This window comes from Kastovskya adunca (genome assembly GCF_059505785.1).
In genome coordinates this window covers 1-57,671 of the sequence record NZ_JCACLG010000023.1, presented here as the reverse complement: position 1 = coordinate 57,671, position 57,671 = coordinate 1, and the positions used below count along the sequence as shown (strand labels likewise).

Annotated in this window: 52 protein-coding genes and 1 tRNA gene (1 of these 53 running past the window's edge); 27 read left to right on the top strand and 26 right to left on the bottom strand. The window is 47.8% G+C overall.

The features are described from left to right. Nucleotides 1-618 carry the 5' portion of an alpha/beta fold hydrolase gene (locus AC5JR3_RS08665; protein WP_495844981.1) on the bottom strand. 315 nt of this gene lie to the left of the window's left edge, so only the first 618 of its 933 coding nucleotides appear in the window; it begins with the start codon at nucleotides 616-618; its stop codon lies off the left edge, out of view. 462 nt (nucleotides 619-1,080) lie between these two features. Between AC5JR3_RS08665 and speB the strand changes: the two genes are divergently transcribed. From speB to frr, 4 genes are all read left to right on the top strand, one after another. Continuing rightward, on the top strand, nucleotides 1,081-1,986 hold the full coding sequence (gene speB / locus AC5JR3_RS08660) for an agmatinase (RefSeq protein ID WP_495844994.1): 906 nt from the start codon (nucleotides 1,081-1,083) through the stop codon (nucleotides 1,984-1,986). Between the two features lie 97 nt (nucleotides 1,987-2,083). Next, entirely contained in the window at nucleotides 2,084-2,638 is a 555-nt protein-coding gene (locus tag AC5JR3_RS08655; protein ID WP_495844979.1) for a thioredoxin family protein, read from the top strand. Nucleotides 2,639-2,831: 193 nt separating this feature from the next. Beyond that, entirely contained in the window at nucleotides 2,832-3,560 is a 729-nt protein-coding gene (gene pyrH / locus AC5JR3_RS08650) for a UMP kinase (protein ID WP_495844977.1), read from the top strand. Continuing rightward, nucleotides 3,547-4,095, top strand: a complete 549-nt coding sequence (gene frr, locus AC5JR3_RS08645) for a ribosome recycling factor (protein ID WP_495844975.1) — start codon at nucleotides 3,547-3,549, stop codon at nucleotides 4,093-4,095. The genes pyrH and frr overlap by 14 nt, the downstream gene beginning before the upstream one ends. 209 nt (nucleotides 4,096-4,304) lie before the next feature. Here frr and AC5JR3_RS08640 read toward each other — a convergent pair whose 3' ends face one another. Then, nucleotides 4,305-4,481 carry a family 2 glycosyl transferase gene (locus AC5JR3_RS08640; RefSeq protein WP_495844973.1) on the bottom strand — a complete coding sequence of 59 codons (177 nt, stop codon included), beginning with the start codon at nucleotides 4,479-4,481 and terminating at the stop codon, nucleotides 4,305-4,307. Nucleotides 4,482-4,901: 420 nt separating this feature from the next. On the opposite strand from AC5JR3_RS08640, the gene AC5JR3_RS08635 reads away from it, so the two are divergent. The 3 genes from AC5JR3_RS08635 to AC5JR3_RS08625 all read left to right on the top strand — a co-directional run bounded on the left by AC5JR3_RS08635 (nucleotide 4,902) and on the right by AC5JR3_RS08625 (nucleotide 10,401). Further along, nucleotides 4,902-6,032: a geranylgeranyl reductase family protein gene (locus tag AC5JR3_RS08635; RefSeq protein WP_495844971.1), complete on the top strand. Its 1,131-nt coding sequence runs from the start codon at nucleotides 4,902-4,904 to the stop codon at nucleotides 6,030-6,032. Nucleotides 6,033-6,207: 175 nt separating this feature from the next. Then, a complete protein-coding gene (gene ybiA / locus AC5JR3_RS08630) occupies nucleotides 6,208-6,666 on the top strand; it encodes a riboflavin biosynthesis intermediates N-glycosidase (RefSeq protein ID WP_495844969.1) in 459 nt (152 codons plus the stop codon). Between the two features lie 408 nt (nucleotides 6,667-7,074). Continuing rightward, the gene (locus AC5JR3_RS08625) at nucleotides 7,075-10,401 is read left to right on the top strand and encodes a GAF domain-containing sensor histidine kinase (protein ID WP_495844967.1); all 3,327 of its coding nucleotides are present in this window, start codon (nucleotides 7,075-7,077) and stop codon (nucleotides 10,399-10,401) included. Nucleotides 10,402-10,525: 124 nt separating this feature from the next. Here AC5JR3_RS08625 and AC5JR3_RS08620 read toward each other — a convergent pair whose 3' ends face one another. Continuing rightward, complete coding sequence (locus tag AC5JR3_RS08620) at nucleotides 10,526-12,397, bottom strand: caspase family protein (protein WP_495844965.1); 1,872 nt, start codon at nucleotides 12,395-12,397, stop codon at nucleotides 10,526-10,528. 234 nt (nucleotides 12,398-12,631) lie between these two features. On the opposite strand from AC5JR3_RS08620, the gene AC5JR3_RS08615 reads away from it, so the two are divergent. From AC5JR3_RS08615 to AC5JR3_RS08605, 3 genes are all read left to right on the top strand, one after another. Beyond that, a complete protein-coding gene (locus AC5JR3_RS08615) occupies nucleotides 12,632-13,681 on the top strand; it encodes a hypothetical protein (RefSeq protein ID WP_495844963.1) in 1,050 nt (349 codons plus the stop codon). A gap of 66 nt (nucleotides 13,682-13,747) precedes the next feature. Further along, nucleotides 13,748-13,924, top strand: coding sequence for a 50S ribosomal protein L32 (rpmF, locus tag AC5JR3_RS08610; protein WP_495844961.1), 177 nt, complete (start codon nucleotides 13,748-13,750; stop codon nucleotides 13,922-13,924). A gap of 248 nt (nucleotides 13,925-14,172) precedes the next feature. Continuing rightward, nucleotides 14,173-14,769 (top strand): sulfite oxidase-like oxidoreductase, encoded by a 597-nt coding sequence (locus tag AC5JR3_RS08605; RefSeq protein WP_495844959.1) that lies wholly within the window; start codon nucleotides 14,173-14,175, stop codon nucleotides 14,767-14,769. Nucleotides 14,770-14,804: 35 nt separating this feature from the next. Here AC5JR3_RS08605 and AC5JR3_RS08600 read toward each other — a convergent pair whose 3' ends face one another. From AC5JR3_RS08600 to AC5JR3_RS08570, 7 genes are all read right to left on the bottom strand, one after another. Then, a complete protein-coding gene (locus AC5JR3_RS08600) occupies nucleotides 14,805-16,184 on the bottom strand; it encodes an aldehyde dehydrogenase (RefSeq protein WP_495844957.1) in 1,380 nt (459 codons plus the stop codon). Nucleotides 16,185-16,228: 44 nt separating this feature from the next. Further along, nucleotides 16,229-17,368, bottom strand: coding sequence for a sensor histidine kinase (locus tag AC5JR3_RS08595; RefSeq protein WP_495844955.1), 1,140 nt, complete (start codon nucleotides 17,366-17,368; stop codon nucleotides 16,229-16,231). Nucleotides 17,369-17,838: 470 nt separating this feature from the next. Then, nucleotides 17,839-18,564, bottom strand: a complete 726-nt coding sequence (locus AC5JR3_RS08590; protein WP_495844953.1) for a Stp1/IreP family PP2C-type Ser/Thr phosphatase — start codon at nucleotides 18,562-18,564, stop codon at nucleotides 17,839-17,841. 35 nt (nucleotides 18,565-18,599) lie between these two features. Further along, complete coding sequence (locus tag AC5JR3_RS08585; protein WP_495844993.1) at nucleotides 18,600-20,303, bottom strand: ABC1 kinase family protein; 1,704 nt, start codon at nucleotides 20,301-20,303, stop codon at nucleotides 18,600-18,602. Between the two features lie 210 nt (nucleotides 20,304-20,513). Further along, nucleotides 20,514-20,834, bottom strand: coding sequence for a DUF6825 family protein (locus AC5JR3_RS08580; RefSeq protein ID WP_495844951.1), 321 nt, complete (start codon nucleotides 20,832-20,834; stop codon nucleotides 20,514-20,516). Between the two features lie 110 nt (nucleotides 20,835-20,944). Further along, nucleotides 20,945-22,345 carry a serine/threonine protein kinase gene (locus AC5JR3_RS08575; protein WP_495844950.1) on the bottom strand — a complete coding sequence of 467 codons (1,401 nt, stop codon included), beginning with the start codon at nucleotides 22,343-22,345 and terminating at the stop codon, nucleotides 20,945-20,947. Nucleotides 22,346-22,502: 157 nt separating this feature from the next. Next, entirely contained in the window at nucleotides 22,503-25,313 is a 2,811-nt protein-coding gene (locus tag AC5JR3_RS08570) for a CBS domain-containing protein (protein WP_495844948.1), read from the bottom strand. A gap of 403 nt (nucleotides 25,314-25,716) precedes the next feature. Here AC5JR3_RS08570 and psbZ point away from each other — a divergent pair, with 403 nt between their 5' ends. From psbZ to AC5JR3_RS08545, 5 genes are all read left to right on the top strand, one after another. Further along, nucleotides 25,717-25,905, top strand: coding sequence for a photosystem II reaction center protein PsbZ (psbZ, locus tag AC5JR3_RS08565; RefSeq protein ID WP_495844946.1), 189 nt, complete (start codon nucleotides 25,717-25,719; stop codon nucleotides 25,903-25,905). Between the two features lie 47 nt (nucleotides 25,906-25,952). Further along, on the top strand, nucleotides 25,953-26,558 hold the full coding sequence (ribH, locus tag AC5JR3_RS08560; protein WP_495844945.1) for a 6,7-dimethyl-8-ribityllumazine synthase: 606 nt from the start codon (nucleotides 25,953-25,955) through the stop codon (nucleotides 26,556-26,558). Between the two features lie 91 nt (nucleotides 26,559-26,649). Continuing rightward, nucleotides 26,650-26,721, top strand: a tRNA-Gly gene (locus AC5JR3_RS08555). 351 nt (nucleotides 26,722-27,072) lie between these two features. Beyond that, complete coding sequence (locus AC5JR3_RS08550) at nucleotides 27,073-27,480, top strand: hypothetical protein (protein ID WP_495844942.1); 408 nt, start codon at nucleotides 27,073-27,075, stop codon at nucleotides 27,478-27,480. A gap of 5 nt (nucleotides 27,481-27,485) precedes the next feature. Further along, on the top strand, nucleotides 27,486-28,754 hold the full coding sequence (locus tag AC5JR3_RS08545; protein ID WP_495844940.1) for a glutamate-5-semialdehyde dehydrogenase: 1,269 nt from the start codon (nucleotides 27,486-27,488) through the stop codon (nucleotides 28,752-28,754). 305 nt (nucleotides 28,755-29,059) lie between these two features. Here AC5JR3_RS08545 and AC5JR3_RS08540 read toward each other — a convergent pair whose 3' ends face one another. Continuing rightward, on the bottom strand, nucleotides 29,060-29,875 hold the full coding sequence (locus tag AC5JR3_RS08540) for an acyl-CoA desaturase (RefSeq protein ID WP_495844936.1): 816 nt from the start codon (nucleotides 29,873-29,875) through the stop codon (nucleotides 29,060-29,062). Between the two features lie 90 nt (nucleotides 29,876-29,965). On the opposite strand from AC5JR3_RS08540, the gene AC5JR3_RS08535 reads away from it, so the two are divergent. After that, nucleotides 29,966-31,195 carry a methionine gamma-lyase family protein gene (locus tag AC5JR3_RS08535; RefSeq protein WP_495844933.1) on the top strand — a complete coding sequence of 410 codons (1,230 nt, stop codon included), beginning with the start codon at nucleotides 29,966-29,968 and terminating at the stop codon, nucleotides 31,193-31,195. Nucleotides 31,196-32,420: 1,225 nt separating this feature from the next. Here the strand turns inward: AC5JR3_RS08535 and cas2 are convergent. The 11 genes from cas2 to cas3 form a co-directional block, all read right to left on the bottom strand. Beyond that, the gene (gene cas2, locus AC5JR3_RS08530; protein WP_495844931.1) at nucleotides 32,421-32,693 is read right to left on the bottom strand and encodes a CRISPR-associated endonuclease Cas2; all 273 of its coding nucleotides are present in this window, start codon (nucleotides 32,691-32,693) and stop codon (nucleotides 32,421-32,423) included. Between the two features lie 19 nt (nucleotides 32,694-32,712). Next, complete coding sequence (gene cas1d, locus AC5JR3_RS08525; protein ID WP_495844929.1) at nucleotides 32,713-33,717, bottom strand: type I-D CRISPR-associated endonuclease Cas1d; 1,005 nt, start codon at nucleotides 33,715-33,717, stop codon at nucleotides 32,713-32,715. A gap of 149 nt (nucleotides 33,718-33,866) precedes the next feature. Beyond that, nucleotides 33,867-34,460 (bottom strand): CRISPR-associated protein Cas4, encoded by a 594-nt coding sequence (cas4, locus tag AC5JR3_RS08520; protein WP_495844927.1) that lies wholly within the window; start codon nucleotides 34,458-34,460, stop codon nucleotides 33,867-33,869. A 90-nt stretch (nucleotides 34,461-34,550) separates the two neighbouring features. Continuing rightward, the gene (gene cas6 / locus AC5JR3_RS08515) at nucleotides 34,551-35,381 is read right to left on the bottom strand and encodes a CRISPR-associated endoribonuclease Cas6 (protein ID WP_495844925.1); all 831 of its coding nucleotides are present in this window, start codon (nucleotides 35,379-35,381) and stop codon (nucleotides 34,551-34,553) included. 42 nt (nucleotides 35,382-35,423) lie between these two features. Then, entirely contained in the window at nucleotides 35,424-36,122 is a 699-nt protein-coding gene (cas5d, locus tag AC5JR3_RS08510) for a type I-D CRISPR-associated protein Cas5/Csc1 (RefSeq protein WP_495844923.1), read from the bottom strand. 2 nt (nucleotides 36,123-36,124) lie between these two features. Further along, entirely contained in the window at nucleotides 36,125-37,138 is a 1,014-nt protein-coding gene (cas7d, locus tag AC5JR3_RS08505; RefSeq protein ID WP_495844921.1) for a type I-D CRISPR-associated protein Cas7/Csc2, read from the bottom strand. Nucleotides 37,139-37,176: 38 nt separating this feature from the next. Beyond that, on the bottom strand, nucleotides 37,177-40,524 hold the full coding sequence (gene cas10d / locus AC5JR3_RS08500) for a type I-D CRISPR-associated protein Cas10d/Csc3 (RefSeq protein WP_495844919.1): 3,348 nt from the start codon (nucleotides 40,522-40,524) through the stop codon (nucleotides 37,177-37,179). Continuing rightward, nucleotides 40,521-40,904: a DUF5615 family PIN-like protein gene (locus tag AC5JR3_RS08495; RefSeq protein ID WP_495844917.1), complete on the bottom strand. Its 384-nt coding sequence runs from the start codon at nucleotides 40,902-40,904 to the stop codon at nucleotides 40,521-40,523. The genes cas10d and AC5JR3_RS08495 overlap by 4 nt, the downstream gene beginning before the upstream one ends. Further along, a complete protein-coding gene (locus AC5JR3_RS08490) occupies nucleotides 40,901-41,149 on the bottom strand; it encodes a DUF433 domain-containing protein (protein ID WP_495844915.1) in 249 nt (82 codons plus the stop codon). Before AC5JR3_RS08490 ends, AC5JR3_RS08495 begins: the two co-directional genes overlap by 4 nt. Further along, on the bottom strand, nucleotides 41,142-41,645 hold the full coding sequence (locus AC5JR3_RS08485; protein WP_495844913.1) for a restriction system modified-DNA reader domain-containing protein: 504 nt from the start codon (nucleotides 41,643-41,645) through the stop codon (nucleotides 41,142-41,144). Before AC5JR3_RS08485 ends, AC5JR3_RS08490 begins: the two co-directional genes overlap by 8 nt. 240 nt (nucleotides 41,646-41,885) lie before the next feature. Further along, nucleotides 41,886-44,003: a type I-D CRISPR-associated helicase Cas3' gene (gene cas3, locus AC5JR3_RS08480; protein WP_495844912.1), complete on the bottom strand. Its 2,118-nt coding sequence runs from the start codon at nucleotides 44,001-44,003 to the stop codon at nucleotides 41,886-41,888. An 88-nt stretch (nucleotides 44,004-44,091) separates the two neighbouring features. Here cas3 and AC5JR3_RS08475 point away from each other — a divergent pair, with 88 nt between their 5' ends. Together AC5JR3_RS08475 and AC5JR3_RS08470 are read left to right on the top strand one after the other, a co-directional pair. After that, entirely contained in the window at nucleotides 44,092-44,949 is an 858-nt protein-coding gene (locus tag AC5JR3_RS08475; RefSeq protein ID WP_495844910.1) for a helix-turn-helix transcriptional regulator, read from the top strand. Between the two features lie 55 nt (nucleotides 44,950-45,004). Continuing rightward, nucleotides 45,005-47,257: a Tex family protein gene (locus AC5JR3_RS08470; protein ID WP_495844909.1), complete on the top strand. Its 2,253-nt coding sequence runs from the start codon at nucleotides 45,005-45,007 to the stop codon at nucleotides 47,255-47,257. Between the two features lie 74 nt (nucleotides 47,258-47,331). On the opposite strand, the gene AC5JR3_RS08465 is transcribed toward AC5JR3_RS08470, so the two are convergent. After that, nucleotides 47,332-47,754, bottom strand: a complete 423-nt coding sequence (locus AC5JR3_RS08465) for a Fur family transcriptional regulator (protein ID WP_495844907.1) — start codon at nucleotides 47,752-47,754, stop codon at nucleotides 47,332-47,334. Nucleotides 47,755-47,848: 94 nt separating this feature from the next. Between AC5JR3_RS08465 and purS the strand changes: the two genes are divergently transcribed. The 3 genes from purS to AC5JR3_RS08450 are packed head-to-tail and all read left to right on the top strand — an operon-like array spanning nucleotide 47,849 to nucleotide 49,584. After that, entirely contained in the window at nucleotides 47,849-48,136 is a 288-nt protein-coding gene (gene purS, locus AC5JR3_RS08460) for a phosphoribosylformylglycinamidine synthase subunit PurS (RefSeq protein ID WP_495844904.1), read from the top strand. Further along, the gene (gene purQ, locus AC5JR3_RS08455; RefSeq protein WP_495844902.1) at nucleotides 48,133-48,864 is read left to right on the top strand and encodes a phosphoribosylformylglycinamidine synthase subunit PurQ; all 732 of its coding nucleotides are present in this window, start codon (nucleotides 48,133-48,135) and stop codon (nucleotides 48,862-48,864) included. The genes purS and purQ overlap by 4 nt, the downstream gene beginning before the upstream one ends. A 12-nt stretch (nucleotides 48,865-48,876) precedes the next feature. Further along, on the top strand, nucleotides 48,877-49,584 hold the full coding sequence (locus AC5JR3_RS08450) for a TVP38/TMEM64 family protein (RefSeq protein WP_495844900.1): 708 nt from the start codon (nucleotides 48,877-48,879) through the stop codon (nucleotides 49,582-49,584). A gap of 52 nt (nucleotides 49,585-49,636) precedes the next feature. Here the strand turns inward: AC5JR3_RS08450 and AC5JR3_RS08445 are convergent, their stop codons facing one another. After that, nucleotides 49,637-50,134, bottom strand: coding sequence for an SLOG cluster 4 domain-containing protein (locus tag AC5JR3_RS08445; protein WP_495844898.1), 498 nt, complete (start codon nucleotides 50,132-50,134; stop codon nucleotides 49,637-49,639). Between the two features lie 91 nt (nucleotides 50,135-50,225). Beyond that, complete coding sequence (locus AC5JR3_RS08440; RefSeq protein ID WP_495844896.1) at nucleotides 50,226-51,110, bottom strand: 4-hydroxybenzoate solanesyltransferase; 885 nt, start codon at nucleotides 51,108-51,110, stop codon at nucleotides 50,226-50,228. Between the two features lie 121 nt (nucleotides 51,111-51,231). Between AC5JR3_RS08440 and AC5JR3_RS08435 the strand changes: the two genes are divergently transcribed. The 5 genes from AC5JR3_RS08435 to AC5JR3_RS08415 all read left to right on the top strand — a co-directional run bounded on the left by AC5JR3_RS08435 (nucleotide 51,232) and on the right by AC5JR3_RS08415 (nucleotide 55,600). Beyond that, complete coding sequence (locus AC5JR3_RS08435) at nucleotides 51,232-52,884, top strand: Ppx/GppA phosphatase family protein (protein ID WP_495844894.1); 1,653 nt, start codon at nucleotides 51,232-51,234, stop codon at nucleotides 52,882-52,884. 165 nt (nucleotides 52,885-53,049) lie between these two features. Beyond that, the gene (locus AC5JR3_RS08430; protein WP_495844892.1) at nucleotides 53,050-53,838 is read left to right on the top strand and encodes a TspO-related membrane protein; all 789 of its coding nucleotides are present in this window, start codon (nucleotides 53,050-53,052) and stop codon (nucleotides 53,836-53,838) included. Between the two features lie 57 nt (nucleotides 53,839-53,895). Continuing rightward, nucleotides 53,896-54,603 (top strand): pentapeptide repeat-containing protein, encoded by a 708-nt coding sequence (locus tag AC5JR3_RS08425; RefSeq protein ID WP_495844891.1) that lies wholly within the window; start codon nucleotides 53,896-53,898, stop codon nucleotides 54,601-54,603. Between the two features lie 200 nt (nucleotides 54,604-54,803). Next, nucleotides 54,804-54,956, top strand: coding sequence for a hypothetical protein (locus AC5JR3_RS08420; protein ID WP_495844889.1), 153 nt, complete (start codon nucleotides 54,804-54,806; stop codon nucleotides 54,954-54,956). A gap of 50 nt (nucleotides 54,957-55,006) precedes the next feature. Next, nucleotides 55,007-55,600: a Crp/Fnr family transcriptional regulator gene (locus AC5JR3_RS08415; RefSeq protein WP_495844887.1), complete on the top strand. Its 594-nt coding sequence runs from the start codon at nucleotides 55,007-55,009 to the stop codon at nucleotides 55,598-55,600. Between the two features lie 106 nt (nucleotides 55,601-55,706). On the opposite strand, the gene AC5JR3_RS08410 is transcribed toward AC5JR3_RS08415, so the two are convergent. Then, on the bottom strand, nucleotides 55,707-56,633 hold the full coding sequence (locus AC5JR3_RS08410) for a Sll0314/Alr1548 family TPR repeat-containing protein (protein WP_495844885.1): 927 nt from the start codon (nucleotides 56,631-56,633) through the stop codon (nucleotides 55,707-55,709). Between the two features lie 261 nt (nucleotides 56,634-56,894). Between AC5JR3_RS08410 and AC5JR3_RS08405 the strand changes: the two genes are divergently transcribed. Further along, nucleotides 56,895-57,569: an ABC transporter ATP-binding protein gene (locus AC5JR3_RS08405; protein WP_495844883.1), complete on the top strand. Its 675-nt coding sequence runs from the start codon at nucleotides 56,895-56,897 to the stop codon at nucleotides 57,567-57,569. The last annotated feature ends 102 nt before the right edge of the window (nucleotides 57,570-57,671 follow it).

Here is a 57,671-nt window from a genome sequence, read left to right as displayed (position 1 = left end):
TGCCATGAGTAAATCAACGAGTTCATCGTTGACCGCTTCTGGATTTTTGTACGCTTGCAGCAGGATTTTACGGACTACCTTTGGCTTGGCAAGCTGACTAAAAAATAGTTGCCCAACCCATTTGATGCTGAGCAGTTTTTGCACAAGTGGGGCACCGACGCGACGATGCCAGGGGAGTCCAGCGCGTTTGCGGTCATGCAGCAGCCGCAAGGAACAGTTGAGGAGAGCGACCTCTAAGGCAATGTCTGGATAATCTACAGCGGCTTGCATGGCAACAATACAGCCAATGGAGTTGCCGATGAGGAAGGCAGGAGTACCGATAACTTCGTGGCAAAAGTCAGCAAGCTGTTGTCCCCAGGTTTCAAAGGTATAGTTGATTTCTTTGCCAGGAGATGGCTTGGCGCTTTTGCCGAATCCAATCAAGTCGATGGTATAGCAGCGACAGATTTCTCCGAGTACAGGTAAGTTTTTGCGCCAATGTCCTAAAGAGGCTCCAAAACCATGCACCATCACTACTGCTGGCCCTTCCTTTCCAACAGTTTGATAGGTGATGGGGAAGCCTTTCCAAGTCCAGGTTTTTGTTTCGATGTTGGTGCTGGTCAACGGAGTGGAGGTCATGGATTCAGGTACACGCGTGTGAAGCTAAAGTTCTGCGATCGCCTTTGCGGAGTATGGTGCGACAGCAGCACGTCTCTAAAGGAAAAGCAATCGGTTAATATTATCTTTACATTATGTAATAAAGACCGGGAGAAGAACATCTCTCCCACAGAGCCTTTATGTTCTTTTGGCAAAGTTACTTGCAGTTTTCGTAAAATATATAAAAGGAAGCGATCGCCTGGAATCACAAAACTGCTCATTTAGGGCATTATGCAAGTGCAAGCCCAATTTTAGGGGCTATGTAATGAATACCTAGAGAAAAATTCGCTTTAGGGGCTAACCACTCTTGACGCTGTTAGGCAAAAGGGCGTCAAGTTTCAAGCGATCGCTTAGTCTTGATGGCTGACAGCAAGAAAACTTGCTTGTCATGACGATTGAGAGATGTGACAATGTTTGGCAATTTCTTTGAGAGTTTCTGCTGTGGTGCAAACACTGATTAACACGACTGACTTGCCCTTTCATGGGTCGGCAACTCAGGTGCCCTACGAGGCATCACGGGCGGTTATCTTGCCAATTCCTTACGAGGCAACAACAACATACCGTAAAGGCTGTGAGAATGGCCCTGCCGCTCTTTTGGAAGCATCGGAGCAGCTAGAGTACTACGACGATGAATTAGACCAGGAAATTTGCTGGGGCGCACAGATTTATACCCATCCAGCGATCGCTGATACCCGCGCTCAATCCGTCTCTTCTGAAGAGATGCTGCAAGTCACCAGCGACACGGTATCCAAGCTGATCCAAGATGGCAAATTTGTGATCGCGTTGGGTGGCGAACACAGCATCACTTCAGGAATCGTCCAAGCCTATCAGCAAGCCTCCTCAGAACCGTTTACCGTCATTCAAATTGACGCTCACGGGGATTTGCGCCACGAGTACGAAGGCTCAATCCACAATCACGCCTGTGTGATGCGCCGCCTTGTCAGTATGGGAGTGCCAACACTACAAATTGGCATCCGTAGTGTCTGTAAAGAAGAGGCTGACTTAATCAAAGAAAAGCAATTATCGGTAATTTGGGCGCGGGAAATTGCCGTTGAACCAAACTGGATCGAAAGAGCGATCGCGGCGATTTCCACAAAGCGTGTTTTTATTACCATTGACTTAGATGGCATTGACCCTAGCTTGATTCCAGGCGTCGGTACACCAGAACCCGGCGGTTTAAATTGGTACGCCCTCACCGCTTTCTTGGGGCGAGTCTTTGAAAACCATCAAGTTATTGGCTGTGATGTTATGGAACTCGCCCCCTTGGTTGACTCAGTAGTTTCTCAGTTCACAGCAGCAAAACTGGTGTATAAGTTGATGGGGTATCAAGGATTGGCTCAAGGCTGGTAATGTCAACAGTAAAACTACGGGTTTTGCCAAACCCAGAGACGACATTTAGTAATTTGCCTTTGTAGAAAAGTACAGTTGTAAGTAATAAGGTCAGCCAATGAGCCTCATGGAAAAGACTGGTACCCCGGTTGGCAATTATGCACCAGATTTTGAACTGCCGGGAATTGATAAGCAAGTACACCACCTTTCCCGTTACTTAGAAACCTTTCGTGCTGTCGGCGTCATTTTTATCTGCAATCACTGCTCTTACGTACGCTCCTACATTCAGCGATTGAGAGAATTGCAATCGGAGTTTCGCTTCCAGGACTGTACATTGATTGGTATTAATGCCAACGATGCTCAGCAAGAGCCAGAAGAAGGCTTTGAGGAAATGAAACTATTTGCTCAGCAAGTGTCGCTAAATTTTCCCTATCTCTGGGACCCGACTCAGGATGTTGCTCGCAGCTTCGGGGCGGGAAAAACGCCAGAAGCCTTCCTCATCGACCAGGCGGGAACGCTGCGCTACAGCGGTCAGATTGACGACAATCCGATGCATCCTGAGGCGGTAGAGGTGCCATATTTCCGAAATGCGATCGCGGCGTTGCTCAACAACCAAGAAGTTAAACCCACCTCTACTGAAGCAATCGGTAGCCCGATTCAGTGGCGAAGGTAGATATGAAGTATGAAGTATGAAGGATAAAAGTAGTAATTGGGAGGGTGATTCGCTGTGAACCAGGAACGATGAACAACTGACAAATCCTGGCTTCGGACTGCGGAGTTGCTTAATCCCTTTTTAAGTAGAGACAGAAAAGCCGTCTCCTGCTATGTTATGGGGGAGATAATCTGAGCAAAAAAAGAGTCGTGGCATGGGGATTACATACCGACGGGTTTTACTAAAGTTGAGCGGTGAAGCCTTAATGGGCGACCTGGGCTACGGCATTGATCCAGCCATCGTTCAAGAAATCGCGGCGGAAGTAGCAGACGTGGTGAGCACTGGCGTGCAACTGGCAATTGTTGTCGGAGGCGGCAATATCTTTCGAGGACTCAAAGCATCAGCGGCGGGGATGGATCGAGCAACAGCAGACTATGTCGGCATGATTGCTACGGTGATGAACGCGATGACTTTGCAAGACGCTCTTGAGCAAATCAACATTCCGACGCGTGTGCAAACAGCGATCGCAATGCAGGAAATAGCAGAACCCTACATTCGCCGACGAGCCATTCGTCATCTGGAAAAGGGACGAGTGGTTATTTTTGGAGCGGGTTCGGGCAATCCCTTCTTCACTACGGATACAACCGCTGCCTTACGCGCGGCAGAAATCGACGCCAATGTGATTTTCAAGGCGACGAAAGTTGATGGTATTTATGATAGCGATCCTCATCAGAATCCTAATGCTCATCGCTATCAGAGCCTGACCTATGGGCATGTTCTCACCCACGATCTCCGCGTGATGGACAGCACCGCGATCGCACTTTGTAAAGAGAACAACATTCCAATTATGGTCTTTGACCTAGCGGTTCGCGGTAATATTCACAAAGCCGTTATGGGAGAATCTGTCGGCACAGTAGTGGGAGGTTTTTGTGAAGTTATCTGAAGTAGAAAGCACGATGCAAAAAGCGATTGAGGCAACTCAGCGCGCTTTTAATACTATTCGTACCGGACGGGCCAATACTAGCCTGCTCGACCGGGTGATGGTGGAATACTACGGCACGCCAACGGGCTTGAAATCCTTAGCAACCATTAATACACCGGATGCTAGTACGATTACGATTCAACCCTTTGACAAGGGTAGTCTCAATCTGATTGAAAAAGCGATTTCCCTGTCAGATATTGGTTTGACCCCAAACAATGACGGTCAAATGATTCGGTTAAATGTGCCGCCACTGACAAGCGATCGCCGTAAAGAATTTGTGAAGATGGCAGGCAAACTAGCGGAAGAAGGGCGGATCTCAATTCGCAACATCCGTAGAGACGCTGTTGACTCAATTCGCAAAGACGAAAAAAATAGCGAAATCTCTCAGGATGAATCGCGAGATTTGCAAGATGAAGTCCAAAAGTTGACCGACAAGTACACGTCTAGAGTTGACGAACTCTTAGCTGAAAAGGAAAAGGATATTACGACGGTTTAGAGTTTTCGGCATTAGCTGACTTACCTTGAAAACGAGTTGCCTTACTCGTTTTAGAGTCAATCATTGATACTTAACAGTAAGTCAGTGCTGAGGACTCAGAGGAGCGATCGCTGTTTATCCTTCAGCGGAATAAGCCTCAAATTACACAGTAAATTAATTAAGATTAACTCCCAGACTGGAAGCGATTAGTTCGTAATTCCAGTCTATTTTTAAGCAAGCTGAAACGCTGGTTGTTCAGGAACAGGGCAAACAACATAAGCTAGGTGCATTGGGTAACCGTGGGAGTACATGGCATCCACATACCGCAAAGCCGTTTCTCGATTTTTACAGGCTCGTAAAATGCGTTCTTTGCCATTGGCGTATTGGATGCGTACTTCCCATATCATGATTTTGCTCTCCTAAATTAAGTTAAAGTACAAAATTCAATCGCCGTAAATTTATGAAGCTTTCATGAACAATCCTAAAATTTACTCACAAGTTTTGTACTCCGTGTAAATAATGAACTTAGATAATGACTGCTGTAGCAACGTTTAGCGAACTATAAAATAAGACTCATCCTCGCTACCGGGAAAATACGGATAATTGCGTTGCTAGCTAGCAAAACCCTATCAATCAGTGCTCATTTTTTTATGTCAAGATGTTGGAACTTCCAAGCCGATTGGTTTTTCCCTCTCCAGGGGAATCTCACCAATAGCCAGTAGGCGTTATTTTAAGACTACGATTCAAGACATTAGTCATTCTTTAAACCTTTCTCGTAGCACTGTACCCAAATAAATTTGTGGATTGAGGAGAATAACAAAAGCAAAATGTTTGATTGCATTATTGTTGGTGCTGGCCCAGCAGGCGGAACCGCTGCTTATCACCTAGCCAAGCGTGGACATTCCGTCTTAGTTTTGGAAAAAGAAGCATTGCCCCGATACAAACCCTGCGGTGGTGGTGTATCCCCGGCAGTGCAAGCTTGGTTTGATTTTGACTTGACTCCGGCTGTTTCTTTAAAAACAAACACCTTGCGCTACACCTGGAAAATGGGCGATCCGGTGGAAGCAAAATTAAATACCCTCGAACCCATATGGATGGTACGGCGGGATGTATTCGACCACTTCCTCATCCAGCAAGCCCAGAAGCAGGGAGCAGAACTCAAAGACAACACTGAAGTGACAGGAATTGAGTTTAAGAGCGATCGCTGGCAAGTCAATACCGCCAATGGCCCGGTAGAAGGGCGCTACCTGATTGCGGCTGATGGTGCTAAAGGACCGATGGCAAAGTGGCTGGGCTTTAAAGAACGCAAGCGCCGACTTGCAGGAGCCTTAGAAGCGGAATCACCTGCAAGCTCCCCTGTCGATCCCACAATTCACTTTGACTTTGGACTCGTTAAAAACGGCTATATTTGGAACTTCCCGAAAGCCGATGGCTACTCCTTGGGTATTGGTACCTTCCGAGGCGGCGAAGCCCAAGATTTGAAAAAACTGCTGGCTGAGTATGGTCAAATGTTTGGCATCGATCTCAAAATGAGCAAGCAGTACGGTCATCCCTTGTGCTTGTGGGATGGCGATCAAAAACTACATACGCAAAATGCCGTCTTAGCGGGAGAAGCCGCTTGTATTGTCGATCCGTTTACAGCAGAAGGAATTCGTCCCTCGATGTTCAGCGGACTCAAAGCATCAGAGGCGATTTCTCAAGCCTTGGGAGGCGATCGCGATGCCTTGGAAAAATACACTCAAGTCATTAGCGAAGAATGGGGTACCGACTTAGTGTGGGCACAGCGTTTGTCTGGTGTCTTTTACCGTGTTCCGGGTGTAGGTTATCGTGTGGGTATCAAGCGCCCCTCGGCAACTGAGCGCATGGGGAAAGTGCTATGTGGCGAATTGCGTTACTCTGATGTTGCAGGACACGCGATCAAACGCCTCAGTGGTAGCCTCATACCGGGTCGAGGATAAGTAATTACTCTCTAATTCCTAGTTTCATTTTTGCTATGCCTGCATCAGTTTGCAGGCTTTTTTATTTACTGCCAAGAGACTGGGAAAAAGTGCCCTATAGTTTGGCTCGTGGTTGCACAAACTACACTAATACCAGTTTCCTATGAGGAGTACATCGCCAATCCTCTTTTTCAACATGACTATTTACTTTTACAAAGCCGATGCGCCCTATGGATGTTTTTCCAATTTTTCTCCCCATCCAATTCATATAGAAGGGTTAGACTGGCAGACAGTAGAACATTACTATCAGGCACAAAAATTTGTTGGGACAGAAAATGCCGCTTTGATTGAAGTGATTTCCCAGGCTCCAACGCCAATGGATGCAGCGGAATTAGGACGCGATCGCACTCTCAAGTTACGTCCGGATTGGGAGGAGGTAAAAATCTCGGTGATGTGGAAAGGTGTACTCACCAAATTTCTCATCCACACTGATATTCAAAGGATTCTGCTGTCTACCAAAGAGCAATTATTGGTGGAAGACTCCCCAACTGATTACTACTGGGGATGCGGTCAGGATAAAACAGGGCAAAACCATTTGGGAAAAATTCTCATGGCTGTTCGCGAAGAAATTCGTCAACAGTTAGTAAAAAAGTAGCTTTTGTTTCTGCCCAAACCAGCATAAATCCAGGTTCTAATTCAACAATTTTTTTTATCAGAGGCGACTTTTCAACAATGTAGTTACACTAATTGCAGTTACATTAGTTTTCCCTGATATTCCCTGCTTTGTTTAAGGAAATCCCAACAGGGAACGACGGATATAGAGAAAAAGCGGGGGCATTGAAATTTTTACAAACTCTTTAAATAAGATCTAGTAGCTGCTACTAACTTTACAATTGATTCGACTAAAATCCCTAAGCAATTTTAGAGCGCTTAATTTTACGGAATTTATAAATATAAATTTTTGTAAACTTCCATAGTTTCACTCATGCCGCAATTCCAGTTGAAGCTAGAAAATGCAAGTATATGAAGATATTGATACACCTTTATAAAAAGAAGGTATTTCATGGAGAGTATTCGAGAGTTGGAGTCACTACACCATCGGGAAGATTTATTGCACCGGATCGCCAACCAAATTCGTCAGTCTCTAGAATTACCAGAGATTTTGGCAGCGACTGTTGCAGAAATTCGTTCGTTTTTAGGCAGCGATCGCGTGATGGTTTATCGGTTTCATGCGGATGAAAGCGGAGAAGTGATTGCGGAATCGGTTGATAACAGGCGTTTGCCCTCCCTGTATGGCTTGAACTTTCCCGCCGATGACATTCCTCCCCATGCTCGCGAGTTATTCCTCACAGCTCGCCAACGCTCAATAGTTGATGTATCTTCTGGGTTGATTGGTTTGAGTCCTCTAGATTGCCCAGAAACAGGGGCACAGCTTGCCACTGAAGACATCTACTACCGCCCAGTAGACCCTTGCCATGTGGAATATCTCAAGGCAATGGGCGTGCAGTCTTCGCTGGTGGTGCCCATTCTCCATCACAACCTCCAGACTCAACATAAAGTCCCGGTACTCTGGGGGCTACTTGTATCTCACCATGCCCAAGCGCGACACATTTCCGAACGCGAGGTGCAAGTCGTTCAGTTTGTTGCCGATCAAGTGTCAATTGCGATCGCCCAGTCTGCCCTTTTGACTCAAGCCCGGAAACAAGCCGCCCATGAAGCAACAATCAATCGCGTCTCTACACTGCTGCATACGCTGCCAACCATTGAGCTGCAACAAGCGCTTGAGGAAACAGTGAGCGCTCTTCAAGGGGTGGGTGGCAGAATGTATATGCTCTCTGGCAAATCTAGAGAAAATCCAGCCCAATTTTATAAAGTATTTACCTACGGCGTACAACCCACACTCTCCGACGGCGAGTGTCTAGAACAACATCCCCTGTGGCAGGACTACATCATTGGGGAAACGTTCAATGGAACATCACCGAAGAAGTTGAATAGCGATCGCCCGCGGGTAGTAACTGACCTTTACCAACATCAACAACTTCAAGACCTTGCACTAGCCTTTGAGCCTACTCAAATTCGCGGCATTCTTGTCGTTCCCCTCCAGTATCGCCAGCAGTTTCTGGGGTACCTGAGCATCTTCCGCGACGAAATTGATACGGAAACCTTGTGGGCGGGACACTTTGAATCCGATCGGCGTCAAATGCAACCTCGGCAATCCTTTGAGGCATGGCGAGAGTTAAAACGCGGACAAGCCCAAGAGTGGACGCGTGAAGACCTCGAACTTGCCCACTCCTTAGGGCAGCAGTTCTCGATGGCAATTCAGCAGCACGAACTGTATTACCAGGTGCAGGGATTAAACAGCAGCTTAGAGCAAAAAGTACAAGAGCAAACGGTTGAATTGCAACAGTCCCTAGAACGTGCCAAAGTGCTCAAGCAAGTCACCGACCAAATCCGCAGCACGCTGGACTTAAAAGCCACCCTGCAAGCGATCGTGCGGGAAGTCAGAGGGTTGCTCAACACCGATCGGGCGATCGTTTACCAGTTCGATTGCGGTTGGTGGGGTGAGGTGATTGTTGAAGAAAAGAGCGGCGAATGCAATTCAGTTTTAGGATTTAGAGGGCCTGAGGACTGCTTTCCCGAAGAGTATGCCCAGCTTTATAACCAGGGAAGAATGCGGGCGATTGGTAGTGCGAAACTAGCAGATTTAACGCCTTGTCATCAGGAGTTTTTGCAGAGTATTCAGGTGCAAGCTAACTTGGTTGTACCGATCCGGATCGGCGGGAAATTATGGGGGCTACTCGTTGCCCATGAGTGTAAGGCTCCTAGGGAATGGAAACAGTCTGAACTCGATTTGCTCCAGCAGCTAGGCGACCAAGCAGCGATGGCAATTCAGCAAGCGGAACTCTACGAACAAAGCCGCATCTCTGCTAACCAAGCGATGGAAAAAGCGACTCAGTTAAGCATCGCTGCCGAACAACAGAAAGCTTTGTTTCGCGTGGTATCAAAAATCCGAGAATCTTTGGACGTTGAAACCATCTTTCAAACCACTGCCCGGGAAATTCGGAAATTGTTGGGATGCGATCGCGTCGGCGTCTTTCGCTTCGAGTCTGGATCTAACTACTCCGTAGGAGAAATTATCTCAGAGGATGTTGTCCCTGGCTTTCCCTTCGCCTTAGCAACAAAAGTTAATGAATTTTGCTTTAGCAGTCAGTATGCCTCGCAATACCAGCAAGGGCGGATACATGTTATATCCGACATCTACGATGCGGGCTTAAGCGAGTGTTACCTGGAGATGCTGGCGCAATTTCAAGTGAGAGCAAACCTCGTATTACCCTTACTCAAAGGCGAGGAACTGTGGGGACTACTCTGCCTCCACCAATGCACTGCACCGCGACAGTGGAACGCCTCGGAAATTGAATTTGTTTCTCAGATTGCCACTCAACTCGGCGTTGCCCTCCAGCAAGCAGAACTATTGACCCAAACTCGGCAACAAACCGAAAAGCTAACTCGCGCCCTTCAAGACTTGAAGCAAACTCAAAGTCAGCTCATTCAAACTGAAAAAATGTCCAGTTTGGGGCAACTCGTTGCCGGAATTGCCCACGAAATCAACAACCCCGTTAACTTCATTTACGGCAATCTTTCCCACGCCGCTCAATACACCAGAGACTTGCTTGAGCTGTTGAATCTTTATCAAGAGCATTATCCCAACCCGACACCAGAGGTTCTCGATCGCTCAGAGGAAATTGACCTGGATTTTTTGGAAGAAGATTTACCAAAAATCCTCGGCTCAATGGAGATGGGGGTAGATCGTATCCGTCAGCTAGTGCTGTCTTTGCGGAATTTCTCACGCCTCGATCAAGCGGAAACAAAGCCCGTCGATATTCACGAAGGGTTAGACAGTACCTTGCTGATTTTGCAACATCGCCTGAAAGCTAAGCCTGAGAATTTTGGCATTGAATTGATTAAAGAGTACAGCAATTTGCCGAAAATTGAGTGCTACGCCAGTCAGCTCAATCAAGTGTTTATGAATGTGATTAGTAATGCTATTGATGCTCTTGAGGAGTCATTCGGCAGTTGTTCCTCGTCAACGGCTAGTGAAACAGCAACGGACAAAAAACCAACCATCTGGATTCGGACTTTACTGCTAAATAACTCCCGCGTTGCCATTGAAATTGCTGACAATGGCCCTGGAATGACTCAAGGGATGCAAAGTCAAATCTTTGACCCCTTCTTTACGACAAAGCCGATGGGTAAAGGAACGGGGTTAGGTCTTTCAATCAGTTACCAAATCGTGGTAGAGAAACACGGCGGCGTTTTCAAGTGCACCTCTCAACAGGGAAAAGGCACAAAGTTTTGGATCGAAATTCCCATGAAGCAGTTTAGCCAATAGTTATTTTGGGTCTGGAGGAAAAAACTCAATTAATATTAGCCCTGAGACAATCTTCTATTAATTTCATCCTGGGCTACGAGAGAGCAGCGCTAGTCAGCGAAGCCTCTGGTAGGGTATACATCCTTCACCTCTGTCCTTGCTTCCACCGAGCGATCGCTTTTTGGGCGGCGCTGTAGGAGGGGGAATCTGAGGGGACGAGGGCGGCGGTTTGTACCGCTTGAGCAAACTGACGGCGTGCGGCTCGCGAGTTAGCAATTAAATAAATATTTTGACTCCACTGTGTTATTAGCTGACGGGCTTCTGCGGCTCCGGGTTGACCTGGGGCAATTTTCCGCAGGGTTGTAATAGCACGGTTGTAAGACGAGGCTTGGCTGGGTTGAATTTGCTTTTTCGCCTCTTGAATAATGGCGTTGTTTTGTTGTTGCTTGGCAATGGGCTTCCATTGCGCGATCGCCTGTTGTGCCTGATTGTAAACCGCTGGGCTATTGGTCGGGACTAGCTGCGCCGCAGCGATCGCCCCGCCAAAATTTCCTTTTGCTGCCCGTCCCTCTGCTATATCTAAAATCACCCGACTCCAACGCAGGATATCTTGCTGTGCTTGCTCGTACAGCGGATCGCCTGAACGGACGTTTTGTGCGGTCGCGATCGCTTGACTAAACCCAGAAGCTTGATTGGATTGAATAAGAGTTTTCGCTTTGTTCAACACCGCTTGATTGGCTGGGAGAGGGGGAGAAGGGGGAGAAGTAGGGACGGCGGCTGGCGCTGGCGATTGTGCTATCGGGCTAGCTGGGGCGACTGGAGACGCAGGAATTTCCTGTACAGGCGCTGGGGCGGGATCGTTAGGAACGGTAGTTTGAGGGGTAGGTGCTGGGGCAATAGGGACGACGACAGCAGGATCTTGCCCGACGATAAAAGCATCCCGGTTACGGATAATGACTGCCGCAATCATCAGCGCGGATAGGAGTATCGCCCCACCTCCCCAAAGCAGCAGTTGTTTCCACCACGGGCCTAAGGAGTCATCTGATCGTTTAGGAGTGGCAACTAAAGCCGCTGGTTTGTTTGGATGGTTTTCCCCTGTACTGGGTGGTCTAGACTCCTCTAGGCGTCTTTTGGCTGACATTTCCCTGGGGGAAACAGGCGATACAGTGGTGCCATTGCGAGAGGTTTCTTCGGTGAAATCTTCGGCTGCCAACATCGTTCCCATCGCCATCCCCGCCGGAACAGCATGATTGTTTCTGGTGTTGTTTGAGGTGTCAGCAGTGGGAAAAATCAGCTCGCGTCTAGCCGTAGCAGAAATGACGCTCACTGGCACCTGTGGGGGTCGCCAGTGGTGTTCGCTCAACTCCGGTAGGCGAGCACCTAAGTACTGCTCTAAATTTTCTAATGTCGTGTTGGGGTGATAGTAGCGTAGGGCTTCTAAAAGCGTCGTAGTAAATAAACCATTCCCCAAGGCAGCTGATTCATGGGAAAACTGGTCGATTTCACTTGACAATATCGTCGCAATGCCCATTTCGCGGGCGAGTTGAGCAGTATTTTCCCCCACGGGTGCGCCCACTCGACTCCCCGCCGCGCGATTCATGTCCAGAAGCACGAGAATTTTGTCAGTGCCGCGCTTTCGCAATAATTCCAATAGCGATCGCACAGAGATTCCCGTTCCCGGCAGATCGTTAGGGTTGCCATCAATCGGCAGCAAATAGTCTTCGGTTCCGCTGCTAACACCGTAGCCGCTAAAAAAGAATAACAAGCGATCGCTGGTCGTCAGCACGTCCTGAATCCCCACCTCCAGCCACTCTAAAATCTGGCTGCGACTAGGATAAGTCAAACGTTGATTCAGCAGGGGCGAGGCATCGGTGAGGAGCAAACAGCGCTCGGCAGGTAAGTTTGCTTCCGTTGTCCAAAATTGCTGTAACGATTGGGCATCAGCACTAGCAAAACTTAAAGGCTGTAAGTACTGATAGCGATTAATCCCAATTGCAATACAAGCGTGATTTGCCATGTCTTCTCTGCCCCGACAGTTGATGATTTGTCCATGTTCGTCTTTAGTGATTCCGGGTTGATCGTTGATGGCTAATCCCTAATCCCCAATCCCCATCTCAAAAATTCAGTCTACCCCTTAGAACTATTCTCCGTCATGCTAGAGATGAAATGTCTCAGCAAGGGCATTATCCTATAAAAAAACCTATGCCAAAGGTCTTAACTTAAGGCGATGGTTAGGGAGCGAGTAGCATTTATGTATAAGTCTTTTTCTAACAACTTTCAGCTTTTCTCAACAAACTCGGCGTTTGCGCTGCAATCAATAGCTAGAAAACGCCTAGCACCGATGGGTTTAATGGCAATTTTGGGATTGACAGCGGGGAACTGGTTAGTGCAAGCCGTTGTTGCTCCCCAAGTGGCTCAAGCTTACACGGGCCGTGTAGATATTGCTCTGAGGCGTCAGCTTGACGAAAGTTACGAAAGCTTACTGCGACGTGCTGAGGCAGTGGCAAGAGCGGCGGCGCAACGTACCTTTGATGGGGACATTTTGGTAACCGATGTGGCGGTGACAATCTTGGCGCAAAATGAAGGCGCGATCGCACCCATTCTCTCTTTAGAAGTCACCCGTCAAAACTGGAGAGTTCGTCCCGATCCGCAGATCTGGATAACTTACTTCCCCAATGCTCAAGCATTGCTGCAATTTGCAGACCCCATCACCACTCCAGCCCAAGAAGCCGCTCCCGCACCACCCCAGGCTCCCGTCCCAGGAGCTTTCCCAGGAGCCGCACCAGGAACCTTCCCAGGAGCCGCACCAGGAGCCGTCCCAGGAGCCGTCCCAGGAGCCGTCCCAGGAGCCGCACCAGGAGCTGCCCCACCACCTCCCGCCCCAACAATCATCCAGATTCCGGGTACACCGACTCAGATTCAAACTCCCCCAGAGGCTCAACCCGGAGCAGTCCCTCAGCCCACTGCTCCGGCGGCACCTGGTGCTACCCAAACCCCACAAGGAACTCCTCAACCTAGAAACCTGCCTACAACCACTCCCACAACACCAGGAACCAATACCCCAGAATCAACTGTCCCCCGCTCTACAGTACCGGAATCAACCGTACCCCGCTCTACAGTACCGGAATCAACCGTACCCGACTCTACAACCCCTATAAACCGATCGCCAACAACGGCACCCACTACTCAACCCGCAAGGACAAATACGACTGTCCCCCGCTCTACAACCCCTATAAACCGACCGCCAACAACGGCACCCACTACTCAACCCGCAAGGACAAATACGAATACTCAGCAGTAAACCTATGCCAACTAATGGCTCAACCGCTTAAAATGGGAAGGCTGTAAAGATCTAGACCCAACGATAATGGCTGTTCCTAAGAAGAAAACATCAAACTCCAAACGCGACAAACGCCGAGCAACTTGGAAGCGCAAAGCTACTCTAGAAGCCCAAAAAGCCCTCTCCTTGGGCAAGGCAGTTCTGAGCGGACGTTCTAGTTTTGTCTATCCCACTGACGAGGAAGAAGAAGACGAAGAAGCATAAGAACCCCACCTCGACTGTCCTTTTTGGTCTAGGATTGGAACTGCTGTTTGATCAGCTAAAGTGTAGTGCAAGACTTCCATAAGCTTTCCTTCACTAATGCACCAGCCTTGCGGTTGGCTACATTTGCATGAAAGCTGATCCTCCCTCAGGACTCAGAACTTCGTACTTTCAAGACAGATTCTGCCTGCGGGCAGAATCTTGCACTACGCTTTGATTAAGTACGCTAAAGTTCTATTTCTAATGGAATCATGATAGGGAAATTTTTCCGTAAACCTGAACCTTCAGAGGGCGATTCTCGCGTTCCTCCAGGTCAATTCCTTGCCAAAGGTTTTCCAGTACTAACCTACGGGCAAACTCCCCAAATCACCACAGACGATTGGAACTTTCGGGTGTGGGGTCTGGTAAAAGAAAAAACCTTTAGCTGGTCAGACTTCGTAGCACTACCTCAGCAATCATTCACTAAAGATTTTCACTGTGTAACGCGCTGGTCTAAGTTGGACGTGCATTGGACGGGGATTAAAGTGACTGACTTCATGAACCAAATTGAAGTCGATCCCAATGCCACTCACGTTATGGAACATTGCTATGGCGGCTACACCACAAATGTCACGATAGATGACTTGGTACGGGACGAAAACTTCTTTGCTTACACCTTGTTTGGCGAACCTCTACCCCCAGAACATGGGGGCCCGTTGCGCTTAGTTATTCCTCACCTTTATGCCTGGAAAAGCGCTAAGTGGATCAACGGGCTAGAATTCCTGAGTCATGAAGAGCTAGGATTCTGGGAGCGTAACGGCTACCACCGTCGCGGTGAGCCTTGGGCAGAGGAACGCTACAGTTCTTAAAATTCTCCTATAGTGTCGAATCCTGGGGCTATAGGTTATCTTATCAATCGCTTGAGCCACTTGAGCTTACCCTGATAGGGCGCATATCTGATTGGCAAATCTAGCCAAAATGGTTTGTTGAGTACACTTCTTTGATAGGAGAAGGTGTCGAAACTTGCCTTGCCGCGATAGCGCCCGATACCGCTTGCACCTACGCCACCAAACGGAAGGTTAGGGGAAACAATGTGAGAAATGGTGTCGTTGATACAAGCACCGCCTGATGTGGTTTCCTGAAGGACTTGCTGTTGACGCTGCTGATTGTTGGAGAAGAAATAAAGAGCTAGGGGTTTAGGTTGAGCATTGACTTGAGCGATCGCCTCTGGCAAATCGCTATACTCTAGTACTGGCAGAATTGGCCCAAAAATCTCCTCCTGCATGACGGTGTCTTCCCAACTCACCTCATCAACGACGGTAGGAGCAATGTAGCGATCGCCCCGGTTAGTTTGACCGCCAATGATAATTTTGCCAGCATCTAGCAATCCATCCAGCCTCTGAAAATGGCGATCGCTAACAATCCGACCATAATCAGGACTGGTAGCTGGATCATCGCCATAAAAATCATGGATATTGCGCTTAATTTCCTCTAAAAGTGGGGCTTTAATGCGTTTATCGACTAAAAGATAGTCCGGTGCAATGCAAGTTTGACCCGCATTCATAAACTTCCCCCAGGCAATTCGTCGGGCTGTAAGTTCCAAGGGAGTATCCGCATCAACAATGCACGGACTTTTCCCCCCCAGTTCTAAAGTCACCGGAGTCAGTTGTTTGCCAGCCGCCTGCATGACAATTTTTCCAATTTCTGTGCCGCCAGTGAAAAAGATATGGTCAAATTTCTCTTCTAATAGTTGCTGGCTAACTTCTTTACTCCCTTCTACCACCGTAATGAAGGTAGGGTCAAAGTATTGTGTAATCAGCTTGGCTACCAGTTTGGAGGTATGGGGAGCAATTTCTGAAGGTTTCATTACCGCACAATTTCCGGCAGCGATCGCTCCCACTAAGGGCGCGATGATCAGCTGAAACGGGTAGTTCCAAGGCCCGATAATCAGAACTACCCCCAAAGGTTCCGCATACACTTTGAGGGAGGCGGGAAATTGTGCTAGTGAGGGCGTAACCTTCTGAGGCTTTACCCAAGACTTGATATGTTTGAGGGCGTACTTAATCTCTTCTAAGCACACCAAGACTTCTGAGGCATAGCTCTCAAATCTAGGCTTGTTAAGGTCTGCCTGCAACGCTTGGTGAATTATCAGCTCATTCTCTTGAATAGCTTGTTGTAAACGTTTTAGCTGTTCGATCCGAAACGAAAGATCTTTTGTTTTGCCCGTGGCAAAAAATTGACGTTGTTCCGCAATCCCAGACGCAACATCAGGGGACGTAAGCATATACCTATTTCTTTTTCTGGCTTTTGTCCCCTAGTTTACCCACGCTAGCCCTTAGCCGCGACTTTTTGTTGAGCAGGCAGTTGCACAATAAATAAGCTGCCATGATCTAACTCTGACTTAACCTCAAGGGTGCCTTGGTGAGCCGTAGCGATCCGTCGCGAGAGATGCAACCCTAAGCCACTACCAGAGCGTTTGTGGCTTCCCTGGCGAAAGCGCTCAAATAGCATTGCCTGGTCTTCGGGGGAGATTCCCGGCCCTGTATCTTCCACTTCGATGATGACCCAAGTAATGTCAGGATTATGGGGATCACAGATGTTACGTAAGCGCACATCAACATTGCCTTTATCGGTGAACTTAATGGCATTCCCAACCAAATTGGTAAAGGTGCGGTATAGTTCTAGGCGATCGCCCATGACTTTACTGTTGACCTCTGGATCGGGTTTGTAGTTCAACGCCAATCCTTTTTCCTGGGCGAGGGGGTAGAGTTCTTCAACCACTTCCGCCACCACTTCCATTAGGTCTACAGACGAGAAGCATAAGTTCTTGCGACCCGCTTCGTAGCGATATACCTCCAGTAAGGTATTGACCATCGCCAGCAAGTTGCGGTTGCTACGCGCCATCGTCGTCATTGCTTCCTGCATTGGCTCAGACAAGTCTCCCAAGGCTCCCTGCTGGAAGAGCATCAACATCCGGTCAGCCGCTACTAGAGGCGTCCGCAGGTCGTGGGTGAGACGGGAAACAAAGTCTTCTCGCTGGCGGGCGATCGCATCCCGCTCATCGACACTATGCTTTAATCTCAACAACGAGCGCACCCGTGCAAGCAGTTCATCAACTTCTACAGGTTTGCGGATAAAGTCGTCCGCCCCCGTATCCAGACCCTGCACAACACTGGGCTGGTCGTAGGCAGTAATTAACAAAATTGGAATAAACGGCAAATTTTTTTGTTTGCGGATATGCCTTGTAACTTCAAAACCATCTATTTCTGGCATCATCACATCGAGTAAGACCAGCTCCGGTGGAGACTGCTCGATTTGAGCCAGGGCAGACCGACCATCTTCTGCTAGATTGATTTCATATCCTTCTTCTTCCAGAATAGTTTGGACAAGAAATAAGTTATCTGGAGAATCATCTACAACGAGAATGCGGTCAGTTTGAGAAGATTGATTCAGACCCGAAAAATCCATGCTTCTGGAGACTAAAAATAATAAGAGGTTTTATTAAGGTTGATTTTGGTGCGGCAATTGATTGGCCCCTCAGCATTGTTACCGTTGCTGCATCCAAATGCCTCACCCCTGCGAAAGATTATTACTACAGATAGTTGACGAGCCAATGGGATTATCTCTGAAGAATTCTTGAATTCAGCTAGTTAATCGCGAAAAACACCAATTGCTCTGAATAATCGACGGGTAGTGTCAGTTGTGCCTAATCTTATGGCTAGCCTATCCCCTTAGGGATACTAAGTCATGAGTCAAGGGGGAGTTTTCCAATCTGTGGAAACCTTCAGGGGAGCCTATCTGGCTTAAAAATGAGGAGGAGACTAGGGAGAGATGAACATCACTAAAAGTTCTTCCTTGTCTCTTTGAATACTCATTTTTAAATTTCCGCTGCTTGAGAGAAATTTACCCAATAGACCTTTGTTTAACGTGATTCTGGGTCATTTCTTCATTTCCACAATCACTACAGTGATGTTGTCTTTGCCCTCCTTTTCCTTTGCTGCTTTAATGAGAGCCTCAGCGATTTGCTCGCCTGCAGTATCCGATTGTAGGTAGGAAGCGATTAACGGATCAGACAGTTCTTCTGTTAACCCATCACTACATAAAAGTATGCGATCGCCGGGTTGCAAATCGATCGGTTGGATATCAATGCGGCGCAAATCTTGGCGTCCCAAACACTGAGACAGTACATGACGCCAAGGGTGCGTTCGGGCTTGTTCAGGAGTAATCTCCCCCGCTTTCATCGCTCGTGCGACCCAGGTGTGGTCTTCTGTCAGTTGCTCTAAGCGATCGCCCCGTAGCCGATAAATCCGCGAATCGCCTACATGAGCGCACCAATACTGATTTTTCCGGAGCAACACCACCACAGCCGTTGTGCCCATGTCTGCACGTTCTGGGTGATTAAGTTGGTCTTCTAAAATCCGTTGATTGGCTTTATTAATCGCCTGTTCCAACAACGACTGAGGCGTTTCTCGGGACTGCCAATGCTCTTCTATATATTCCTGAATTGCTTCGGTAGCAAGCTGGCTTGCCTCTTGTCCTCCGGCATGTCCACCCATCCCATCGGCAACAATAAAAAAGCGCCCTTTGGGGTCGATGTAGTAATCATCTTGGTTGACAGGGCGGACAAGTCCCGGATCAGTTAGACCCGTGAAGCAACATTTCATAGAACGTTTACTGCCATTCAAAAAATCAGCGAGATTTATAGCATCCGATCGAAGCGGTCGAGGCGTCTAAGCAGGCGAATCAGAACAAATCCTAGCGCTACTGCCACCAAAACAACGACCCCTGCCAGCCCCACATTACCATTGACGAAAAGAATAGTTGCCGACAAGGTAAAGGCACTGATGAGTAGAGTATAGTTTGTTCCCAGTTGTAGGTTACTGAGACGCCGCAGTAGTCGGTCAGATTCGATAGAACGCACGCGAACGCGCAAATCTCCTCGCTCCAACTTATCTATCGTATCCTCAATGCGTCTCGGTAAACCCAAAGCGGTACTACCCACTTGAGCGGCTTGACGTCCTAGCTCATTCAAAAACGTATTTTTATCGGGGGTGTTGCCGTTAGTCATAAGCTGCAATGCAAAGGGTTTTGCAACCTCCATAAAATTAAACTCTGGGTCTAAGCCTTTGCCAACCCCCTCCAACGTTGAAAATGCCCGCATCACAAAGGTGAACGTCGCTGGAAAACGAAACGGTTGACCGTAGGCAATCTCATAGAGGTCGTCACTAATCGCGCTGACCGATTGCTCCTCAAACGGTTTATCCATAAAGTGATCCAGCATGTACTGAACCGAGCGCCGCACGGGCCCCATATCCTCAACCGGAGAAAGAGCGCCCAACTCAATGAGGGAGGTAACAACCTGGGTAGCATCTTTTTGGGCAATACCAAACAGCGTCTTCATCAGCTGCTCGCGGACGTTGGTTTTAATCCGTCCCATCATGCCGAAATCATAAAAAATCAGTGCCCCTTCAGAGCTGACGGCAATGTTTCCGGGATGGGGGTCGGCATGGAAAAACCCGTCATTCAGGAGTTGTTGGAGATAGGCTTTGGCTCCCAAGTTAGCTAGTAGCTTCCGGTCTAAACCCGCCGCTTCCAGGGCTTCGTAGTGGCTGATTTTAATTCCCGGTGCATATTCTAGCGTTAACACTCTGGGTGACGTATAGCGCCAATAGACCCTTGGCACCTTAACCCAGTCTTCGCTGCGAAAATTGCGGCGAAAGGTATCCGCATTACTACCTTCATTGAGGTAGTCGATTTCTTCCCAAAGAATGCGGCAGCACTCTTCGTAAATACCAATCCAGTCTCGACCCCGCCCCCAACTTGGATGATTTTGAAAGTAACCCGCAATGCCGCGAAGAATTTTCAGGTCAATCGTAAACAACTTCCGCAAGCCGGGACGCTGGACTTTGACGGCGACTTCTTCCCCGCTATGAAGCTGGGCTTTGTGGACTTGCCCTAGGCTGGCGGCGGCTAAGGGAATCAGGTCAAAACCGAGAAAAAGTTGGGAAACGGGCTTGCCCAAATCCTTTTGGATGATCGCTTCTACCTGCTCGTAGCTAAAGGCAGGAACGCGGTCTTGTAGTTTGGCAAGTTCTTCAACGTATTCCGGAGGGAATAGATCCGCACGAGTGGAAAATAATTGCCCAACTTTGATGAAAGTCGGGCCCAAATCCAAAAACGTCTCGCGAATCCAAATAGCCTGGGATCTACGTCTAACTGCTTTTTTTTCCTCGGTAACACCGCCTGAATAGCTCCAAGGCTTAGCGTCAAGCCATAAACCCGTTAGTAAAGCGATAAAAAATGACCAGATGTCGATAAAGCGGCGAAAACGCGAGTAGTTTTCGCGATTCCATCGATAGGATTTATCCGAAAATGCCTTGCCCCCAAGACGCTGGCGAGACACGGAGTATTCTGAAAGTGGCTTAAGTTTGGCAGAGTCCTTGGAGAAGGCAGACACGCAGTTTCCTAGCTTGTTTTTTGCAAAAAATGGTTGTGTTAAACAATGAGTTTGAGGAGTTTTAGAGCGCTACGTCTCATGGGAGATGACAACAGAGATCGGTGTTATCAACCACTCCCTAAAAACTCACTCAGCAACCCCAAAGCGAAACCTTTTCTAGACTGACGAATTGCGGTAGGTTTGTAGCTCGGCGCGTAGGCGAGCAATCTCAGCTCTGAGTTCGTCAATGGTGACTTGCAGGTCAATCGAACCCACAGGCACGATCGCTGTTGTGGTGCGTCCCCGCACTGCCGTTTCCGCTTCGCGTTCGGCTCGTTCCATCACGGTTTCAGTAAATTGCCGGAGTCGTTCCCGTTGCTCGGCATCAAATTTACCCAGCTCACTGAGGGCATTGGTGAGGGCATCTTCTAGCTGTTCGTTGAGCGTTTCTGCTACTGCTCTGCCTACAAAAAAGGCATGAATTAAAGAATTATTCATAGAAAATTTGCTTCAACATCCGCAAGAAAATTATAGCTTGCTTACTCCCGATACGCCTTGAACTTCCTTAGTTGCTGAAGGTTTGCCAGTGATAAAAGTACCAATCTTGGTTAAGGAATGGTCAGCGGTTCCGAGACGGGCCAATCACGGCGAGGAGGAAAGGATTGCTCCGTATGCAAGAGGGTTGAACCGGGTTCATCAGGGCTGTTAATGCGTAGGGCAAAGCCGAACCCAATGCCAGCAGAAGCGGCGATCGCTCCTGTCATCATTAGTGCCTTGAGGGGAAACTTGGGCTTGGGAAAGCGAGATCGCCGCTGGAGAGGAGTTGGGGCGGGTGCGATGGTGGGGGAAACAGTCGTCGTCGTTAAGGGGCGATCGCTCTTGCTCGATTCTAGGTTCTCAGGAACTTTGGGGTATTCAGGGAAGCTAGGCAGACTGACGCGATTAGGACGAACAATCGCTAGGCTGGCTTGCAATTCCATCTCCTCCGCTTCCGGCTGCCCAATAGTTGGCAGGGTTAGACTTTGGGAAGGAAGAACCGCGAAGCTGGCTTGTAAATCCTCTTTCTCCTCCGCTGCTACTTGAGGAAGATCTCCCTGTGTGATGCTGATATCCTCTGTTACCTCTGGCTGCTCATTCAGAGGGAAATGCAAAAGCCAATCTTCGACCGATTGCGGACGATCTTTTGATAAAATTTCTAGTCCCCACCAAAGCGCTGCTTCTACGGCGGGGCTGATATCGGGGTGATACTGCTGCAAATCTGTCAGGGGGATATGCTCCCGGAGAGGAGCAGCAATCGGCGCTTGTCCGGTGAGTAAAAAGTAGCAAGTTGCAGCCAAGGCGTAAACATCCGTGGCGGTTGTACTTTTTCCGTCCGGCAAGGATTGTTCTAAAGAGGCGTATCCGGCGGAGAGGAAATTGGCATGAGTCTGTCTAATTCCCGGCGTCCACGCGCAAGTTATCCCTACGTCAGTCAGGACAACAGCCTCTGTGTCTTGACGCTGAATAATATTTTCTGGCTTAACATCGCGGTGAAGTAATCCCGCCTTATGGAGAGTAGTCAACGCCGCGCCAACTTGACGAATGTATTCAACAACCTGGGATTTAGGTAGAGGGGAACTAGATGCCACCAACTCCGCTAATGTCTGTCCGGGAATGTATTCCATCACCAGATAGGGACATCCCGCCTCTTCAAAGGAGTCTAGTACCTGTACGAGATGGGGATGCTGGCAATTTGCAAGGCGTTGGGCGTCTGCCAAAAATTGCCGCTGGAATTGGTGAAACTCTGGGTGGTTTTGGAGGCTGTCTGCCAGGGTTTTGAGTACCACCGTGCTGCCGGATTCGGTGTCGGTGGCGCGGTAGGTAATTCCAAAAGTACCTTGTCCCAAAAGGGCATCAAGGACGTATTTTCCGTTTTTTAAGACGGTGTCAATCAGGCTTGTCTCTTGTAGAGCGTTCTCCGTTCTCATCGCGTCTTGCAGGGAAGGAGTAGGAATTACCTTTGATTGCATAAAGAATTGTTACCGATATTCTCACTTATGCTACAGCCGAGAGTGATAATCTTGAGCTTTCAGGTAGCATTCTTTCCTAAAATACTGGTAGTTTAAGTTCTTCTGAACAACTATCTTGAGAACGAAAAGCGGTTCTCCTTAACTAAAACACCTGAGTTTAACCTAAAGGAAAATGTTCCGCTAAAAAGGTTTCTGCCTCCGTGCGATCGCTCACCTCCCCATCTAAGGTAGCGGCTAAGAGCCTGTCCAACATTAACCGAAATTCCCGCCCCGGTTTATAGCCCAATGCTTTGAGGTCATTACCATTCAAGGGAGCTTGCACCTGCGACCAGCCAGTTAGATACTGCCAAATTTGCCGCCGCACGCTGCGGGGACTTTGCACCGCTATCAGTACCAGGCTCGGTAATTTGTAGGCTCGCAGAAGCTCAAAACCCTGGCTGGGATGTTCGCATTGTGGCAGCTCCTGTATAACTAAGGCTCGATCCTCTGCCAGATGTTCTAGCCGCTCAATACTGTCAGCGGGAAGTTGAAGCTGATTGGCAACGACAGCTCGATATTCGGGAGCGAGGTGAGCGATCAGGACTTCTAGGCGCATTTGCCAGTGAATCAAGGTTTGGTTTGAGTCAAAGCGGCGTAACCAACGGTCAACTAAACGCACCTGCCACCATAACTGCTTGTCGAGTTGCAAGGCGGGATGGAGGCATTTGAGGGCGTTTAAGGAGCCGAGTAATTGTAAGGCTGATACCCAGTAGGGAGCTTGCAGGAGGTATTTGAGTTCTGCTTTCAGTCGTGTTTGTAAGGCGGGGGCTTTGCTATTTGTGGAAAGCGATCGCTCATATACCCCACTCTCAATCGCGTAGTGGATGGAGGCGGCGCTTTGGGGATCGATTTGGAAGCCCAGCCGCACAGCGAAGCGCACCGCTCGATAAATCCGGGTGGGGTCTTCAATGAAACTGTTGGCATGGAGGACGCGAATTCGACGCGATCGCAAATCGCTCAAACCACCAAAAAAATCTAGCAACTCCCCACTACGCGGTGCTGTTAACCTTACGGCAAGGGCGTTAATTGTGAAGTCTCGCCGATAAAGGTCTTGGCGAATTGAGCTAGCTTCCACTTCCGGATTCGCGGCGGGATAAGGATAAAACTCAGTCCGCGCCGTAGCAATATCCACCCACAAGGAACCTAGGACGGGGTCTTTGTGCCAAAGAAGAGCGGCGGTTTGAAATTCTCCGTGGACTTCCAAACGGGCATTAGGATAACTCTCCTGCAACGCTTGAGCGAGTGCAACGCCTGCACCAACATCGGCAGCACGATGAAAACCATCGACCACCATGTCGATATCTTGTAACTGCAAGGCATCATCCGGAGCAGCAAGCAGTAAATCCCGCACGGCTCCACCGACGAGATAGAGATGCCAGCCGCGCTCTTGAGCGGCTTGGGCTGCGGTGCTCAGAAAATCCCAAAGCCTAGGAGTAAGGCGCTTTTGTAACTCCTCTCGAATTGAGGTTCGGGTGAGGCGGGTCGTTGAATGGCTGAGGCTTGTCTTCCCCTCCGGTTGCGACTGCTGGTGCAGTTGTCGCAAAACATCGGTACGGGTGACAATGCCCACAAGCTGTCCATCCTCCAGCACGGGCAATCGTCCAATATCGTAAGTCACCATCAGCGACTCAATTTCTGGCAGCGGCGTTTCCGGGGTAATCGTATGAAGCTGTGTTGTCATGTAGCCTTTGACAGGCGCATGACTAAATCCGTGATGCAGCGCCAAATCGATGTCGCGCCGAGAAATCACCCCAACTAATTTGTCTTCCTTGTCCACAACCGAAAGCCCGGAATGCCCGTAGCGCAACAAAATCCGCTGGGCTTCTCCAATGGTGGTGTCTGGGCGAATCGTGCGAACGGGTGAGGACATGAGTTCTCGCGCTACCGTTACCTGAGGAATTTGCTCCTTGAGTTGGGGGATGAGCTGTTCTAAAACCTCCTGAGCCTTCACCGAGCGCAGCGTAGCTGACGCCGCCTGGGAATGTCCCCCGCCCCCCAGTTCCTGGAACAGTTCATTGAGGTTAGTGCCATCAATTCGCGATCGCCCAATGATGGCAAGTTTTGAGGAGTCCTGAGTCGGTTTTTGAGTCCTGAGTCCTGAGTCCTGAGTTCTGAGTCCTGAGTTCGAGTCGTAAGTTTGTTGCTCCCCCGCTCCCCTGCTCCCCTGCTCCCCCGCGCCTCCTCCATACTCCGCTGCTAGGAGCAAGGCATCACTTTCTGTAATCTCCATCAACTGTGATGCCAAGCTAGAGAGTCCGGGTACATGATGGGCTGTTTTCAAGATCACCCAGGAAAGGGTGTATCCTTGGTGAGTTTCGGTTTGTAGGTTCTTCAATGCCTCGGTTAGCAGAGACTGTAGCTGAGGGGATAATCCTGGGTCAACATACTCAAAAATCAAGCGCAGTTTAGCGCCTTGTGTCATCAACCATGCCAGTGCTAAGGCATCGCGGGGGGTGGTTTGTTCGTAGGTAAGGGAACCTGTATCAACATGAATTCCCAGCGCCATAACGGTTGATTCTGCTGTGGTGAGCTGGATAGAGTTTTGCTGTAACTGCTCTACAATCAGCGTTGTTGTCGCGCCTACAGGTTCAATCTGAATGTGGGTAGCGGGGATATCCGATTGGATATCTAAGTGGTGGTCGTAGATTTCTAGAGATTTAAGATTAGGTAGATCTACCCATTCTGCTGCTTTGCCAATGCGATCGCGGGACTGGGTATCCACCACAATTAACGAGCGAATTTCTTCAGAACGCACAGAGCGACGCTCAATCAAGGGATACTCATCGCGGTGCAACGCCAGAAAATCCCGCACTGTCGGATGAGCGCCCCCTGTCAGCACAACTCTCGCCCCACTCCGGAGGCGAGTTAACCCAATCGCCGCACCCAAGGTGTCGAAGTCCGCTGTTGTATGACACAAAATTACATCCATTACTCTTGCCTATGGCAACCTTTACCCCAAACTGCCCGTAATTAAACCTTAGCGCGGGATGGGGGGCAGGGGAGCGGGGGAGCGGGGGTGCAGGGGTGCAGGGGTGCGGGGGAGAGAAAAATCGATGACGATTAGCCATTACTCCAATCGCCTATTTCATACTTCATACTTCACCCTTCACCCTTCACCCTTCATACTTCATACTTCACCTTTCCTACTTTCTCTCCTGCTCAGGACTCAGGACTCAGGACTCACCGACTAACAAATTCCTGACTAATGACTAAAAAAAAGATTAAGAGCGTGTCAATTTTTGGTAGCTTACTAGTCAGGAAGGATTTTAATATCAGTCGAGTTTGGACTGAATGGTTTCCATCCAGTCCTCTGTCTTGGGAGAGAATCACAAATGTCTATCATCTTTCAATTAGCACTCACGGCTCTGGTCGTCTTGTCTTTCGTCTTGATTGTCAGTGTTCCTGTTGCCTACGCCTCCCCGCAAAACTGGGATCGGTCTAAGCGATTGATCGTCTTGGGGTCTGGTGCTTGGATAGCACTGGTTCTCTTAGTCGGAGCATTGAACTTTGCAGTGGTGTAGCGAGAGTTGGTCATTCAAGCAACAATTCTCATGGTTTAAAGAAATTCATGGCAGTTTTTGAGGGAACGTTCACATCATCGACGCCTCTGCGCTTTGCATTTGTCATTGCTCGGTTCAATGACTTAGTCGTTGACAAGCTCTTGGCAGGTTGTCAAGACTGTCTGCAACGCCACGGTATCAATGTCGATCCCCACGGGACACAAGTAGACTACGTCTGGGTGCCGGGTAGTTTTGAGATTCCGCTGATGGCGCGTCAACTAGCACTCACCCATCGTTATGATGCTGTGATTTGCCTGGGGGCAGTTATTCGGGGTCAAACTCCCCATTTTGATTATGTTGCGGCTGAAGTTTCTAAGGGAATTGCGGCGGCGGGTTTTCAAACGGGTGTCCCGGTAATTTTTGGCATCTTGACTGTAGACACAATGCAGCAAGCCTTAGAACGGGCTGGTATCAAAACTAACAATGGCTGGAACTACGCCATGAATGCCCTGGAAATGGCGAGTTTGATGAAACAAGTCAAAGAGCTGGGTTCAGCTTCTGCTTATAGCGATCGCAACGAGGCTAGCGTCGCCACCCAGGCGCTACCAGTGGCGTCAAATCGGATGATGGCTTCCGATGCAGCGACTGAGTATAAAGAGTCTGAAAACTCTTAATTAATAGAGCTGCTGAAGATGGCATCAGTGGCTCTATTAAAAACCTAGTTGACAGAATTGAAAAAAACTGAGAATATAGTTAATACGTTTTGCGGGTATAGCTCAGTGGTAGAGCGTCACCTTGCCAAGGTGAATGTCGCGCGTTCGAATCGCGTTACCCGCTTCAGAAAAACTACAAGCTAAATTAAGGCGAGTCAGAAAAGGGTTCGCTACCGTTACCATTCGTCCTGGACGTCAACTCCTCTAGAAAACTTGAGCAATTCCAGTTCACTCTTAGGTAAAGCAACTGAAAGGAAAGCTCTCGCCGTTGATCTGGTTAAAGATTTAGCAGCGAGCAGTTTACGCTAAGATGATTGAATTAGAGTTGACCGTTCCTTGCCAAAATAAAAGTCTTTTTCTGTTCGGCGTGGCAGCGAGCTTTCGTCTCCACTAAGAAAGCGTGATTGACAAAGATTCTGGCGGGAAGGTCTGAGATTATGTTTACTTGCAGTCTCTTCCTGTTGAAATAGCACCTGTGCCCTCCCAGAAAGCTCAGAAGATTGACTTAAATAATGAGTACCCTTGCCCTTGTCGGCGTCGGGGTTGTTTAGTACCCATTACACTGACAGAAGCATTTGGCTGCAATCGCTGTCAGCAAATCTTTGTCGTTGACGAGAGTGGCTATGTGATTGAGCAGCTTTCTACGAGCTATCCCTACAAGAAAACTTGGCGTTGGACAGGACATCGCTGGAACACTGCCCATGCAAACATTGGGGAAAGCTACCTACCTGTGGCATTGGGGATTGTTTTAGTATTGCTGATTGTCTGGCTACCGCTAGCATTGCGATCGCCCACGGGCCCGAACATCATCTTCTGGGCATTGCTAGCCGTGCTGCTGGCGGTACTACCAGCCATGATGGTTTGGCTGGCTTATCGGCGTTAACACTAATGGATACTGACTTACATCATCCTGCTCCGAATGTAATGACTGCCCTTGAACGTGCTTATCAGGCATCTCTGGTCATGGCAACGACGAGGGGAGTCGATCGCAGCCGGGGTGTTTATGCGATGGCGATGGCGCTGCGGGATGCCTTTGATGACATTTTGGAGGCTAATACCCTCGATCTGGAAGCCAGCCGCGAGATGGCGGTGCCAGAGTTAATTCTGGAGTGGCTAAAGCTGACCCCAGAACGGCTGCAAACCACCATTGGGATGTTGCAGCGACTGGGTGACTTATCTGACCCGATCCGGCGGGTGATGAACTCTGACCATCAACTGGATCACTCCCAAACCTACAGCCAGTTGATGCCCCTAGGCGTGATTGCGCTCATTTATGAGGCATTTCCGGAACTGGGAGCGATCGCCGCCGGATTGTCAATTAAAACAGGCAATAGCTTGATTCTTCGCGGTGGTAGTGAGGCAAGCCAGTCTAACCAGGTGATTGCCAATGCCCTACAGATGGCTCTTGATGAAGTCGGGTTGCCCTCTGGTTGTCTGGAGCTGCTACCGTCAGACCAAGGGGCTTCTATCCACGACTTAGTTACCCAAGACCGCTATCTCAATTTGGTGATTCCCTACGGGCGTCCTAGCTTGGTACAGCAGGTGATGCAAATTTCCACCGCACCGATTCTCAAAACGGCAATTGGAAACTGCTACCTCTATTGGTCGGCTCCGGGCAACTTGGAGCTGGCGCGTTGGGTGATTTTGGATAGTCATGCCAGCGAACCTGATCCAGTCAACGCCATTGAAAAAGTCTTAATTAGCCGCACTACCAAGCCTTCCTCTCTGGTGATGTTGTGGAACAGCCTCAAGGACAAGGGCTTCCAACTGCGGGGGGATGCGGAACTGGTGGCGGAATTTCCGGAGCAACTATTGCCAACGGCAGATGCTGAGTGGAACCAGTCTTATCTCGATAAGGTTGTCGCTTTTAAAACCGTTCATAGTCTGGAAGAAGCGATCGCCTGGATGAACCAGTACAGCAGCGGTCATGCCAACTGCTTAGTCACTGAGTCCTATCAAGAAAGTCGCCAATTTGCCTTAGGTGTTGACAGTGCTTCGGTTTACATCAATTCCTCACCGAGATTTTCGCGCAACCCTAAACGGGGCGACTCGATCTTTCTCGGAATGTCGAACCAAAAAGGTTATCGCCGGGGTTTGATCGGTTTAGAAACCCTAACCACGCTAAAACAAATCGTTCAGGGGAACGGGCAGTTTTAGGCGTTATCTGCTGTCTATTGAGGCTAGGGAAGCTTTGAAAAGTAAGGTGGGCATTGTCCCACCCTACTGCTAACTAAAAATCAATAACAGATTCGTGAACTACCACACACTGACCTTCGGTACAGTGTGGGCTTCCCAATTCATCGGGAATAGCCGCTAGAACTCCGTAGTTCCTTTGGTCTTACATTCCCTCCAAGGGCAGGAGTCCTGGTTCCCAAGACCCAAACTTTCTCTTGCAACCTGTACCTTCTAGCTTGGTTTTCGCTTACGGCAGTGAGGGTCAAGATGGTTCAAATTTACCACATTTAAGTTTTTTCAACCAGCTTTACTTTTTCGGCTAAACCAAGGATTTGTAAAAACCGGATAGTCATCCAAGTGGGGTCAATTTCCCACCATTGCATACCATGGCGTGCAGAATACTGGTAGGCGTGGTGGTTGTTGTGCCAGCCTTCCCCGTAAGTAACGAGGGCAACCCACCAGCAATTTTTTGATTTGTCATTAGACTCGTAAGTCCGATAACCAAATTTGTGGGTGGCACTGTTGACGAACCAAGTGCAGTGAAACACTAGTACTAGGCGGACAAAAATACCCCAAACGACGAAAGACCAGCCGCCTATTAAGTAAAGCAACAGACCTAAGGCAACTTGGAGGGGAATAAAGTAGCTTTGTAGAAACCGATAGACTGGATCGTCGGCGATATCTTTGGTAAAACGCTCAATATCCGCTTGGGCAGGAATTTCGTAAAGCATCCAGCCCATGTGACTCCACCAGAAGCCCTTGTTGGAGTCATGGGGATCGGGTTCTGTATCAGAATGTAAGTGATGGATGCGGTGCAATCCTACCCAATGGATGACTCCACCTTCACAGGAAAGTGCGCCACAGAAAACGAGAAAGTACTCCAACCACTTGGGAGTCTCAAAACTTCGGTGGGTTACTAAACGATGCCATCCGAGGGTAATACCTAAGCCTCCTGTTATCCAGTGAAGAAATAGAACTACCCCAATGGCTGACCAGCTAAAGTTGCTGGGTAATAGGGCAAAGAAAGCTCCTACATGAACCAGCGCTAGGAAGATGACAGTAGGCCAATTTAAACGAACTTGAGTTGAGGTTGCAATCGTCATGCAGTAACCTGAAATGCGACATTAAACATAGAGAGCGATCTTCTGCGGGACTCCGAAATCCGCGCATCTAAGTCGCAGATAAAGGTAACAATGAACAGTTCTGAACAACTACAAACCGCAGAAAAAGCACTGTTTCCGATTTTTTCTAAAATTGACACCAAGGTCAAGCAAAATCTCGAAAAAGTGCTCAATTCCTTTCGGCATTATCGCGTGGGCGTGCATCACTTTGCTGGAGTGACGGGATATGGACACGACGATCTAGGACGTGAAACTCTGGATCGAGTTTTCGCCCAGGTCATGGGGGCAGAAGCAGCGGCTGTACGAGTACAGTTTGTTTCCGGCACCCATGCGATCGCCTGTGCTTTGTTCGGAGTCCTGCGTCCAGGAGACGAAATGCTCGCTGTTGTAGGTTCCCCCTACGACACTTTAGAGGAAGTGATCGGGTTACGGGGGTCTAAGCAGGGATCGCTATATGATCTTGGCATTGATTACCGCCAGCTTTCTCTAGCTAAGGAAGGAAACGTTGATTGGCAAGGGTTAGAACATGCTGTGAGACCCCAGACTCGCTTGGTTTTGATTCAGCGTTCCTGCGGCTACTCTTGGCGTTCTAGTCTGTCGATTGCGGATATCGAAAAAATTGTGCGGTTGGTGAAGCAACAAAACCCGGATACGGTTTGTTTTGTGGATAACTGCTACGGCGAGTTTATCGAAACCCAGGAACCCCCTGCTGTGGGTGCGGATTTAATTGCGGGTTCGTTGATTAAAAACCCTGGGGGAACGATTGTGACGGCGGGGGGTTATGTGGCAGGTCGGGCGGATTTGGTGGAAGCGGCTTGCTGTCGGTTAACTGCACCGGGAATTGGCAGTGCTGGCGGGGCGACTTTTGATCAAAATCGCCTTTTGTTCCAAGGGTTATTTCTCGCACCGCAGATGGTGGGTGAAGCGATGAAGGGCAACCACCTAACGGGATATGTCTTTCAGCAGTTGGGTTATCCGGTGAATCCGGAACCGATGGCACCGCGCCGTGATGTGATTCAAGCGATTCAGTTTGGTTCGCCGGAAAAGCTAATTGCCTTTTGTCGTGTCATTCAGCAGTATTCGCCTGTCGGTTCTTACCTCGATCCTGTACCTGCGGCTATGCCGGGATACGAGAGTCAGCTAGTGATGGCAGGGGGTACGTTTATTGATGGTAGTACTTCGGAGTTTTCGGCGGATGGCCCTTTGAGGGAGCCTTACATTGCGTTTTGTCAGGGAGGAACGCACTGGACGCATGTAGCGATCGCGTTAGAAGCAGCGATTGAGGCGGTGGGTTCGGCGTGAGTAGGTGGGTTTTAAGACGTTAACCCCTCAGCCCCTTTCCATCGCAGGCTCCGGTGTATACACAAGCTTAAAATCAAGCTTTTGGCTATTTCTTACCCCCCTAACCCCCCTTAATCAAGGGGGGAACTGGATTTAAGTCCCCTTGTAAGAGGGAACTAGATTCAAAGTCCCCCTTAACAAGGGGGATTTAGGGGGTTTGAACGAAATTTGCATCAAAAAGAACCAGTTATGTATACACGGTAGCCATCGCAGGGAAGGGGGAGCTTAAGTTTCGTACCTGTGTTTCAATCCCTGATAGGGATTAAGAGGTTTTAAAACGTCTGTTTGGCGTGAAGACCTGGACAGGAATCAAGTTTCAATCCCTGATAGGGATTAAGAGGCTTTAAAACCTGACCCCACTGTTGAGAGTCGGATCACTCAAGCGATGTTTCAATCCCTGATAGGGATTAAGATAAGAGGCTTTAAAACGACGAAGAACGTAACGCGAGGGCTGGGGTATGCGGCGTTTCAATCCCTGATAGGGATTAAGAGGCTTTAAAACTGGCGCAAGGGATGGCATCTACCAGCCTCAACGAGTTTCAATCCCTGATAGGGATTAAGAGGCTTTAAAACGCGAGGGATATTCAGATGCACGGGCATCAATTCAAAGTTTCAATCCCTGATAGGGATTAAGAGATTTTAAAACAAGCCAACAGCTATATAGCTGTATTCAGATTTAGCCTGGTTTCAATCCCTGATAGGGATTAAGAGGTTTTAAAACTTTAAGCGTGATGCTAACCGCATCTGGCAAGAAACGTTTCAATCCCTGATAGGGATTAAGAAGCTTTAAAACCAAAACGACAAAGTGTAACAAGCTACGATACATTTCCGTTTCAATCCCTGATAGGGATTAAGAAGCTTTAAAACCAAAAGCGCTGATTCAACTAAGCAGCGTACAGCCCAGTTTCAATCCCTGATAGGGATTAAGAGGTTTTAAAACGGGAGCTGAAACCCTTGTTGTATGTAGTTTTCAAGGTACAGTTGCGCGAATTGATGGAATTATAGCATAGAAGAGGGAATTGAGGGCAAGGGCTTATCAACACTGATTAGCTCAAAGTACTGTCTAGTAAAAGTTTCAGACGTTGCACAGATCGTTTTTAGGCTTTAATAGGTTCAACGGTCGGCAGGGTAAGGGTTTCAGCCAAAATTCAAAGAAGAGACAATCAAACACCTACCCTGTCGCGCCTTAGACGAAGAAGATGGATTCGTCTCGTGGTTGCTCTCCGCCTATTCTTTCTACTTTATTCTTGCAGCAGGCGCAGAGGAAGTAAAAACGGATACTGTCTTCTTGGGGTTTGATCAACTTACTCAGACGCGATCGCAATTTGGCGTACTGAGTATCAGTTAAGTTGCACTCAAAAACACTGAACTGCATCCACTGACCGTAAGATTTCAGGATTTTGTGAATTTTGGTGCGACGTTTATCTTCAGGAATGTCGTAGGTAACAACAATGTCCATATAGCCGTTCTAATGAGACTTACTTGAGAATCAGGGGTGGGTATTGTTCGGTTTGTCCTAGCAAAAACTTGGCTAATAGTCGCGCTTGCGTTTCAAAAGCTTCTTGGTAAGTGCGTTGCTGACCGAGAACGGGATGCTTAAACTTGGACTGTTTCTTCTGTTCGTATAGGCGCAAGAAAGTATGCAGTCCATCTTTAGTTAGGGAGACAGCTTGGCTGAGGGGTTCGCAGGTGAAGTCATTGGGAGTAAGCGATCGCTTATTCAACGCCGCCAGTACCACCGCATCGACAACTAGGGGGCGAAATTCTTCCATCAAGTCCAATGCTAAAGAGGGGCGACCGTAACGTTCAGTATGCAGGTAGCCTAAATAGGGGTCAAAGCCAACAATAGCGATCGCGCTTTGCAAATCATGGGCGAGTAGCGAGTAACCAAAGCTGAGTAAAGCATTCACCGGATCAGTAGGAGGGCGGCGGCGTCGGGCGTTAAACTGAAAGCCTTCAGCACGAATCAGTTGACCGAAACAGCCAAAATAGGCGGCACTCCCTGACCCCTCTAACCCTCGCAGGGAGGCGATTGAGGCAGTTTTGCTGATGGGAGCGATCGCTTGTTCTAAACGGGTAATAGCGGGTTGCAGGCTGAGGGAGGGATTTTCCCGTTGGGAACGCATTAGCAGGTTACGATAGTTCTTCAGCTTACCGCGCACGCAGCCTCTAACGACCTGCACCGCCTTCTCTGACTCCCCTGCGGCTTGCCATTGCGCCGAGCGCACAAAGATATTTTTGCTCAATCCTGGCTCAAGACGACCTAGATAGCGACCTGTCCCCGTGAGAAAGCTGAGGGGAATCTGGCGCTCTAAGAGTTCGGTAAGGGCGGCGGGGGAAATGGTAGCACGTCCCAAAACAACGACACCATCAACCTTTAGTAGGGGGACATCCAGTAAGGTTTGTTTATTCGCCTTGACATTTAAACGCTCGTCAATTTTGCCAATGAAAGCATCCGGCTGAGTGATGTAGACAGTTCCCATCGTTGATTACACTCCTTAGATATTAGTTTCGACAATGCCTTGATTTAGCCCGCCCTTCACTTCGTTCGAGGGTAAACTCCGGCGGTTTTTTGTGCATAGCCCTAGGCTCTTACAATCTCTGGGCTTAAAGTTGATTAGTGTCTACCCCTTTAAATAGCTTCTTTGTAGCGGCTCACTTTTGCCACCGCTTGGGGAAGACAGGCGCGATGAAGGCTGCATCCAGAGCAGCGTTTGCTGTAAACGGCTGGCGGCATTTTGCCCGTTTGCAAGAGCGTGGTGACGGCGGTGATAGTAGCGATCGCCTGTTCTCGGAGGGCGGCTGAAATCTCAACAAGTTGGCGTTGGTGAGACTGGGCGTAGTAAATGTAGCCTTGGGAGATACTTTTTCCCGTCATCTCCTCCAAGCAAAGCGCCTGGGCGCACACTTGCAACTCATCGTTATCAAACTCTCCCCGCTTCCCCCGCTTGTACTCCACAGGGTACAAACGCCCGTCCGTTTCTTCAATCAAGTCCGCTTTCCCGATTAGCCCGTAGCGTTCTGATTTCAGCCAAATTGCTCGAACTTGCCAAGTTTCCTCCCGGTGTCCTTCCCCCAACGTATGGACGCGATCGTGCAGGCTAGTTCCTTCGATGGTGTACTGGTTATCGGCAAACTCTCCCAAACAGAACATCCGCCAGCAACGATGAGCGCAGTAGGCGTATTGGTTGAGGGAGGCGATGGGAATGTAGTCAGTGTCATTCATATATGTAAGTGAGCTGATATTTTGGACTACAGCGATGCTCAAAGTAGAGACGTTTCATAAAACGCCTCTTATATCTCTTCTGCAATGTCTCTACTGGTTCAACCGCCGCACCATACCCATACCCATCGGCGTCTTTCTCCCAATACCACTGTAGAGGGCAAAATCAGCCAGGGCGTTGATTTGCTTGATGTGCAGCGGCTCTACATCTCCTAAGATGCGAAAGGTGAGATCGCCGACGCAGCCGATAAACTTGCTGCGAGAGTCGGTGGCAATTTCAGTGCGGATGTTGAAAAAACTGGGAAAGATTGACTCTAGAAACAGGGGAGATAATTCAATCCCGCTGTATTTGTTCCAGCGATTGAGAAGACTGTTGAATACACTCTCTCTGGTAGGAAGGGCGGTGTCGTACTGTCCCTGACGAAAAGCGGTGGGAGTACAGAGGGCAAAATGAATAGTGCGATCGCTTTCAGATGCTTCCTCGTAAAGTTGAGCATAGGTACTCGCATTTGCCCAAGCATGAGTCGATTGGGGAGTACCGAGAATGCTGGTAATATGCAAGTCAGCAGGGCCAAGATGCCAAGGATGTTCTGGGTTAAGATTTAGCCACAATTGGGTAAGTCTGCTAAATAAGGTGTCATCGAGAAGAGAGACGCGCCACCAGCAAGGAGTACCCGCAGGAATTGCCTCTTTGTGTTCCCAACGCAAAGTTGAGTCGCGCCATCCCACTCGCTTATACCGATTAATTTGCAAAGAGCTGAGAGTAAAAGCTTTGTCAGCTTTTGCATCGTGCAAGTAGTCACCCAACTGAGAGTCTACCGAACTGACGAGGGTGAGAAACAGAGCATGTAAATGCCTTCCAGACAGGAATTGCAACGGAATTGGTGACTGGGGAAGTAAGTTGAGAACTAGGCTATGGGGCATCTCTACATCTACTTTTTTGATTTCAATCAGTTCAATTTAGACTCATCCTCTAAAGCAATACTGCATACAAGCTGGAATTTTTAGACCTTCAAACTCGTAGAATTGCCCTCGCATTTTAATATTTTGGATGAGACTGACTGGGGGCATATTTACTACGTCATAGCTAATCACTTGATGCGAGAACATCACATCCAAAGGGTTGAGGGGATAAGGAAAAGTGAATTCACCTTCAGAGCGTTTAAACTTGGGAATTTCCTCAATCTTCATTTCTGCCTTACTCATCCATTTCCCTAAGCGAATCCATTTCGGCAGTTTCAACGACTTTTCAGAAATTACAAAAAACTCAAATTTACTTTCAGGGGCAATCTCTTTTGCTCTGCCAAAACTGGGAATGTTTTTCTGAGTTTTCTCCATCTCAACGTGATAGTTGTTGTTTGCATACTTCCAGGTACTGAGAGTAGCCGTATGCTTGAGTGCCCGTGCGGGAGTGACATAAATTCCCTGTAGATTCAGCGGCGTTAAATGCTCCTCATATTTGGGAACTTGTTCCGGACAAAAGTAGCGATAGGAATGTTCTTCGGCAACCGTAGTAGAGTAAGCGTCGCTATCCACCAACCCTAGGGCATAACAGAGGGCGTAATTGTGAATTATTGGCTCTGTTTCATACAATCGTCCAATCTCACGAGTAGCAAAGTAAAGGCTATCGTGAAGCTCAAGCTGATAGCGATAGATAATGGTCATATTTACTCCGTGGCGGCGGCTCCTTTTTTATCCTTTTTGCCTTTATCTGATTTTTTGGAAATATGTTTCCCAGCGTAGGTAGATGATTCAGCGTTCGCCTGTATCAACATTGTTTTCAAGCGATTTTCATCACTGATTATTGATTTAACTTCATTTAGAAGCGGTATTAACGAATCACCAATAAAATCAGTGTGAGGTATGCATTCTTTAGACATGAGTTCAGCGATCGCTTCTCTTGCAGCGGCTACAACTTCATCTTCATTAAGAGGATCAGGCGGTTGAATTTGACCTGCATTACTCATCAAGTCGTATATCTTTTGTGTCCAGCGCAGATTGCTGGTAATCTCGCCATCCCCAAAAACAACTCCAACCAACTCATTACGAACTCGACCAGTACGTGTAGTTTGCGCTCCATAGTGGCGTGTTCTAAGGATGTTGTTGAAAACGTAGAGAAATCCCGACTCAGTTGGGTCTTTCAGCGTCACAATACTAGGGAAAAAGACTTGGGGTAAAATGTGATCTTGGCTATTAATCCGGCTAGTTACTTCACCATTGCGGCTCATAGTTCCGCTCTCAAAAGGAGCATTGAGGGTAAAGTTGAAGTGAGAATCGTCAAAGGGAGTAATGGAAAAAGCGGTATCAACAACAACTTTAGATTTCTCTGAACCCGAATCACCAATAGCAAAACCATAGAGAATGCAATCCGGTGTCGTCTTGCTGAAATCAACGTTGTAGTCACACTTTTCCCAGTCACCGATTTGGTAATTACGCAGCAGTTCCCGCCCGGTTAAGCGTTCGGGTGTAGACTGCTTGCGCTTAAACATGGCAAGACGACTAATGGTTTCTTTCCGTTCAATTCCCGCACGAACTCTTGCTTTATTCAACTCACCATCGGTTTGAAATAGGGGGTAAGACTCGGTAACGCGAAGGGTTATGAAGTGAGCATATTTGCCCATTGGTTTAGCCGGAATTTCGGAATGGAAAAATTTGGAATCAACAGTGTTAATAAGGTTCATTGGTTTTACTCCAATTTGTAGGTATTGACAAAGACTATCTAGCTAACTTCTTCAGTATTTAATTCAGGAACATCTTCCGGTTCATCTTGCTGGCGTTCCCGACGTTCTTGGTCATCTTCTAATCGATAAAGGTACTCACAGGTATCCCGGATTAGGTTTAATTGGGTGCCAGCAAGACGAGCGCGATCACATTTGAACATTTTTTCAAAAATCTCCTTCACAAAGTATTCAGAAAATTGATGAATTGCCTGACGTTCTTCTTCTGATCTAAGGTATCTTCGTTCTCCATCAATCAACCCATAAGTACGCCTTCCTTCAGCATCACTTCGCTCAACCCTTTTCATCAAACTTGCTAAACGCCCTGTAACAAGCTCTATTAGGGATTCAGTACCGTAAGCTAAAGCTTTGTTAGCCTTCAAAACAACATCAGCCGCTTCATCAATTGGCTTAAGAATTGCGTTAGCAGTTGGTGGTTTATATGGTTTGCCTTTATTCTTTGAACCCGCTCTGTAGAATTTGCGATAGAGTGTTGTCAGTTCATGGAGCTTGGTCATATCGTCTCCTTTTGGATCGAAGTAGTGGTAAAAGTCGAAATACAGCTTGATTTTGGCAACGGGAACGGTTTCAAGTTTGTCCTGTTTCCGTAACCATTTCGTGAGATAGTGGAACACATAGAGTGAGTTAGTTTCTAAATCGCGAGCTAATGCCGCTAACTTCCCCCAGTCTGGGTTTCCATCTTTTTTTCGATTCACTTCTAAATGAATGCAATAAGCCGCACTTAAAGCATTTAATGGTGAAAATTTACGCTGATTTGATTCACGAGGCAGAATACTATCTAAGCGGTATTCATCCTCTCTTACTAAAGAACGAATCGCTTGATGTTCGCCATCGAGGACGGCAGTCTTTTCAAAATCAGCACCACTGATAAACGGCGGTACGGGAGATTCTGACGCAACTGCTTTTACATCTAAAATTAGCGGTAAGACAAAGGCTAACCAAGCTGGCATTATCCAAGATTCAGTATCGGTTGCATCTCTTCCTGGTGGTAGTGCTAAGAAAAAGAATGTTAGCGGCTGATTTTCTGGATAGTTTAGTTTAAATGTACGGTCATTTTCGGGCTGCAAGTCTTCTTGAATTAACAAGGAATCGACTTGTTGATAATTCTCCGTATTGAACCACGCCACTTGTTTATCGCTAATCAAATGCTTGCGGATATCGGCATCAAATCGAGTTCTGGCAATCCAGGTGTAAGCCTTTTGTAAGAACCTATTTGTTTCTGGCGTAAAGAAATAAGCAGGATAAAGATAGAGATACCGATACTTTCGCCCCTCAAAATCTGCTCCTGTAGCGTTTGTTTGATTCATCAAAATTTGCCTCAACATGATCTCAATTGACCAAATTGAGCAAATTTGTCGTTTAGCCGCTTGTGCGTTAAATAGAATCTGGCGATTACTGTAAACTTGAGGAGCAAACAGAGTTGCTGACTCCATTTGTTCAGTAACCGTGTAGGGAGAACTGGACATAGCACAGACATTTTCCCGTCCTCTTCCAGTTATTTTTGCAGCACCGTATCGGTTGAGTTCGACTAAGAAAGGGTTAACCTCTGGTGGCGTCACTGCACCTGTAGGTAGAGTCACAACTCGGCTGATATATGTTCGCAAATCCTCCCAACCATCGGGAATCGTAAACTCTTCGATTATGGGTTGAATTAAGCTTGCTGCATAACTCACCATGTTTGCCATTTGCTGACGAAACTGGTTTTCATCTAACCCTTTATTTTGCTGTAGATATTGTGCAGCGAGATAATACCAATCTAGGGGAACGCCGCCTGTTTTTTTGAGAGATTGAATTGCTCTTAGCTCGGGAATTTTTTCAGACAATCCCAAGTGTTCGGCTAATTTCTGGGTTAGGTCTAATTCAGGCAGAGTCTGACGTTTGGCTTTCGGTTTTTGCTTTTGGGAGTTATTGAAGCGATCGCACCAATCATTCCAAATCCCACGACACAGCGTATCGCCAAATTCAGCAAGGCGATCAATACGGTAATCGGCTTCAAACTCAACATTAATGTCTTCTGGTAAATCTCCCTGATTTTTGAATTTAACTAAACTCTCACTCCGCTTTTTCGCTGAAGAAGGTTTGGTACTGGGAATGAGATTACAAGCCGCTGTAATACTGACTTCCATCAACTCAGATGTATCAAAAAACAGCCAGTAGTAATCTGCAAACTTAAATCCCTTACCATCTCGACTAAACCCAGTAGGTTTTTGCTTCAGTCTCTCAGCACAAAAACTGCGAATTTTTGCAATAACCTGTTCAGGAATCGTACTTGTATCAATTGTTGGTGCATCAGCTTTGGCTAAATAAACAACCCCATCAGGTAAGTACAGCAGTGGCGTATAAAACTCATTTGGATGTGCTTCCATCAAGGCATTATTGAGAATATTAGTTAAAACACCACGATTATCTGAAAGGGAATGATAGCTAAACTTCAGCTGATGATTACTGATGCTCTCCAATATCTCAGCTAAATTTTCCTTCTTATCACTCGTTTCATTCTTGCTATAAAGGATATCGCTGGGATGCTTAATGACGGAAGCAAATAAATCGGATAGTCTAACTAAACTTGCCAGCGTTCCTCGCACTCTTCCATCTAATTTAGGTGTTAATCCGCGACTCTCAAGACCCAAATCGGCATCCCATTTAACGCCAGCATTATGACTAAGCCAAACAATATCGTCAATTTGAGACTTCCAGTTATCACCGAGTAGGTAATCTAAGCCAAAATCACAAATTTTTTGAGCAATATATCCCCGTCCAAAGTCAGGTGCTTCTGATTTCTTAGCTGGGTTATCTCGCCAGTCACGGTTTTGGAATGTTCCGTCTGAGTTTTTCAACCATTCTCGATAATCAGGAAATTTATCAAAGTCATGCAAGATATAGGAAGCGATAAAGAGGGAAATTTCCGCTTCACCGCAGTTGCGTTTAACTGGATTAGTTTCTTTTACGTCTGTTTTGAGTGTCTTAAGAATTCGATAGGTAGGAAATAAGCCGTTGAGTAAGTGTGAGGTAAAGGATTGGTCTTCTTTACTGCGCTCTACATTCTTCCCTTCGGCACGTCTATCTTCTGCAAATTGACCACCTTTAGCCGTTGCACCAACTAACTGCTGAATTAGGTTAGGTAAGACATATTCGGCAAAGGTTTCTAAGGTGCGATCGCCTTTATTTCCTGGTGCCTCTCTAATGGCATCTCTAAATAATCGAATTGTTAAAAGTTCAGCTTTTGCTGGAGCCTCATCATCCTCTTCCTCTTTAGTATCAAGGTCTAAGGGTTCTAGCGGCAGTTCATCAAAGTTTTCATCAAATAAAGATAATTGTTCTGCGCTCATTCATCTGCCTCCTCTGGCTCGATGGGTTGATACTCCTGAATCGCTCCCCGTTGAATAATCCACAGCTTCCCTTCGATTTCTGCTTGTTCCAACCCAGCAATTAATATCTCAACTGCCTCACGCAAATCTCCTGGACTGGGTTGCTTGGGTAAGCGAATAACTGCAATTCCTGAATAATCAGACGGTTTAAATCGAAGGCGATTGCCAAAACCCCGATCTAATGTGATTAAGCATCTACCTTCACTGCGGCAAATTTCAATTAATTGCGTATCTGGTGTTGAAGACAAGCCTTGTCCCGGCACTGTAGCGACATCATGTCCTGCTGAACGCAATAGCGTTGCCATACGGCTGCTAAGATTCTCATCTAACTTCAGCCTCATCCATTCATCTCCAGAGGAATCTCGGCATAGGAATCCCTCGCCATTTCTGCACCGTAGGCAATACAGGCAAAAATATCATCCCTTTCTAAACCAGGATAGTCCTCTAGAATCTCGTCAATAGTCGTACCGTTAGCGAGAAAATCCAGTATCAAAGACACCCAAATACGATGTCCGCGAATACAAGGTTTGCCGAAACAAATATTCGGGTCAATCGAAATTCGAGATAACAGATTTTTCTTAGTCATTGGTCTTTCTCCAAATTTGACGCAACTCATCTAAGCAAACCCACTGGTCATTTTTCTTGACCTTGACGTATTCCCAACCGTTAGCTGAACTACCATTAACCTTTGCTGCTAGGGGACTCGGTTTATCAAACTCTTGTCCGTTGAAAACGATTGTTCCTTTGGGAGATATTTCAAGTCCTTCTCTGTACTGGCGTCCAAAGCGCTTTGCTAAGTTCCGCTTTAGCTTGACTCGAACTACCATCCCCTGTTGGGTGATACCCGCCTCAAATAGCTGAGTGAGCCTAACATGGGTGTGTTCTGTCTCTTGCTGAGGGTTTTGAGGTTCAACAGAAAGATCTAGCTGAACAAAAGATACTTCAGGTTTTTCGGACTGTTGAGGAACGGCTACTGGATGGAACTTTTTGATTTCCAGGTATTCGGGAAGCCAGTTGAGAAACAAGGTACGACCCGGTTCTGGCATTTGAGCGATATCGGCATCACTGAGATGAATATCCATAAGTACCTGCTGATGGTGGTTTCTACCATCATCCTTGCCTCCCCCTAAAACGTCAAGCAGTTACTGTAGCCTTATGAAATAGTTACTGTAGCCGTATGAGTAAGGGCGGTGACAAAATCGTGTATCCTATATACAAGGAGAAAGGGTTGCAGTTCAGTGCTGCACTTTCACTAATACCTCTTAGGGATTGAAAAACTGTCGCCTTCTGATTTCGGGCAAAGCCCTTTCTCCGCAAGCTTTCTAGCAAATCCAACCTTCATCCTCCTTCGGCTTCCAGTGCCAAGCTAGCGTCTCCAGCAACAGCGCCGACTGACCAAAGGCAATGCTGTAGCGAGGATTGGCATCGTTTAACTCATTACTCAAGGCATAGACTTGGAAGTGGATTGGTAATCCCAGTGTGGCGCGGACAGAGGCGCGATCGCGATCGCACACGAAGCACACCAAACCTCGGCTACTCAGCTTCTTACTAACCTGATTCCTGCCACTACCGTGAGGTTGCCAAACCTGCAAACCCTTGAGAACTTGCACCTTACCCGACTTGGCAATCTCGCCAACCTCTCCTGTATGGTAAAAGTGCCAGTCTTCCCGCACCTCTCGATAACCTGTTAACTTCAGGTAACACAACGCCTTTTCAAAGCGGTTCGTTGCAACACCAGCTTTCTTTGCGCGTTCCAGAAAAGCTTCCTTCTCCCGCCACTCAAATGTAAAGTTACTCAAAAGGCTGGGAAGATTGTAGGTTTTGAAACGTTCGTTTTCTGGTTCATCTCGATTCGTTGCATCGTAGATGGCACAATTGAGTTGGCTACTTCCTCGGAAACTCCGCGCTTCATCAACAACTTTCTGCTTTCCTTCCCGCTGGCAGTGTTTAATTTGTCCGAATTTTTTCTTAACACTAATTCCTAATACGTTTTGAATATCATTACCAAATCCCTGTGCTGCTTTGGGATACTGATGAGTAAGTCTCAGTAATTCTGAATAAACACAAGCTGATTGAATTCCCCCCCACCGTTGGGGATATTTTTCAAACTCATTAACGAAAGCAAAGTGAGAGCGAACAGAATCAGAGAAAGTAAGGCGATCATAAGTCTCGCCATCTTGCAATGGGTGCGACTCAGCCTCAAACAGTCGCTCTACAATAAACCTTGGTAGCAACGCATAAGCCTGATACGCATCAAACCCTTCATGCCTACCCAACCGTCCCAAGCGCTGAATAAAGTTACCTGCATCCGCCGCTTCAAAAACTAAAAAATTAATCCGAAAGTCCACCCCTACATCAATCGTAGAGGTTCCCAGCAGTAAATCTGCCTCTTCAACAGACTTTGATTTTTCTGTCTCTCCCGTCAAACCTGTATTCTCTCGAACCTTAAATCCTAACGGCTCAAAAATCTCCTTCAGCCTCGGAAGTAGCTTTTTAACCGCTGCAATTGAGTTGAGGATAATTGCTCCCTTACTAGATGGATAATCCTGAAAGAATCTCAAAATTGTTGTTTCTGCATTCTCTAAAATCCATTCATAACTAGAACGCGAGTTCGGTTCTAGATTTCGAGGAAATATCAGGGCAATTGGCTGACTAATTTGCCGCCAATTCTTATCACCTTTCTCTAAGGAAAATCTATAACCACCCTCCTTTACCGGATTAATAACACGGTACTTCAGTCCGGCTTTGTACAAAAACTCCTGCAATAACTCATTGGGAGTAGCTGAGAGAAAGAGAAACTGCTTGCCAGGAACTGTATGCTTAATCAGCAAGATAGCGTTAAGTATATTAGTAATCTGGGGAGATGAGAAAATATGAAACTCATCAAAAACGGATAACTTATAGTTCTTGTCAATATTGGCAAATAGCCGATTGGGATTGTCCCCCTTACCCTCTTTGTTGCGCCGAAGATAGCGGAAGTCATGAATGTAGTGAAAAATATCAGGATTAGTCAGAAGAATCTCTGAATTATCCGAACGATTGAGTAATCCCGCCTGCTTTGAAGGCAGCTTATTTGTTTCAATAAACTCCTCAAGAATCGCTGCATTCAAGCGATAGATTTGCGGATCGTATTCAGGCTGAAACTTGTTTTTGTAACTTCGTACCTGCTTTTCCTGATCCCGTGCCAGTTCATTTGTCGGGTAGGCGGCGAAAGTGTACGTGCGACTGGTCATTGCTGGCAGATATGCCGCCAAACTTTTACCGTCACCCGTCACGGCAGTGTTGAAGACAACATCGACGCTCGAATCTTTCAGCGCTTCAAAGGTTGCCGCTTGATGCCAGGAGAGTGAAGACCATTCGGTCGGTAAGGTTATCCCTTCAGGAGTTTTCTCGCACAGACGCGAGTATAGAGATTGAAGCACAATCGAGTAGGCTGTCATGGCTGCACTGCTCTTGTCTGAAAGTAATCTATATTTGAATAAATCCAAAATGACATACTTTTTCTAAATTTGCAAGTGTACTTTTAGGATGACGAGAAAAAAAGAAACAATTACACTGTCAATTCCGCCAGGAACTAAGGAACAGCTAGAAGCGATCGCCGCTCGTCTCGATATTCTTTGGGGCGACCGTCCTAGTATTTCTGGTTTGATTGTCGCGATCGCCCAACAAAACCTAGAAGTAGGACAGCGATTTGCTCTGACTTCAGTGCAAGTACAATCCTTAGAGCAAGCCACTAAATTACTGATTGATTCCGGCTACATCCTTGAAGCCCAAACCCTCGTTGGACTGTTATTAGAACGGGGTAACCTCGAAGCACCTCTACGCCAGTCCCTCTTAGCGCAAATCAGTCAGCCTGTTGAAGCTTGGCGCGTTCTGCTCGATCGGCAGATTGAAAACCGACAGCCGTTTCGCCTCTACTATCAGGATTCCCAAAAGCGAGCGTGGGAATTCACCGTCCGTCATGCCCAAATCAAATTTAGGGAAAAGCGGTTCTACCTAGAAACTTGGAACGAAGAGACAGAGGGCAATCAGGATATTCCCGAACTCGCTCACAATCGCTCGTTGCGGTTAGATCGAATTACAAATTTAGCCGTCTTACCAACAGAGGGGGAGTGGAGAGATGACCAAGATCTTATAAAAGTGCAATTACACTTTTACGGATGGCTTGCTCGTGCTTATGAATCTAAGCCTGATGATATTAGCCAGGAGTCCCAAGGAGAGGTGCTGCAAGTTATTCGGAAAGTGTCCAGTACGTTCTGGTTATATCGAGAAGTGTTGCCCTATGAAAAAGACTGCGAGATTGTTGCCCCGGATAGCGTGCGCGATCGCTTTCTCCAAAAACTCAAATCCCTTTGCGATCGCTACAACCTCACCACCCTTGACTAGTGTTTTACGATAGTCACCACACCAACTGTCAGATTCATCACTGCTAATACACTCAATGCTGAATATCACTCAACTCCTGGCAGAAGAGTTTTCCCTGAATCCTTGCCAGATCAAAAGTACTCTAGAACTGTTTGCTGAGGGAGCAACCATTCCCTTCATTGCCCGTTACCGCAAAGAGCGCACTGGCTCCCTTGACGAAGTGCAACTGCGAGATATTTCTGAACGCTTTACCTACCTAACCGAACTAGAAGCACGGAAAGCGGTAATTTTAGAAGTGATCGCCTCTCAAGACAAACTCACCGACCTCCTCAAAACTAAAATCACCGCCTGCTTACAAAAAACCGAACTCGAAGACCTCTACCTCCCCTACAAACCCAAACGTAGAACCCGCGCCACCATTGCTAGGGAAAAAGGCTTAGAATCCCTCGCTGAATTTATCAAAGCCCTAAACCAGCCCAACGCGCAACCTGCATCCTTAGACAACGAGGCGGAAAAGTACCTCTCCCAGGAGAAGGGCGTCAAAACAGTAGAAGACGCCCTCAAAGGTGCCTCCGACATCCTCGCCGAAGACGTGTCTGAAAAAGCTAAGTTGCGGGCTTACCTGCGCGACTACCTAATGCAAAACGGGCTGTTTGCCTCGCGCATCAAAGAAGACGACCATCCCGAAGGTAGCACCAAGTTCGAGATGTACCGCAACTTTCAAGCCAGGGTGAAAGACATCGCCTCGCACAATCTGCTTGCCATTTTCCGGGGTGAGACGGAGAAAGTTTTGCAGGTTGAACTGTCCTTTGATGAAGACGCGGTGCTAGCTTACCTGGAGTCCGAGGAAATTCGTACCAAAGACCGAACGGTGCGGAACTTTTACCAGGGAATGCTGAAAGACGCTTTCAACCGTTTGATCAAAACCTCCCTGATTAGCGAAGTGCGCGGGGCGAAGAAACTGGATGCCGATATTGAGTCGATAAAAACCTTTGAAAGCAACCTCCGAGAGTTGCTATTATCTGCTCCGGCTGGCATGAAGCCCACCCTGGCAGTTGACCCCGGATTCCGCACGGGCTGTAAGGTGACGGCTCTAGATGAAACGGGAAAGTTTCTCGACTATCAGGCAATCTTCCCCCATACAGGTGCCGGACAACGCCTGCAAGCGGCTAGTATCCTCAAGACGCTGATTGAGAAGCACAACATTGAGCTAATTGCCATTGGGAACGGTACGGCTTCTCGCGAGACGGATGAGTTTGTCGGGGAGGTGCTAAAAACGATGGAACGCCAGCCGATTAAAGTGATGGTAAATGAGTCGGGCGCGTCAATTTACTCCGCCAGTGATGTGGCGCGGGAAGAGTTCCCGAATTTGGATCTGACGGTACGAGGCGCGATTAGTATCGGTCGTCGCCTGCAAGACCCTTTAGCCGAGTTGGTGAAAATCGACCCGAAATCGATTGGTGTTGGGCAGTATCAGCACGATGTTGACCAGAAGTTACTGAAGAAGAATCTCGATGAGACGGTAGAAAGCTGCGTGAACTATGTGGGGGTGGATCTAAATACCGCCTCGAAGGAACTTCTAACCTTTGTCTCTGGGATGACGCTAACGGTAGCGAAAAACGTTGTTACCTATCGTGACGAGCATGGTGCGTTTAAAAATCGTCGCCAACTGCTGAAGGTACCCAAATTAGGCCCGAAAGCTTTTGAACAGGCGGCAGGATTCCTACGAATTCGCGGGGGTAACAATCCTTTGGATAATACGGCGGTGCATCCTGAGAGTTACAAAGTGGTAGAAGCGATCGCCTTCGATCTTAATGTCCCCCTTACTGATATTACAAAAGTGGGCGATCGCCTTCAGTCAATGAACCTGAAGAAATACGTCACCGACACCGTTGGCGAACCCACCCTGCGAGACATCATCAGCGAGTTAGAAAAGCCAGGACGTGACCCCCGTGCTGAGTTTAAATACGCCACTTTCAAGGCAGGCGTTACAGAGATTACTGACCTTACCCCCGGTATGGAATTAGAAGGAATCGTCACTAATGTGGCAAATTTTGGCGCATTCGTTGATGTCGGGGTGCATCAAGATGGACTAGTGCATATTTCACAACTAGCTGACCGCTTTGTTTCCGACCCCAAAGAAATCGTCAAAGTGGGACAAGTCGTGAAAGTGCGGGTAATGGAAGTGAATGAGAAGCTGAAGCGGATCAGTTTGTCGATGCGTTCCGCCGATGGTGCTACCAACGGGCAAAGTAGCCCCACACAACGCCAGACGCCGTCAAAACCATCCACCCTCAACGATTTGAAGACAAAATTCAATCGTAAGTAGCCTTTTCTGATTGGGTTTCCCACCTCTTACCCAACCACTCCTGACAATGGTAATGGGAGAAATTTTCTGACCGCTTAATGATGGTGTGTGCTGGAATCAGCTTCATTAGTCTTGTTAGCGACGGCGCAGCGATCGCACAATCCGAAAAACTCCAGGGTGTGATAGTAAATCTTAAAGGAGTGCGAATCTTGTAACTCGTGTTCTAAATCATGCACAGGACACTCGTTGATGGTGATAGATTCACCACATTGCAAGCAGGTGAGGTGATGTTGGTCTTGCTGTAGGGAACTGTAGACCGATTCGCCATTGGCTAAGGTTCTGACCTGTACAGAACCTTCCAGTTTTAAGGCGTCTAGGGAACGATAAACCGTAGCTAGACCCATACTGTGGTTACTATTTCGCAGTTCTATATACAGGTCTTGGGCAGAAATGGGGCGTGATAGGGTTTTGAGTAACGTCAAAATTCGTTCTTGAGAGCGGGTGCGTTGGAGTTTCATGACCAGTATTATGGATCGCTTGAGAAATCTTGTGCTGACTTGGGGCTTGGTAGTTCAAACTTGAAGAAGCGTTTTGAGAATTTAGGGGAGACTAGTGACTCATCACTATCAAGCTCGCATTTATGTTACCCTCCGACCTTCGGTCTTAGACCCGGCGGGAGTTGCTGTCCAAGGCGGACTGAAGCAGTTGGGGTATGACAATGTTGAGCAGGTACGAATTGGTAAGTATATCGAACTGACGCTAAGGGCTGCTGATGAATCGGCAGCACGGGAACAACTTGACAAAATTTGCGACCAGTTATTGGCAAATCCTGTGATTGAAAATTACCGATTTGATTTGGTCGAAACATCTGCACCTGTAGAAGCGGGAGTAACGGCGTGAAGTTTGGAGTGATTGTTTTTCCGGGTTCAAATTGCGATCGCGATGTAGCTTATGTTACTCGCGACTTACTCGGTCAGCCAACGCGCTTTGTGTGGCATGAAGAAACGGATATTTCTGATCTGGATGTTGTCGTCATACCGGGAGGCTTTAGCTACGGCGACTACTTGCGCTGTGGCGCAATCGCGCAGTTTTCTCCCGTGATGCCAGCGGTGGTAAACCATGCCAAACAGGGCAAGTATGTTTTAGGCATCTGCAATGGTTTTCAAGTCTTGACTGAAGCCGGATTATTACCTGGTGCTTTGGTACGGAATCGGGACTTACATTTTATTTGCGATCGCGCTCCCTTAAAAGTCGAGCGTACCGACCTCCCTTGGACATCAGCTTACTCGACAGGACAGGTAATTACCCTACCGATTGCTCATGGTGAAGGTCGCTACTATGCTGATGCCGACACGTTGAAAGCCTTGGAAGACCATCACCAGGTTTTGTTCCGCTATTGCAATGCAACGGGTGAGACGGAGGAACTTTGTAATCTCAACGGTTCTGTAGGTAACATTGCCGGAATTTGTAATCAGGAAGGTAATGTCTTGGGCATGATGCCCCACCCCGAACGTGCCTCAGACTCCATGCTAGGCGCTACAGATGGTATCGGTTTGTTTCAAGGCTTACTAGCCACTGTAATGGGTGAAGCACCCTCCGCAAAGCGTTTAGTTAATTCAAGCTTGTAGAAAGTAGAAAGCATGAACAAGGACTGGCTGGCAAAGAATAAAGGATGGTTGCTGCTAGTTGCGGTTGTAGCCGTAGCGATCGCGGCGTTAATGCTTTTACCCGTCCAAGAGTGGCTTGTCATGATTAGGAACTGGCTAACAACCCTTGGTCATTGGGCATTGCCAGCTTTTGTGGTTATTTACATTTTAGCGACCCTGATTGGCTTACCCGCCGCCGTCCTCTTCTTAGCCGCAGGCACCTTGTTCGGTTTTCTCAAAGGCGTTATTGTCATCTCTATCGCTGACACCTTGGGCGCAAGTGCCTGCTTTTTGTTAGGTCGTACTGTTGCACGCAAACGAATCACAAAATGGATTGCCAAACGTCCCCAATTTGCCCTATTGGATGAAGCCGTTGCCAAAGAAGGCTGGAAAATCATCTTTCTGACTCGCCTTTCTCCCATCGTTCCTTCCAATATTTTGAACTACGGTTTTAGCCTCACTAAAGTTAGATTTCGGCACTACTTTTTCTTCTCCTGGCTAGGAATGCTACCCGTAATCTTTATGTACGTTTACTTAGGTTCAATTGGTGCTAATTTGATGAGTGGCGGTGGCGGAAAAGGTCAATTAACCTTACAAGTTGGTGGTTTATTTGCGACGGTAGGCGCTGCTTTTTATACTACAAAATTGGCTAAAAAGACGCTTTCAGGTAATAAGAATTCACGGAAGAAAAAGAGCAAGTAGGGTAGTTTTAACAATCAGCCTGGGGCTGAAGTTGATACTGCCCACCGACAAGTTAAGAACCCTTAGCCAAAAGCTTTTTAACCAGTGCGATCGCTTCTTGTGGCGTCTTAGCAATCCAGCAATGATTTTCCGATAAGCCTTTAAAAAATACCTGACTTTCCTGATTTTCACTTAACAAAATAACGTCTTTCCCCGCATTCAAAGCTAGGGCAATTTCTGACGCTGTACCTGACCCTATACCGCAGGCAATCACAACATCGCTGGAGAGGACATTGATATTATTCCGCGCACTCCCCATCCCTGTGATAATCGCAATATCTACAGCTCCAGAAATACCCCGGTCATCTTCTGTCGGTAAAATCCCCACCACTAGCCCCTGTGAGGCTTTTGCCCCACAACTAGCCGCATTCATTACCCCGATATTTCTTCCCCCTGTCAGTAGTACCCATTGCTCTGTGGCAATCAGTTTGCCTAGTTCGTGGGCATTGTGCAGGTCGGTGTCTGAGGCTCCGCTTCCTGGCCCCATGACGCCAATTACAATTTTCCTCATGATTAATCTTGGGTAATGGGTATTGGTTTTAGTTTCAGTGGTGGGTCACGGCTACACAAACACCCACCCTACAAGTAGGATCTGAAGTTATCTAAAAAACCGATCCAGCAATCATTCCGGCTAACACAACAAAACCAATCCAAACATTCTGGCGGAAAATTTCACCATAGGCAGGATTGGGAAGGTCTTTATCGCGGAGTCGAGAGTACTGCCAAGCCCAGACGACTGTCGCCACAGCGAGGGCTAGCCAAAAGCTGAATTGCAACTGCATCACTACACCCAAGGCGGCTAATAAGCCAGCAGTCCCCGCAAAGAAAACACCAACGGCTGACGCGGCATAATCACCAAAGAATAAGGCACTGGAATTTATTCCTATTCTGCGGTCATCTTCTCGATCTGACATGGCATAAACCGTATCAAAGCCCAGCGTCCAGAAGATCGTTGCCCCCCAAAGCAGCCAGGTTGCCAGTTCTAGACCTTCAGTTACAGCGCTCCAGCTAATCAGGACGGCAAAGCCCCAGGCAATGGAAAGGACTAATTGCGGTACGGGAAACACGCGCTTGGCAGCAGGGTAGAAAATAATTATGGGGACGGCGGCGACGCATAGCCAGAAGGTAAAGGGATTGAGATAGAAGGCGAGGACTGCCGCACAGCCCATGGCGAGTAAAGCAACAACAACGCCGACTTGAATAGAGAGGGCGCGAGAGGCGAGGGGGCGATCGCGTGTTCTTTCGACTTGGGGATCGATATCACGATCCCATAAGTCATTGATCGCACAACCCGCCGCACTGGTGGCGAAGGTTCCTAAAACGACTGCACCCACTAAGCCCAGGGGGGGTGTTCCTTTAGCCGCCAAAAAGAGCGCCCAAAGGGCAGGAATCATTAAAATCAGGCGTCCTTCTGGCTTGTCCCATCGCAAAAGACGAACAATGGCAAGCCATGTAGGTACAGAGTTGGGTTGCGGCTGGGTCAGCATAGCGTTGTTAGAGTTTGATGACTACTGAATTCCAGGAGAGAGTAGCTAGTTACTCGTTCCCTTTTCAAGATATCGTTATCCGTAGAGTCTGGGAGATTCATTGTTAGCTGGATACATGGGCATGGTCAACACATCCACAAAATTAAGTTCCCTAAATGGTGCTGTTTCTGGCATGGATAAAGAGCATATTCTTGCTGCTATCGACATCGGAACCAACTCAATTCATATGGTGGTGGTATGCATCGAGCCAGCCCTGCCAGCTTTTACGATTATTGCTAAAGAAAAAGATACGGTACGTTTAGGCGATCGCGATCCAAAAACCGGAGAGTTGACGCCCCAAGCAATGAATCGAGCCATGGCGGCGTTACAACGCTGTCAAGACTTAGCAAAAAGCTTGGATGCCGAACAAATTGTTGCCGTTGCTACCAGTGCCGTGCGCGAAGCCCCCAACGGACGGGACTTTCTAAAACGCGTAGACTCAGAACTTGGCTTATTTGTTAATTTAATCTCCGGTCAAGAAGAAGCACGACGCATTTATCTGGGTGTTCTATCGGGGATGGAATTTAGTAGCCAGCCCCACATCATTATTGATATCGGTGGCGGTTCTACGGAATTGATTTTAGGCGATCGCCACGAACCCCGCTTCCTTAGCAGTACGAAAGTTGGCGCAGTGCGCCTGACGGCTGAGTTTGTCTCCAGCGATCCGATTAGCGATCGCGAGTTTAATTACTTACGAGCTTACATACGCGGTAGGCTAGAACGCCCGATTGAGGAGTTGCTGGCAACGTTAAAACCGGGAGAACAGCCCCAACTCGTGGGCACCTCCGGCACAATTGAGACGTTGGCAGAAATTCATGCCAAGGAAAAGCTGGGGATGGTGCCAAATCCCCTAAGGGGCTATGAACTCAGTTACCAGAGTGTTCAGGATCTGGTTAATCGCTTGGCAAAGATGAATTACGCCGAACGCGCTGATGTTCCTGGTATGTCCGATAAGCGATCGGAAATTATCTTAGCAGGCTCACTGATTTTATTAGAAGCGATGTCGCTGCTGGGTGTGGAGTCTTTAGTGATTGGCGAACGGGCGCTACGAGAAGGCGTCATCGTTGACTGGATGCTGGCTCACGGTTTAATTGAAGACCGATTGCGCTACCAGGGTGAGGTGCGTCAGCGCAGCGTCCTGAAAGTCGCTCAAAAATATCAGGTGAATCGGGAATATAGCGATCGCGTTGCCAAGTTTGCCCTCAGCTTATTTGATCAAACTCAAGGACATTTGCACGAGTGGGATGGCGAAGCCCGCGAACTGCTTTGGGCTGCCGCCATCCTCCACAACTGCGGTTTATACGTCAGCCATTCTGCCCACCACAAGCACTCTTACTACCTGATTCGCAATGGCGAATTGTTGGGCTATACGGAAGCGGAGATTGAAGTTATTGCCAATCTCGCTCGTTATCATCGTCGCAACAAGCCCAAGAAAAAGCACGACAACTACAATAACCTGCCTAGCAAGCAACATCGGCAGTTGGTCGATCAAGTTAGTGCCATTTTGCGCCTCGCCGTTGCCCTAGATAGGCGACAGATTGGGGCAATTCATCAGGTGCAGTGTGAGTATATCCCGGAGCAGAAAGAACTGCATCTGCATCTCCAACCCTCCCACCCCCAGGATGATTGCAGTCTAGAAATATGGAGTCTTGATGACAAAAAAGATGTCTTTGAAGCGGAGTATGGTGTTAAGTTAGTTGCCCATCTGGAAGCTGTGTCTGATGTGCTTAATTAAATGGGAGAGTTTATACATTTTTTAAACGAACCACAGAGGACACGGAGGACACGGAGGAGAGAAGAGGGAGAAGAAAGAGGAATTTATAGGTGAGTACTTCGATAGAGTTGGTGTTAACCGCAGGATTTATTATTCTCTGCTTTTAATGTTGATTAATCGTTTCTTATGAAATCCTCACGAGCAGGCTTCGACTCTGATTTGTTGCGGCAGGTTGCCACGTTGATTGCGATTCTGGCTGCCTTTGGCGTCAATGTCTATGCCAATATTGCCCCGCCCAGTGGACTAACGATTGGGGAGATCTCCAGCACTTTTTTTGGCGAGGTGCCGATTATTCCGGCTGACTATGCTTTTGCAATTTGGGGGCTGATTTACCTCGGTTTGATTAGCTTTGGGGTTTATCAGGTACTCCCTGCACAACGACAAAATCCCCGTTTGCGTCGGATGGGTTATCTGCTGGTGTTGGCAAGTGTGTTTCAAATTGTCTGGGTATTTGTCTTTCAGTACCAAATGTTCGTCCTTTCTGTCGTCGCGATGTTGGGAATTTTGCTGTCGTTGATAGGGGCGTATGTGCGCTTAGAAATTGTCAAAGAGCGAGTTTCTCGAATTGAGAAGTGGTTGGTGGATAGACCTTTGAGTATTTACCTTGCCTGGATTAGCGTTGCAACAATCGTGAATGTGGCAAGCACCCTAGATTACCAAGGCTGGGATGGTTGGGGTATTAGCCCGCAAGGGTGGACGGTGGTTCTGCTAATTATTGGTGCTGTCATAGCGACAACTCTTCGGTTACGGCGGGCTGATGTGGCTTACCCCTTGGTTTTTATCTGGGCGTATGTTGCGATCGCTGTCCGTCAAGCCAACAATCCGCTTTTGGCAGCCACAGCCGGAGGTTTGGCAGGTATTCTCGCCCTACTATTACTCGCATTAGCACTGCAGCGACGGACTGCAAAATCCTGATTCCAGCAACTACAGCCCGTACGACACTATCATAAGGGGATGGAGGCGGGAGCTTAGATGAACAAGCTAGAGGAATATTACAAAGTGTTGGGATTAGAACCTGGAGCTTCCCTAGAAGAAGTGAACCAGGCTTATAAAGACTTGGCGTTTATTTGGCACCCCGATCGCATCCCTAAAGATAATCCTCGCTTGCAGCAAAAAGCCGAAGCCAAGCTCAAGGAAATTAACCAGGCGCGGGAAGAGTTGCGATCGCAACGATCGAAGCCTCAAAATACTACGCCTCAATCCAAGCCTCCCAGCGCTTACTCTTACCAAAGACCTCCTCGTCCTTACTATCAATCAGCGCCTCCAGCGCGCCCTACCTCGTCATCTCAATCGCATTACCAAACGCGATCGCCTTATCCTGACATGAGTGGATCTGACTTTCGGGGCGCGGATCTCAAAGAAAAAGACTTCTCCGGCAGAAATTTGAGCAATGCCAACTTCACTCAAGCAAACCTCAGCGATGCCTTTTTACACAGAGTCAATTTGCAAGGCGCGATTCTAGAAAGAGCAAATCTCTTCCGTGCCAATCTCCTAGAAGCTAACTTAAGCAACGCCAACTTGCGAGAGGCTAATTTGATTGGTGCTGACTTTAGTGGCGCTAATTTAAGTGGAGCGGATCTAACAGGAGCTAAGATTGGCTTCGATGACAAAATCATGGTGAAGCTCACAGGAGCGCTATTATCAGGCACGATTTTGCCTGATGGCAGAGTCCACCAGTAGTTTCATCCCCCTACAGGCGTATTAACTCAACTGAGAATTACTGTCTTTGTCTTAGCAGATGAAGTGACGTATTTGCAAGGGTTATCTCCCGTTAAACAGATTCAAAATCCGTTTTTCTTTGATATCTATTGCAAACTATTCTCAATTAATCTATGATACATCTCAAGAAGATGTAGTCAGGCAGAATGCCCTGAACGGCAATGAATAATACCCACGCCAACTCTCAGGATAAAACCACCAAGCCTTCCGGTCAAAGAACGATTATCATTCCTAGTTATCCTGATGAAGATCCCGAACGGACTCCTGAGCGCTGGTGGGCAAGGCGGCAACAACAAAGCTTAACTTGGCTGTAATCTCCACTTGACTGCTCAATTAATTTTTGTTGTCTATAAACTTAGCGGCTATGACTAGTTTGACTCTTGCCCCTACCTCAGCAACCCATTGGAGACAACAAACCTTCAGCAAAGGGAATCTCCTGCCGTTACCAGCAAATGCCTTGTGGCGTATTGAGCGAGGAGCAGTGCGGAGCCTAAGTTGGAGTGAAGAGGGAACTCCGATGGCGTTGGGTTACTGGGGAGCCGGGGATATTGTCGGTCAACCCCTGTCTCAAATCCAGCCCTATGACCTTGAATGTTTGACGAGTGTAGAAGCAAGTTTTATTCCCGCTGATCAGTGGTGCTATGTACTCAATGCTATTTTTTCACATGCACAACAAAATGAAGCGCTCCTGAGCATTGTGCGTTGCGATCGCATCCATCAGCGCTTGCAGCAACTCCTAGTTTGGTTAGCCCAGAAATTTGGTCGGCAAGTTCCTTCTGGGAAACTGATTGATTTGCGGCTAACCCATCAATCGATCGCTGAAGTCATCGGTACCACCAGAGTCACCGTCACCCAGCTCCTGAGTCAGTTCGAGCAAGCCGGAATGATTCACCGCCATCAGCGGCATTTGATTGTTTTATGCGATCGCCAAATCCCTCATTACCCCTACCGTAATTAATCGGCAAGTCGTCGGGGTGGGTTTTAAATAATTCGTAAATGCGAGATCCCCGACTGCTTTAAAAAGTCGGGGATCTAAACTGCTAGATATTTATGCGGATTTGATACTAGTTTCCGCCCTCTTTCACCTTTACCAACTCTGCATAGCAATCGCGGTTGATGCTATCCATATTGCTTTGAGCGCGGCATTGCTCAAAGACGATTTGAGCAACATCATTTCTCAATAGTTGATCGCGTTTTGCTAAAGCGCGATCGAAAAACTTGAGACTTTCGGAATACTGCTTTTGTTTGGCTAAAATTTGCGCTTTTAGATACATTAAATCGGGATTTGATGGGGCTGATGCTATCGCCCGGTCTACATAGTCAAGTGCTTTTGGAAGCTGATCTAAATCGCGGTAGCCCACAGCAATTCCCCGGTAGGAAACATAATTAGGTGCTGCATTGCTTTCTAGACGCTCAATTGCTTGTGAAGCATCAGAAAAAGGCAGGTTCACCGCCAACATCAAATCCATGAATCCAGTTAACAAATTTAACTCAGGATCGTTGGGGGCGATCGCTTTTGCCTGATCCAGAGATTTAAAAACTTGCTGGAGCTTCGCCAAAGAACGAATTGGGCCTTCTTCTTTAAAGTTATAAGCTCCTTCTAAAAAATTCCCCACAGCAGTGTAGAGATTGCCCCGCAACGGGTCAGTGCGCTGCAATTTTTCTGCGGATTCTAGTGTCTTTGTCGCGTAAGTTTTTAGCCCGTTCCAATCTTCTTCTGTGTAAGCGAGAGATGCCCGCATGGCATGGGCTAAAGGTTCATTCGGTTCACTCGCTTCTGCTTGACTGAGGTAACGCTTAGCTTCTTGATAGTTCCCTTCTTTGAAGATGGCTTCAAAAGCTGCTTCCGTGTTGTCTCCAATGTCGCGAGCATCACTAGTACGAAATGGATCGCCAGCAAAAGCGGGGCTAACCGAGAACGACAGTGCGATCGCTGCTGCACTGGCAAGAGCAGCAGATAGGCGCTTTGTTACAGAAAACTGATTCGTCATGATCGCCAAGGAGAAAAAGATTAGGTTTAAATCAAGTCTGACGTAGCGCCACGAAGCAAGGTTCCAGTGGGGAAGCCTTTCTCAATCGGTGCTAAGTTTGTCAAGATTGAGAGGCGATCGCCTTCTCATCAATCAAGAGGTGGCTTGTTACACAGCGCCCCATGATCCAACAGCCTTGACCGACTTAAATTGTAGCGAACCACTTATCGAGGCTTTGCTAACGTAGGCTCATCACTTTGCCCTGATTTCGTAAGAATATTAATGCTGTATCTCAAAAATCTGACCTATCATCCCCCTGCTACTCCAGTTGCGCTTTTAAAATCTCTTAACTTAGAACTCGCCCCTCAGCAATTAGGGTTAATTATTGGCCCCAGTGGTTCTGGCAAGAGTACGCTGCTGGAGATTTTAGCGGGACTAGCAGAGAGAACAGGTGGCGACGTTTTTTGGCAAACCCAAGAACTATCATCTCTAGAGTTGCAACAGTTAGCAGGATTAGTATTTCAGTTTCCTGAGCGGCATTTCTGCGGCAACACGATCCTTGAAGAACTGCGGATTGGTCATCCAGAGTTGGGTTCCCAACGGGTACACGAAGCATTACAAGAAGTGGGACTCGATCATCTTCCCCTGGCAACTTCTCCCAATGCCCTCAGTGGAGGTCAACAGCGACGCCTAGCCCTAGCCGTCCAGCTCATTCGCCAACCCCACATGCTGCTGCTAGATGAACCAACAGCAGGTTTAGACTGGTCAATGCGTCGGCAGTTGGTCAACTTGCTAGCGAAACTCAAAACCCATTGGACGCTGTTGATCGTTACTCACGATGCGGGGGATTTGTTGCAAATTGCTGACTCTTGTTGGATGCTGAACCACGGAGAACTTGAAGCAACCGATCCGGCAACATTAGCGGCGAAAAAGTCGCAACCCCAGTCGGCAGTTTGAAGCGGCGGGGGAGCCGGGGAGCAGGGGAGCCGGGGAGCAGGGGAGCCGGGGAGCGCTCACAGGTGTAGGTTTTTTACAAAAGAGAGAAGGGCAAAAGTGGAG

Coding starts and splice junctions, on each gene's coding strand:
- AC5JR3_RS08615 (WP_495844963.1), top strand. CDS start 12,632: ATGTATAAGTCTTTTTCTAACAACTTTCAGCTTTTCTCAACAAACTCG.
- AC5JR3_RS08540 (WP_495844936.1), bottom strand. CDS start 29,875: ATGACGATTGCAACCTCAACTCAAGTTCGTTTAAATTGGCCTACTGTC.
- AC5JR3_RS08405 (WP_495844883.1), top strand. CDS start 56,895: ATGCTGTATCTCAAAAATCTGACCTATCATCCCCCTGCTACTCCAGTT.
- AC5JR3_RS08425 (WP_495844891.1), top strand. CDS start 53,896: ATGAACAAGCTAGAGGAATATTACAAAGTGTTGGGATTAGAACCTGGA.
- AC5JR3_RS08625 (WP_495844967.1), top strand. CDS start 7,075: ATGGAGAGTATTCGAGAGTTGGAGTCACTACACCATCGGGAAGATTTA.
- cas3 (WP_495844912.1), bottom strand. CDS start 44,003: ATGACAGCCTACTCGATTGTGCTTCAATCTCTATACTCGCGTCTGTGC.
- AC5JR3_RS08605 (WP_495844959.1), top strand. CDS start 14,173: ATGATAGGGAAATTTTTCCGTAAACCTGAACCTTCAGAGGGCGATTCT.
- AC5JR3_RS08465 (WP_495844907.1), bottom strand. CDS start 47,754: ATGAAACTCCAACGCACCCGCTCTCAAGAACGAATTTTGACGTTACTC.
- AC5JR3_RS08580 (WP_495844951.1), bottom strand. CDS start 20,834: ATGAATAATTCTTTAATTCATGCCTTTTTTGTAGGCAGAGCAGTAGCA.
- cas1d (WP_495844929.1), bottom strand. CDS start 33,717: ATGGGAACTGTCTACATCACTCAGCCGGATGCTTTCATTGGCAAAATT.
- AC5JR3_RS08570 (WP_495844948.1), bottom strand. CDS start 25,313: ATGGATGTAATTTTGTGTCATACAACAGCGGACTTCGACACCTTGGGT.
- rpmF (WP_495844961.1), top strand. CDS start 13,748: ATGGCTGTTCCTAAGAAGAAAACATCAAACTCCAAACGCGACAAACGC.
- AC5JR3_RS08470 (WP_495844909.1), top strand. CDS start 45,005: ATGCTGAATATCACTCAACTCCTGGCAGAAGAGTTTTCCCTGAATCCT.
- cas2 (WP_495844931.1), bottom strand. CDS start 32,693: ATGGACATTGTTGTTACCTACGACATTCCTGAAGATAAACGTCGCACC.
- AC5JR3_RS08655 (WP_495844979.1), top strand. CDS start 2,084: ATGAGCCTCATGGAAAAGACTGGTACCCCGGTTGGCAATTATGCACCA.
- psbZ (WP_495844946.1), top strand. CDS start 25,717: ATGTCTATCATCTTTCAATTAGCACTCACGGCTCTGGTCGTCTTGTCT.
- cas4 (WP_495844927.1), bottom strand. CDS start 34,460: ATGAATGACACTGACTACATTCCCATCGCCTCCCTCAACCAATACGCC.
- AC5JR3_RS08640 (WP_495844973.1), bottom strand. CDS start 4,481: ATGATATGGGAAGTACGCATCCAATACGCCAATGGCAAAGAACGCATT.
- pyrH (WP_495844977.1), top strand. CDS start 2,832: ATGGGGATTACATACCGACGGGTTTTACTAAAGTTGAGCGGTGAAGCC.
- cas7d (WP_495844921.1), bottom strand. CDS start 37,138: ATGAACCTTATTAACACTGTTGATTCCAAATTTTTCCATTCCGAAATT.
- AC5JR3_RS08430 (WP_495844892.1), top strand. CDS start 53,050: ATGAAATCCTCACGAGCAGGCTTCGACTCTGATTTGTTGCGGCAGGTT.
- AC5JR3_RS08535 (WP_495844933.1), top strand. CDS start 29,966: ATGAACAGTTCTGAACAACTACAAACCGCAGAAAAAGCACTGTTTCCG.
- AC5JR3_RS08485 (WP_495844913.1), bottom strand. CDS start 41,645: ATGGATATTCATCTCAGTGATGCCGATATCGCTCAAATGCCAGAACCG.
- AC5JR3_RS08475 (WP_495844910.1), top strand. CDS start 44,092: ATGACGAGAAAAAAAGAAACAATTACACTGTCAATTCCGCCAGGAACT.
- AC5JR3_RS08545 (WP_495844940.1), top strand. CDS start 27,486: ATGGATACTGACTTACATCATCCTGCTCCGAATGTAATGACTGCCCTT.
- AC5JR3_RS08620 (WP_495844965.1), bottom strand. CDS start 12,397: ATGGCAAATCACGCTTGTATTGCAATTGGGATTAATCGCTATCAGTAC.
- AC5JR3_RS08450 (WP_495844900.1), top strand. CDS start 48,877: ATGAACAAGGACTGGCTGGCAAAGAATAAAGGATGGTTGCTGCTAGTT.
- cas6 (WP_495844925.1), bottom strand. CDS start 35,381: ATGCCCCATAGCCTAGTTCTCAACTTACTTCCCCAGTCACCAATTCCG.
- AC5JR3_RS08490 (WP_495844915.1), bottom strand. CDS start 41,149: ATGACTAAGAAAAATCTGTTATCTCGAATTTCGATTGACCCGAATATT.
- AC5JR3_RS08435 (WP_495844894.1), top strand. CDS start 51,232: ATGGTCAACACATCCACAAAATTAAGTTCCCTAAATGGTGCTGTTTCT.
- AC5JR3_RS08410 (WP_495844885.1), bottom strand. CDS start 56,633: ATGACGAATCAGTTTTCTGTAACAAAGCGCCTATCTGCTGCTCTTGCC.
- cas5d (WP_495844923.1), bottom strand. CDS start 36,122: ATGACCATTATCTATCGCTATCAGCTTGAGCTTCACGATAGCCTTTAC.
- cas10d (WP_495844919.1), bottom strand. CDS start 40,524: ATGAGCGCAGAACAATTATCTTTATTTGATGAAAACTTTGATGAACTG.
- AC5JR3_RS08495 (WP_495844917.1), bottom strand. CDS start 40,904: ATGAGGCTGAAGTTAGATGAGAATCTTAGCAGCCGTATGGCAACGCTA.
- AC5JR3_RS08595 (WP_495844955.1), bottom strand. CDS start 17,368: ATGGATTTTTCGGGTCTGAATCAATCTTCTCAAACTGACCGCATTCTC.
- AC5JR3_RS08590 (WP_495844953.1), bottom strand. CDS start 18,564: ATGAAATGTTGCTTCACGGGTCTAACTGATCCGGGACTTGTCCGCCCT.
- ybiA (WP_495844969.1), top strand. CDS start 6,208: ATGACTATTTACTTTTACAAAGCCGATGCGCCCTATGGATGTTTTTCC.
- ribH (WP_495844945.1), top strand. CDS start 25,953: ATGGCAGTTTTTGAGGGAACGTTCACATCATCGACGCCTCTGCGCTTT.
- AC5JR3_RS08440 (WP_495844896.1), bottom strand. CDS start 51,110: ATGCTGACCCAGCCGCAACCCAACTCTGTACCTACATGGCTTGCCATT.
- AC5JR3_RS08445 (WP_495844898.1), bottom strand. CDS start 50,134: ATGAGGAAAATTGTAATTGGCGTCATGGGGCCAGGAAGCGGAGCCTCA.
- AC5JR3_RS08635 (WP_495844971.1), top strand. CDS start 4,902: ATGTTTGATTGCATTATTGTTGGTGCTGGCCCAGCAGGCGGAACCGCT.
- AC5JR3_RS08420 (WP_495844889.1), top strand. CDS start 54,804: ATGAATAATACCCACGCCAACTCTCAGGATAAAACCACCAAGCCTTCC.
- AC5JR3_RS08575 (WP_495844950.1), bottom strand. CDS start 22,345: ATGCAATCAAAGGTAATTCCTACTCCTTCCCTGCAAGACGCGATGAGA.
- AC5JR3_RS08600 (WP_495844957.1), bottom strand. CDS start 16,184: ATGCTTACGTCCCCTGATGTTGCGTCTGGGATTGCGGAACAACGTCAA.
- AC5JR3_RS08415 (WP_495844887.1), top strand. CDS start 55,007: ATGACTAGTTTGACTCTTGCCCCTACCTCAGCAACCCATTGGAGACAA.